This window comes from Chryseobacterium oncorhynchi, from assembly GCF_002899895.1.
GTDB classification, from domain to species: domain Bacteria; phylum Bacteroidota; class Bacteroidia; order Flavobacteriales; family Weeksellaceae; genus Chryseobacterium; species Chryseobacterium oncorhynchi.
Genome location: NZ_PPEI02000011.1, coordinates 1 through 40929 on the forward strand (window position 1 = coordinate 1; position 40929 = coordinate 40929).

The 40929-nt window shown below is 29.8% G+C and carries 35 protein-coding genes; 15 read left to right on the forward strand and 20 right to left on the reverse strand.

The annotated features are described in order from the left end of the window. Positions 1–946: 946 nt before the first annotated feature. The 3 genes from C1638_RS21330 to C1638_RS21340 are packed head-to-tail and all read right to left on the reverse strand — an operon-like array spanning position 947 to position 4759. On the reverse strand, positions 947–2497 hold the full coding sequence (locus C1638_RS21330) for a PcfJ domain-containing protein (protein ID WP_109623956.1): 1551 nt from the start codon (positions 2495–2497) through the stop codon (positions 947–949). A gap of 32 nt (positions 2498–2529) precedes the next feature. Then, on the reverse strand, positions 2530–3822 hold the full coding sequence (locus C1638_RS21335) for a hypothetical protein (RefSeq protein WP_109623957.1): 1293 nt from the start codon (positions 3820–3822) through the stop codon (positions 2530–2532). A gap of 1 nt (position 3823) precedes the next feature. Continuing rightward, a complete protein-coding gene (locus C1638_RS21340; protein ID WP_228428251.1) occupies positions 3824–4759 on the reverse strand; it encodes a lytic transglycosylase domain-containing protein in 936 nt (311 codons plus the stop codon). A gap of 19 nt (positions 4760–4778) precedes the next feature. On the opposite strand from C1638_RS21340, the gene C1638_RS21345 reads away from it, so the two are divergent. Continuing rightward, positions 4779–5174 carry a hypothetical protein gene (locus C1638_RS21345; RefSeq protein ID WP_109623959.1) on the forward strand — a complete coding sequence of 132 codons (396 nt, stop codon included), beginning with the start codon at positions 4779–4781 and terminating at the stop codon, positions 5172–5174. On the opposite strand, the gene C1638_RS21350 is transcribed toward C1638_RS21345, so the two are convergent. The 6 genes from C1638_RS21350 to C1638_RS21375 all read right to left on the reverse strand — a co-directional run bounded on the left by C1638_RS21350 (position 5161) and on the right by C1638_RS21375 (position 8556). Beyond that, positions 5161–5535: a hypothetical protein gene (locus C1638_RS21350; protein WP_109623960.1), complete on the reverse strand. Its 375-nt coding sequence runs from the start codon at positions 5533–5535 to the stop codon at positions 5161–5163. The two genes, C1638_RS21345 and C1638_RS21350, sit on opposite strands and share 14 nt — an antisense overlap. Next, a complete protein-coding gene (locus tag C1638_RS21355; RefSeq protein ID WP_109623961.1) occupies positions 5525–5818 on the reverse strand; it encodes a hypothetical protein in 294 nt (97 codons plus the stop codon). Before C1638_RS21355 ends, C1638_RS21350 begins: the two co-directional genes overlap by 11 nt. A 3-nt stretch (positions 5819–5821) precedes the next feature. Then, positions 5822–6289, reverse strand: a complete 468-nt coding sequence (locus C1638_RS21360) for a hypothetical protein (RefSeq protein WP_109623962.1) — start codon at positions 6287–6289, stop codon at positions 5822–5824. Then, complete coding sequence (locus tag C1638_RS21365) at positions 6289–6753, reverse strand: hypothetical protein (RefSeq protein ID WP_109623963.1); 465 nt, start codon at positions 6751–6753, stop codon at positions 6289–6291. Before C1638_RS21365 ends, C1638_RS21360 begins: the two co-directional genes overlap by 1 nt. Before the next feature lie 91 nt (positions 6754–6844). Beyond that, positions 6845–8083 (reverse strand): Y-family DNA polymerase, encoded by a 1239-nt coding sequence (locus tag C1638_RS21370; protein ID WP_109623964.1) that lies wholly within the window; start codon positions 8081–8083, stop codon positions 6845–6847. Continuing rightward, complete coding sequence (locus C1638_RS21375) at positions 8083–8556, reverse strand: LexA family protein (protein WP_109623965.1); 474 nt, start codon at positions 8554–8556, stop codon at positions 8083–8085. The genes C1638_RS21370 and C1638_RS21375 overlap by 1 nt, the downstream gene beginning before the upstream one ends. A gap of 532 nt (positions 8557–9088) precedes the next feature. Between C1638_RS21375 and C1638_RS21385 the strand changes: the two genes are divergently transcribed. After that, a complete protein-coding gene (locus C1638_RS21385) occupies positions 9089–9661 on the forward strand; it encodes a hypothetical protein (protein ID WP_109623967.1) in 573 nt (190 codons plus the stop codon). Between the two features lie 223 nt (positions 9662–9884). On the opposite strand, the gene C1638_RS21390 is transcribed toward C1638_RS21385, so the two are convergent. The 11 genes from C1638_RS21390 to mobC all read right to left on the reverse strand — a co-directional run bounded on the left by C1638_RS21390 (position 9885) and on the right by mobC (position 28175). After that, positions 9885–15455, reverse strand: coding sequence for a helicase-like domain-containing protein (locus C1638_RS21390; protein ID WP_109623968.1), 5571 nt, complete (start codon positions 15453–15455; stop codon positions 9885–9887). 28 nt (positions 15456–15483) lie between these two features. Then, on the reverse strand, positions 15484–15834 hold the full coding sequence (locus C1638_RS21395) for a hypothetical protein (protein WP_109623969.1): 351 nt from the start codon (positions 15832–15834) through the stop codon (positions 15484–15486). Between the two features lie 4 nt (positions 15835–15838). Then, positions 15839–17236 (reverse strand): toprim domain-containing protein, encoded by a 1398-nt coding sequence (locus tag C1638_RS21400; RefSeq protein WP_109623970.1) that lies wholly within the window; start codon positions 17234–17236, stop codon positions 15839–15841. 18 nt (positions 17237–17254) lie between these two features. Then, the gene (locus tag C1638_RS21405) at positions 17255–19234 is read right to left on the reverse strand and encodes a TraM recognition domain-containing protein (protein WP_109623971.1); all 1980 of its coding nucleotides are present in this window, start codon (positions 19232–19234) and stop codon (positions 17255–17257) included. Between the two features lie 7 nt (positions 19235–19241). Further along, entirely contained in the window at positions 19242–19607 is a 366-nt protein-coding gene (locus C1638_RS21410; RefSeq protein WP_109623972.1) for a hypothetical protein, read from the reverse strand. After that, positions 19579–21699: a DNA topoisomerase gene (locus tag C1638_RS21415; RefSeq protein WP_109623973.1), complete on the reverse strand. Its 2121-nt coding sequence runs from the start codon at positions 21697–21699 to the stop codon at positions 19579–19581. Before C1638_RS21415 ends, C1638_RS21410 begins: the two co-directional genes overlap by 29 nt. 88 nt (positions 21700–21787) lie before the next feature. Further along, complete coding sequence (locus C1638_RS21420; protein WP_109623974.1) at positions 21788–22189, reverse strand: single-stranded DNA-binding protein; 402 nt, start codon at positions 22187–22189, stop codon at positions 21788–21790. A 28-nt stretch (positions 22190–22217) separates the two neighbouring features. Then, entirely contained in the window at positions 22218–24296 is a 2079-nt protein-coding gene (locus C1638_RS21425) for a hypothetical protein (protein WP_109623975.1), read from the reverse strand. Positions 24297–24365: 69 nt separating this feature from the next. Continuing rightward, positions 24366–26222 carry a hypothetical protein gene (locus tag C1638_RS21430; RefSeq protein WP_109623976.1) on the reverse strand — a complete coding sequence of 619 codons (1857 nt, stop codon included), beginning with the start codon at positions 26220–26222 and terminating at the stop codon, positions 24366–24368. 73 nt (positions 26223–26295) lie between these two features. Beyond that, entirely contained in the window at positions 26296–27804 is a 1509-nt protein-coding gene (locus C1638_RS21435) for a relaxase/mobilization nuclease domain-containing protein (protein WP_165826573.1), read from the reverse strand. Positions 27805–27809: 5 nt separating this feature from the next. After that, the gene (gene mobC / locus C1638_RS21440; protein WP_165826574.1) at positions 27810–28175 is read right to left on the reverse strand and encodes a plasmid mobilization relaxosome protein MobC; all 366 of its coding nucleotides are present in this window, start codon (positions 28173–28175) and stop codon (positions 27810–27812) included. 648 nt (positions 28176–28823) lie between these two features. Here mobC and C1638_RS21445 point away from each other — a divergent pair. From C1638_RS21445 to C1638_RS21505, 13 genes are all read left to right on the forward strand, one after another. Further along, positions 28824–29612, forward strand: coding sequence for a ParA family protein (locus C1638_RS21445; RefSeq protein ID WP_109623979.1), 789 nt, complete (start codon positions 28824–28826; stop codon positions 29610–29612). A 14-nt stretch (positions 29613–29626) separates the two neighbouring features. Next, on the forward strand, positions 29627–30139 hold the full coding sequence (locus tag C1638_RS21450) for a hypothetical protein (protein WP_109623980.1): 513 nt from the start codon (positions 29627–29629) through the stop codon (positions 30137–30139). 3 nt (positions 30140–30142) lie between these two features. After that, positions 30143–30964 carry a hypothetical protein gene (locus C1638_RS21455; RefSeq protein ID WP_109623981.1) on the forward strand — a complete coding sequence of 274 codons (822 nt, stop codon included), beginning with the start codon at positions 30143–30145 and terminating at the stop codon, positions 30962–30964. Positions 30965–30984: 20 nt separating this feature from the next. After that, a complete protein-coding gene (locus tag C1638_RS21460; protein ID WP_109623982.1) occupies positions 30985–31290 on the forward strand; it encodes a DUF4134 family protein in 306 nt (101 codons plus the stop codon). Continuing rightward, entirely contained in the window at positions 31290–31583 is a 294-nt protein-coding gene (locus tag C1638_RS21465) for a hypothetical protein (RefSeq protein ID WP_109623983.1), read from the forward strand. Before C1638_RS21460 ends, C1638_RS21465 begins: the two co-directional genes overlap by 1 nt. A 133-nt stretch (positions 31584–31716) precedes the next feature. Continuing rightward, positions 31717–34260, forward strand: coding sequence for a TraG family conjugative transposon ATPase (locus C1638_RS21470; RefSeq protein ID WP_109623984.1), 2544 nt, complete (start codon positions 31717–31719; stop codon positions 34258–34260). Between the two features lie 55 nt (positions 34261–34315). Then, positions 34316–34900 carry a hypothetical protein gene (locus tag C1638_RS21475; RefSeq protein WP_109623985.1) on the forward strand — a complete coding sequence of 195 codons (585 nt, stop codon included), beginning with the start codon at positions 34316–34318 and terminating at the stop codon, positions 34898–34900. 6 nt (positions 34901–34906) lie between these two features. Further along, positions 34907–36007 (forward strand): TraJ family protein, encoded by a 1101-nt coding sequence (locus C1638_RS21480; protein ID WP_109623986.1) that lies wholly within the window; start codon positions 34907–34909, stop codon positions 36005–36007. A gap of 8 nt (positions 36008–36015) precedes the next feature. Next, on the forward strand, positions 36016–36705 hold the full coding sequence (locus C1638_RS21485; protein WP_109623987.1) for a hypothetical protein: 690 nt from the start codon (positions 36016–36018) through the stop codon (positions 36703–36705). Continuing rightward, a complete protein-coding gene (gene traM, locus C1638_RS21490) occupies positions 36695–37783 on the forward strand; it encodes a conjugative transposon protein TraM (protein ID WP_109623988.1) in 1089 nt (362 codons plus the stop codon). The genes C1638_RS21485 and traM overlap by 11 nt, the downstream gene beginning before the upstream one ends. 16 nt (positions 37784–37799) lie before the next feature. Then, positions 37800–38480 carry a DUF4138 domain-containing protein gene (locus tag C1638_RS21495; protein WP_109623989.1) on the forward strand — a complete coding sequence of 227 codons (681 nt, stop codon included), beginning with the start codon at positions 37800–37802 and terminating at the stop codon, positions 38478–38480. A 5-nt stretch (positions 38481–38485) separates the two neighbouring features. Next, a complete protein-coding gene (locus C1638_RS21500; RefSeq protein ID WP_165826575.1) occupies positions 38486–39061 on the forward strand; it encodes a conjugal transfer protein TraO in 576 nt (191 codons plus the stop codon). A gap of 19 nt (positions 39062–39080) precedes the next feature. Then, positions 39081–40553 (forward strand): TraQ conjugal transfer family protein, encoded by a 1473-nt coding sequence (locus tag C1638_RS21505; RefSeq protein WP_109623991.1) that lies wholly within the window; start codon positions 39081–39083, stop codon positions 40551–40553. The last annotated feature ends 376 nt before the right edge of the window (positions 40554–40929 follow it).

Sequence of the window (40929 nt, forward strand, 5' to 3'; positions counted from 1 at the left end):
GCATGGAGAATACGATTTTATAATTAACCTAGACAAACCATCTTTTAATATGGTTAAAATTAACTCATTTAAAATCAATTAATTATAATCTGAAACAAACATTTTGTCCCATTTTTGGTTTGAAGCCAGAGTAGAATTACGGAATCCGGCAGCTGATATCCTGGCTAAAATTTCCCCTGCAGATCTTCCAGTGTTCTTGTTGTTCCGGAAGCGCTCCGGTGGTTCCAAAATGGGTGAGCTGGCCATCCTCCGGAAAGAGATTCCCCCGGTACTGTTCCTGGTTAAAAAAGGAGAGTAGAATTACGGAATCCGGCAGCTGATATCCTGGCTAAAATTTCCCCTGCAGATCTTCCAGTGTTCTTGTTGTTCCGGAAGCGCTCCGGTGGTTCCAAAATGGGTGAGCTGGCCATCCTCCGGAAAGAGATTCCCCCGGTACTGTTCCTGGTTAAAAAAGGAGAGTAGAATTACGGAATCCGGCAGCTGATATCCTGGCTAAAATTTCCCCTGCAGATCTTCCAGTGTTCTTGTTGTTCCGGAAGCGCTCCGGTGGTTCCAAAATGGGTGAGCTGGCCATCCTCCGGAAAGAGATTCCCCCGGTACTGTTCCTGGTTAAAAAAGGAGAGTAGAATTACGGAATCCGGCAGCTGATATCCTGGCTAAAATTTCCCCTGCAGATCTTCCAGTGTTCTTGTTGTTCCGGAAGCGCTCCGGTGGTTCCAAAATGGGTGAGCTGGCCATCCTCCGGAAAGAGATTCCCCCGGTGCTGTTCCTGGTTAAAAAATGGGAGTGGATTTACGGAACCCGGCAGCTGATATCCTGGTTAAAATTTCTCCTGCAGATCTTCCGGTGTTGTTGTAGATCCGGAAGCGCTCCGGTGGTTCTAAAATGGGTGAGCTGGCCATCCTCCGGAAAGATTGATATCCTGACTAAAAGATACTTTTAAGAATTATGCAATTCGAAATCCAGATTGAGGAATGGAATTCAAATTCAGATTTTTTTTAACTTTATCTATCTTATGTTCAGATACATTCTTATCAGCAATTTCTTTATTAACTAGCTTTAATTTATCTCTTAGCATTTTTAAATATTCTACGGGAGGTTCTGAATTGAAAACACCCTTACACTGGTTTAAAATATATACTTGTTTTGTTGAACTATAAGAAATTTCTATGGTATACCTTTTACTTGAATAAAGATCAGTATAAATAGCACAAAAACCATTCTCTATACTTTGTAAGTAAGAAGCTACACAATGATGTTGTCTTTTAGATTCAAGTACTAGATCTTCGGTTGTTTTAATTAAGGATATAAAATCAAGTTTTTTATATTCCTCCTTTATTCTAATATCCCTTTTCTCTATATCTCTTTCGATAAGTTCTAACGCTAATCTATCATGTTCCTGTTTCAACTTTTTAAATGATGTCATACGTAGATTAACATTTATAGATAACAATTTACATAAGTTTAAATAATCTTTTATAAGAATATTTTCATTCTTAGAATTTGCTTTTAAATAGCTTTCATTGTTTTGAATGAAAGTATAATGATAGTATTGTTTCAAAAGCTCAAAATCATATTCAAGTTTTAAACTAGAATGTTCACTCTCATATATATAAAGTTCTTTTTTACTTTCTAGGCTGTTATAGAAACTTATCAGTTTCGGCCAATCATTAATATCTGACAATTTTAGATTCTTATAAAAAAAATAAATTTCACAAATATCAAATTTTAAGAATTGTTTTGGTAAAGATTCTACATTAAATATTCTTTTTAATAAACTTTTTTTATTAGAAATAGTCCTGAACTCTTTCAGTGAAATTTTAGGTAAGTAAATTCCTTTATCTATAATATCAAAATTAAATTCTTTGGTAAAGTATTCATTGTTATTATTCATTTTAAAGAATTTTAGCAAAAATTCTTTTGAAAGAGTATGACTTAAATTACCAACCTTTTCATTTTGTAGGAAACTAAAGAAAGTGTTCATAGTTAAGGAAGTCCAACTATTATAACGGTTCATTTTTATTGAATTTTCATCCTTTATTGAAAAAGTAAAATTTGTTTTACCCTCTGCAATTAAAAAGCTATAAAGATTCAGATACAAACCACCAAATGTAATGACTACTTTATTGGATTCTTTATAATAATATATAGTTAAATAGCTTCCAATATCATGAGCTTTCCCACCTACATTAGAAATTTGTAATCCTAAATCTTTAAACCCTTGCTTCAGTGTATTAATTAAGGTTTTTGTTTTTGCTATGCTATCTTTCAAAAAATAAAATTTTAAGAAAATATCTTTACTATTAGCATAATGGTTACTAAAGATCGTTTTATCCGATTTGTGGTTGGAATAACGATAATATATAGAGTGCTCAGATAACTTATCCATTAATTCTGTTATAAAATTACTAGATAGTATATCCAGGAACAAGGCATTATCTACATTTTGAAATTTAATAGGAGCTGCGTTCTTATAATATTTTGATATTGGTTTCATAAACTATTAATTTAGGGAGTGAAAATGAGAAATTAAATTCTTGGAGCACCATTTGGAAATTTTTTATAACGTTCATCACTTTTATATTCTTCATGGATGAAAGTATTCCACTTATTTATAAAATCATCTCCCTGATATGAAAGTATTGATTTTTTAATCTCTTTAGATCTACAAAATTTTTTAAACTTTGTATATCCCTCCTTAAGTAATTTCTTATCTGATACAGAAGTTTTTATAATATCTAATATACTTTGTCTCTTTTCATCACTCAACCCATGTCTTCTACCAATATAATTGGCAAAGTGATTATTCTCTAACTTTTCTAGTGTTTCACTCTTTAATTTAACATTATTATTATTGACAATTGTTTTCATCTCGTATGCCATTACCGAAATAATATCACCATTTACCATATACTGAAAACTTTTCAATGAATTCTTATCAAGTTTTGACCGAACCTCTCTCATAAATCCTTTTGCCAAATCATTAGCATTTTTATAATTTAAGTCAAATAGCTCATTTATATTTTTATAATTCCAAGGGATCCATTCATTACAGTCAAATCTCTCCAAATAAAGAGAGAAAAGAACATGACGAGGATTTCCTAATAATTTTGGTAATTGAAGAAGAACCGAGTTATAAACATTTAGGTTTACAAGTTTTTCATACCAAAAAGGATTCATTTCAAAGTATAGTTTTTTACGATCAAAAGATGGAGACTCGATATAGGATAGTTTAGTTTCTTTCGTTTTTCCCTCTGCATTTTTCCCTACAACCCATACATTAAGATTATTATATAAAAAATCAACAGCTTCTCTAACTTTATTACTTCTACCTTTTATTTTCCCATCCGCTGTTGTTTGTGAAGAAATGTCTTTAATGTCAATTGCAATCGATATTCTCACATTTTCTTTCTTTTTGAATTCTTCCTCAAAAAGTTCCAACTGCTGAGGACGTTTTTTAGAATTAAATTGACTACTCTTTACTAAGGCAATGGACTTAAATAATATATTAATGGCAGCAATTGGCATATCGGTTAGACTAACTTTAGAAGATCTTTTTCTTTCTGTCTTTCCTATAATAAGATCAACCAATTCATTTGTTACATTAATTTCATCAATGCTGGTAATATCTCTATTGAAATTTTTTGCTATAGAAAAGCTTTTTTGATCATCAATTAAATATATCTCCCCCTCTTCAGTAGATATAATATTCTCATATTTCTCATTTTCACTCCCTACATTTGAGATAATATCTATTGTTTTTTGCTCTTTATTTTCTGTTCCTAATAAGCGGATCTTATTAATATAATCTTTGTCTTTCATTCTATTTTGTGTATATAATTGATTTACTTGGTATATAATCTGTTATGAACTGCGGATTTGCAAATCTGAGGAATGCTGTATCTGAATTAAGCCCTTTAAAACTTGTAGGGTTATTATTTGAAATCATTTTAATATCATAAAAATTATATTTAAAATACATTGGCTTAATATTATGCTGTCTATAAAAATTGAAAATATAGTTTACAGCGATAAAGCTTGGAACATAGGCTCTTGTCTCTGCAGGAAGAAAGGGGCGTACTTTCCAATAGCTTTTAGATCCTGCACTTCGAATAGCTTTTCTAACATTGCCAGAACCACAATTGTATGCTGAGATAGCAAGGTTCCAGTCCTTAAACTCATTATAAAGATCTCGTAAATATCGAGCTGCTGCATCAGTATTTTTTACAGGATCATAAAACCCACTATAATATTTGTTATCATATAATCCATATTGTCGCCCAGTAGCAGGCATAAACTGCCATAATCCTTTTGCGCCTGCCCAAGAACCGGCACGAGGATTTAATGCACTTTCAACAACTGCTAAATATTTAATTTCTTTTGGAAGTCCATATTTTTCTAAACCTGCTTCAAACAATGGAAAATAATATGTAGATAATCCAATGATTCTATGATACCACTTGTATGAGAGATATTTTTTTACATAGGAATATGTAATGTCATTATAATCAATATTTAAATTGGTATTTACATCTAGCAATGAAAATCGTCCCCTATAAGTATCTAGGGAAAGATTTCTATCCTCCAAGTCTTCTACTTTTCCATTATCATATTGCTCAAGAGACTTTATCCATTTCTCATCTACTTTTAAATACACTTCCTTGTCTTCCTCATATACTTTAGAATTTTCTTGCGAGGATAAGAATAAAGGAGAAAAAGTAAATAAAATTAGCACTGCATTAACAAGCTTTTTCTTCATAATTTCATATTTTTGTTTCATGAGTGATTTATTAAATAATATTGTATTCAAAAGGTTAATATCGTTAAGAAAAGAATTAGGTCTAACGCAACAAGAGTTTGTGGACAACTTCAATGATTTTATTGCGGTTAATAAAATTCATTTAATAAATAAAAGCAATAATCCATTAAAAACAGATAACTATAGCAATATTGAGAGACGTCTTTCTTCTCAAACAGAAACTTTTATTCATATTGTAAAATATTATCAAGTTGTTCATGATATTAATCCTGCTTGGCTTTTTGTGGAAGATAATCTTTTAGTTTCAAAATACATTTCTAAAGATCTGGAAATAGAAAGGTATAATCTTCTTGAACAAAAACATCTCTTAATTAAGGAAAAGATTAAAGAATTACAAAATCTTATGAAAGATTAATTTCTCTTTCCGTGATTGAATAATTACCTTGTTTTACCAGAGTTTTTGTTCCATCAGCATGGAAAATTATTAAATGATCTTTTTTCTTTAAATACTTATACTTTACATTTTCATAAGTTGTTATCTGGCCATTGTTATTAAGATGAATATCATAATATTTTAAGTTTCCTCTAATCATAGAAAGGAAAAAAATAACTACTAAAGTAGCTAACAAAATATATACAGATAGATTTAAATTAACAATAATGTAATTGGTGATTAAAATAAGTGACAATGATACAAGTAAATGGTTAGATACTGATATTGTACTATATTTAACTGCATACTTCTTTATTGTATTAAAAATTGAACTATTTTTCATCATTAGATTCTTTTGAATTAAAAATTTGTAATTTTTCTGCTTTTTTTATTAATCCAGGGGAAGCATTTTGTAGAAAATCTGTTTCCCTCTTTTGAATAAAGTCTGTTAATGCTTCATCCATAATATCAGTTCTTGTATATGCTAATTTGTGATATCCCTGTTCTCTTTTATAATCAATATAGATCGTCATAAAATCTATTTGCTTTGAGAAAAGTTTAAATAGGATATTCTTTTTTTCATTAGATTTTTTTGATCCTCTAATGTATTCTTTTGAATCACTCATAATTTAAATTGTAAATTTATTTCGTAGTCTATTTGCTAATGCAGCTGTTCTATTTTCTTTTGTTAATATATAGAATTCATTTACCTTGAAAATGTTTTTGATAAAAGCGATTACTTCAGGTATATCAACTGTCTTAAAAATTAATTCCCTGGAATCGTTAATATATAACATTGAAATATCTATCAGTTTTCCAAATTCCTTTTTAGTAAAAATTGAGATTTTATTTCTTGCAATAAGTTCATTACTAATAAAATAATAATGATTACATAAATTTAGATTGCTCTTTACTAAACTATCAATAAAAGCATCATTAATATTAGATAAATAGCAGTCTATTTGGTCTCGAATCAGCTCTATGTCATTAGACCTATTTTCCTGAAAATAAACAATGCGATCCATACTATCTGTTTCTTTGAAATAACTCTGACCATTAAAAGAGCATTTCTTTAAATTTGAAATTATTTTTTCCATCACAATTGGTTATTATTAAGTAAAAATTGTGCTAAGATTTTATCTTCTCTTGAATAGATTGACCCCTCTATAATCTCATGAAGTAATACATTTCGTTCTTTTATTGATAAAGAAGAAAGATTATACTTTTTTTCAAAATCTCCGATTATTTGATAATTATTTCCAGTTCCGGCTTTACCCAGGATAAACATTCTATTTGAAGAAAACATATCCTTAATAATTAAACCAAGTGAAAGCAACCACATTAGAATAAGTCCTAGTAGGATAAAAATGCTATCCTTATCATTAAAAATGTTGGAGAACCTTACATTATATTTTATAAATCCAGATAAAATATATCCTGTCGCTAGCAATGTGAAAATGCAAATTGTAATTGTGGAGAATCTAAACTTCTTTGAATTAATAGCATAGAAAGCAAGAGTACCACTAATAGCACATGCAATGTAAATTGGTAGATGTATCATATTTAGTAATTTAGTTTTACAAATATATACAAAAATTAGATATATATATATACCTAATGAAAAATAAAATGATATCTTAATTTCTGATCAATTATGCTTTTAAAATTAGGTAATCATTTGTAGTAAGATACTCCTGCTTCATGATCCAAGTTTTTTCGAGATTCATTCCTGCAAGTTTCACTTTTGGAACACCGAACTTATTATTAATACTATCCACAGCATCCATTACAAGTTTATGTTTTGGGAATAGATCCGTATCATAAAGACTAATTATTCGTTCACTTTCAGGTACAAAAGTGTTTAAGATTACACCTGCCTTTTTATATTCGAATCCTTTTATATAAATTTTATTTAGAGCAATTTTAGCGTACTTACTGATCTCAATTGAGGAATTGTATGGATTGGGGAGAGTTATAGTAAATGAGCTACTTCTTTGTGGTAGATCTGGTCTGAAAAAATTAGTTGCTAAATAAACGGTTACATGACGGCAGCAACTATTTTGACGTCTCAACTTTTTAGAACATTCGGAAGAAAATGTTACTATTCTTTCTTCAATAAATTGATAATCATCCGTAGCAATATCAAAAGTCCTGGTTGTAGCAATCTGTTTGTTTGGTTCTTTAAAGGATATATCGTATTGCTTATTTCCAAGTAATTCATTCTTCATACGAATTCCAAAAATTCCCATTTCTTTTTTTAAAAATTGATCCGGAAGATGTACAAAATCTATAGCTTTCTTAATTCCATGATTAAGAAACCTTTGCTCATATTTTCTACCTATTCCCCAAACATCTCCGATTGGTAACCATTTAAGAGCTTTTTCTATTTTATCTTGTGAATCTATGGTATATACATGGCCAAGATCCTCTGAATATTTTTTAACAATTTTATTGGCTACTTTAGCCAATGTTTTTGTAGGAGCAATTCCAATAGAAGTAGGCAAATCTAACCCTCTAAAGATCTTATCTCTCATTTCCAACATTTTGTTTTCAATGTCAGAATATCCATCAAGAAATAAAAAATTTTCATCCACGGAATAATTTTCAGTCTGATCACAATATCTATTTATGATAGACTTCATTCTATTACTCAATTCGCCATAAAGTTGAAAATTGCCGGAACAAATTATTAAACCATGAGATTTTACAAAATGTATAATTTTGAACTTTGGTTCACTCATCTGAATACCAAGTTTTTTTGCTTCCTGGCTTCTTGCTACAACACAACCATCATTATTTGACAATACAACCAATGGCTTTCCCCTGTATTTTACATTGTAAAACCCCTCGCAACTTGCATAAAAATTATTTGCATCAACTAAGGCTATCATTATCTATATTTTCTAACTATTCCTATAATTACACCCCATAATACGAATTCAGTATCTTCATTAATATCAAAATCCGGATAATCTTTATTAGCTGTTTGGAACTTTAAAGATTCAAGACGGTTATTATCTCCATATTTTGGTTTAAATCTCTTTATGTAATGTTCACCATCAATATATACAGCAACTAAATCTAAAGGGTTAGGTTCAATTCCTTTTTCAATAATCGCCCAATCTTTATCGTACACTCCAATATCTGATAAGCAATCCCCCTGAATCCTTGCAGGAACAGTAACATCAATATCTCTAATCAGAAATTGAAAAAGATCCATGTCTGGAAAATCTTCTGCAGGACTAGAAAAACTTTGATAACCTCCTGCTTTTAATGGTTCATTAAAGGGCAGAAGAATAATAGGTTGAGTATTGGAGAATTTGAAAATTTCTAATTTTCCATTTTCTGTTGCTTTTAAATTCATTATACAAAATTAATGAGATTTTATATAAAAAGGCTGTTTTGTATAGCTCAGGAAAAGATATTGCACCGGTGGTTCCAAAATGAGTGAGCTGGCCATCTTCCGGAAAAGGATTCCCCCGGTGCTGTTCCTGGTTAAATAGGCGAGTGGAATTACGGAATCCGGCAGCTGATATCCTGGCTAAAATTTCCCTGCAGCTCTTCCGGTATTCGTGTAGATCCGGAAGCGCTCCGGTGGTTCTAAAATGGGTGAGCTGGCCATCTTCCGGAAAAGGATTCCCCCGGTGCTGTTCCTGGTTAAAAAAAGCGAGTAGAATTCCGGAATCCGGCAGCTGATATCCTGGCTAAAAATTTCCCTGCAGCTCTTCCTGTCTTGTTGTGGATCCGGAAGCGCTCCGGTGGTTTCAAAATGGGTGAGCTGGCCATCTTCCGGAAAAGGATTCCCCTTAGTGCTGTTCGATGGATTATATCTTAGTATAAACCCCATGAGACATAGAATCAAATAATTTCACTAAAATTGCAGATTATTAAAAACAATGACAAAAAGAAAACACATAGATACAAAATCAAAAAAAACAGAACCTGAATCATCTGCTAATGGTCAAAAGTTGGAAGAATTTAAGCCCAATACCGCTTCTAAAAATGCAAAACTTATACATAAATTTAATGATTTTGAGTTCGAAATTTGGATAGATAAACATTATGAAGATCGCTTAAATTATGGTGATGAATCTGGAATTAGAGAGGGTATTGAACAAGAAAAGATTCAGGCTTTAATAATAGAAAGTATAAAGTATATATTTCATTTCTACTTGTCAAATAGAATTTCAAATTTTATCAATTTCCCAAATAAAGTAAATCCTAGATCAAAAACAAACCATAGAATTGTAATTAAGGATTATAGAAATTCGGAAGTTCCTTTAAATTTTGTAATTGAAATTCATTTTTTAGAATATGGGAAATATGAAATTACTACAATTACTGCAATGAAAACTACAGATTTTTTTCTAACAGATGGACAGTATTGTATTTCTTTTACTAATACTAGTATAAATTTAAATAGACTGGTTGTAAAACAGTTAAGTACAATAGATAAATTAACATATTAAATTTGTGTATTAAAATTTTAATACATAAATTTGCTTCAGAAAAGACAGGATAAATAAAATCTGAACAGCCTAATGGCAGGATTTCTACAATCTGAACAGATCTTTTCGAAAAATTTTTAAATAAATTTTTTTAATATAAGACCCTACCATTGGTAGGGTTTTTTATTGTATTTAATTTTTAAAATATAAAAAAAGATCTACAATATGTAGATCTTAAACAAATTTAAATTTTGGGTCTATTCCTTATTTTTTTACTCTGTCTTTCATTCTCAATTTCTTGCTTGAGTTCAATAATTTTTTTAGTAACTAGCTCAATCTCCTCATTACCATCAAATTTTTGATATTCATTTTTAAGATTACTATAATATTGAAATTTCTCATTTGAATGTTTGATATCATCTTCACAATTATCAATTAGTCGAGGAATTCTCTTTGAGATTTCATTATAAATAATTGTGCTTGCTTCCAAAGGATCTTTAGGTATAACATCCATTCTTTTCTGCATCTTTAAAGAATTAAAATCATTTTCAATTATGATTTTTGATTGAGCCTTTCCTAAATCATAGCTAATTTTTGTAAAAATAAGATTAAGATTAAACTGATCTATTTTACATAATGGAATCTGATATGCAATTTCTCCGGATAAAACTGTTTTATAGGGTTCTAATTCTCTAAAAAAATTTCCTTTGGTTGCTGTTAAAAATTTTTCATATTTCTCTCTAAGCTCTTTTCCAATAATTTTAAAGTCTTGAACTCCACTGATAAGTTCTTTTTTATCAAATAAGAATATTTCGGGATGATTCTTAAACGTTTCAGGATCTGTTTCTGCAAATACGGTAGTAAACTTATCCATTACATCTTTATAAATTATTAATTGAGCTGATTCTTTTTCAATTGTTTCTTTATAAAAATTGTAATTACGATTTAATTTGATTCCCTCGTTCTCTATGGCTTCTTTGTTGTTATAAAGGTTTTCTAACTTCTGCTCTAATTTGGCAATTTCCAACATCTGGGGATTATCCAGTATGTATGCTTTCATTAATGAAAAATTAGTTCCATTTCCATCCCCATCAATCTCACCCTCATCCAGGATTCTAGGAGTATTTGCACCAATCTTTTTAAAAACACTTAAAAATCTGTCTTTAGTTTCATTAGCCTGAGATCTAAAGGCGTCTAGTGACTTTTTTGCAAGATATTTATAATTAAAAACTGTATTATCAAATTCTTTAGCAATTTTATTCCCTTGTCTTTTCATTCTGCCTAGTCTTTGAGCTGATTTACTAGGTGTCCACGGAATGTCAAGATCATGTTCTGCAATACATTTTTCCTGAACATTACAACCTGTTCCAAGTGTATCGGTAGATCCTATTGCAATTCTAAATTCCCCACTGTTCACTTTATCCTGGAACTCTCTTCTTAATGCCTTGTCTCTCTTTGTGCCGGATGCAGCTCTCCAGTCATGGGCAAATTGAATTTCATGTTTAGGGATATTATATTTCTCCACTAAAATATCCCTCAATCCATCATACACATTGAATTGATCTTTATTTTTAGAATTGGGAATCCCCAGATCACAAAAAACCAATTGAACTCCCTTTAAATCATCAGTTTTTTTATACATCTCATTTATGTTCTCAGCACATAATTGAAGTTTTCCAGCTGCAGGCTCAATAAAATACTCTGCATTAACTAACCTGGGATCGATACCATTTTTCTGGGAGAGATTTGAAACAATTAAGGAACTTGCCTGCTTTTGTTTATCATCAAATGATTTTTGAATTATACTTTCAAACTCATCTGCAGTCTCAATATTTCCATCAATAAAATCAACCAGAAGATCATTAAATTTCTCTTGCTGAATGTTTGCTTCAGCAATTACCATTTCAGTTTTTACATTTGGTGTTTCTACGGTAAAGTTACTTTCATTAACTACATGGGCCATTTCTAAATATAATGACTTTAGCTCCGGAACATTTACAATATATCTGAATCTTTCCTTTTCTTTAATTGCATTTCCGACAGATAGTTCCTGTTGTACTTCTTTTACAAAGAAGTTCTTTGCAAATCTGTCAAATGTGTTAATATTGAGTTCTTTTAATCTTGCAGGCTTAATCCAGTTCATCAGATTATAGATCTCTGCCATAGAGTTAGAAATAAATGTTCCGGATAGAACAGTGATTCCTTTATCAACAAGATCATACTTTTTTCTTAAAGATCTTGTCAACATAGCATAATGTTTAGCTCTCTCTGAAGCCTGTGTACTTAATCCAGCAATACCGCTATGAATTGTTGTAAACGGCATATTCTTAAATTTGTGAGCTTCATCAATTAAAATATGATCAACCCCCAAAGAATTAAAATCATAAATAGTGTTGTCTTTATTGCCATTAAGAACATCAAACATTCTTTCTAATTTAGCTTCTTCATTTTCTAGTTGCTTTTCTAACCTTTTAAGATCACCAACATTAACCCCCTCTTCCTTTAATGACTTTTTATAATAAATATTATCTCTTAAATCCTCTAAATATTCTTCAATGTATTCAATTTGAATATCTAAAGGTATTGGTATTTTAGCAATTTCTTCATGAGTCATAATTACACAATCCCAATCATTATTTGCTATCATGGCATATTTCTGCTTTCTTTTTTCTTCAGATGAAAGTTTAGTATTTTCATCAAGCTCGGAAGTATCAAAGAATATTTTAGAATCCGGATAATGAAATTTAAACTCTTTATAGATCTGTTCTGCAGTAGCTCTTGTCACTGCTAACATAGGTTTCTGTTTTAATCCGGAATCTTTCATCTTCATCGTAGCACTAAACATGACAAGCGATTTTCCTGCTCCTACAATATGATCTACAACCCCTCCATCATTCTGCAAAATCATTGAAACAGCATCTTTCTGATGTTGATGGGCATCATCAATTCCATTCACATCTGTAAAATCAAGATAAGATCCATTAAATACTTTAGGAACATTTGTACAGAAAGTATCATTATAAGTATTTAAAATTTCTTGATGTTGTTCCGGAGATAAAGTATTGATAAATGTTTTCCATTCTTTTTTTAGAAGCTTTGATTTCATCTCAGCTTCTTTATTTGCTTTGATATCCTTTACATAATATTCTTTATCTCCTGACTTTACTTTAGTCGTAAAATTGAAAGATTTATCATTAATGATATCCTTTAAAATTTCACCTCCTGAAATAGTCTTATTAACTCCTTGTACAGATAAAGAATTTAGACCATAACACTCTTTGAAAGACTTTTTGGAAATTAAAAATCCATTGAGCTTAGTAAACTCAAAAAAATCTTCATTATGATATTCAAATTTATTCTGAAGAAAAGTTTCTAAGTATTTTTTTGGTAACCATTCAGCATTAATATTAATCGTAAGATCATCAAAATTTGTTATACTTATATCATGCTGCTTTAATAATGCAAGATCTTGTCGAAGCCTTGTATCTGAAACATAATCAAAACTTTTTTCGTTCAGTAATACATGCTCTAGTATCTGTATTTTTAATGGAATATTACCTGACAAAAACTCTTCCTTGGTTGAAAATTTATATTTAACAGCATCATCTTTAATCGAATAGTCATTATAAATTTTACCAGAATCTACCAATTTTCTGGCTATTTCTACTTTTTTGTCTTCGTCTGTCTCATTTAGAAGCTTACAGATATACTGTATCTTTACCTGCCCATTATTTTTTTGAAGAGATTTTATAAGAGCCTGCTCCGGTGTGGTAATTTCTTTTTTATTATCAGTAAAATAATTTTCATTACTGATAAGATCAGAAGCTAAATACTTTCCAAGTTCATTTCTAATTTCCAGACCAGCAAATTCAGATGAATAAATATCGTCTTTGAAAAACAATAATGAATCATTTATTGATCCATACTCCTTTGTATATATTTCATATGCATTTATCAGGTTTTTATGTTTTTCAACAAGGTCTGCTGAATCCTCTTTTAAAGCGTGCTGAAATAGTAGATAATCATTTTTTAAATGTATTAGAGCTTTATCTTTCTCTGCAGCATTGAGTATTGGAATGGCAATGTATGAATCCGCTTCTTTTATATTCAGAATGTACATTTCATTTTCAAGAACAACATAAGCACCAGAATAATGATAAATATTTTGATTCTCTAAATCCTTATTTAATATTTTCTTCTCCTTTATTTCTTCTTCGGCAGGAATTTCTATGATGGTATCAATTGCCTTATTAATGGTCTTTTCATAATGGTTAATTTCATTCTCAAAATCAAATAACGACAGTTGAATTCCTTGAGCAGGATTCTGCTCTTTATATTTAGTTTTTGATACTTTCTTATCTTTAATTTCTTTTGTAATAGTCTCAATCTCATTAACTGTGATTGGTTCCAAAAGAGTGCTATTAGTAAAGGAATATTTCTTTTCTTTTTGAAAATTCTCCTGAAAATTTTTTGTTCTATAAAGGTCATTATTTGAAAAAACAACATTCTTTAATTTTTCATTGTCTGCTAATTTTAGAAGACTTGCACTTTGCTCTATGTGATTATCAATTTCAGAGTTAGAAATTAAATTTCTAAATGCCTCAAACCTTACACTTTCATTTTTCTGACTACTACTTAATGTATATCCATTATGCATGAAATTAGTCTGAAGTTCTCCAATTAATATTTTTTCCTGTCTTTGATAAACAAATGAATTTATATTATAATTTTGCTCTTTATTTTTATTAGGGTTATTCTCTGGAGAAATAAATAGTTCTTCTGCAGACAAAGATATGCTGGAAATTATTTGATTTAACGCATTTACATCAAGCTCAGTTACTAAACTCTTTTTATGAGTATGTAAATAGTCTGTCTGAACTTCAGTGCCTAAAAAGGTCTCTTTTGGAAGTCTAACCAGATTTTTTATTGTATTATTATTTTGAAAAAATAAAGCACGATCTATTTCAGTTCCTGGAGCATCAAGATAATTGCTACTCGTTATAAATCCAATATCTCCATCATTCTTTAAAAGAAGTGATGATTTTAAAAAAAAATAACTATGAATATTCGGAACCTTACCGAGTTCAAAATTCTTTTTAACCAAATCATCATGTATTTTCGTACTACCAAAAGGAATATTACTTGTTATGATATCAAATTTCCGATCAGGAGTTACTTGAAAATTTTCATATTTATTACAATGTGCTGAGAAAGTGATAGAATCGTTTTCATTAATCTCATTTTTTAAACTACTCAGAATACGATAAGAAATATTCTCAGGCTCAATAGCAAAAATTCTAAATGATGCTGTTGAATTTATTATACCTTGATCCTTTAAAGATCGTATATTATCAATAAGACTTTTTACAAAAACCCCTGTCCCGGCACTTGGATCTAATATCATAAAAGGATCCTTTGAGCTGCTATTATTTATTTGGTCAATCTTCTGAAGTAGAAGTTCTTTAGTGATTACATCTACATATCTTTTATCGGTGTAATAGGCGTATAAAGCACTTCTTGCAATTTTTTGAAATACTGATTTTAAATTGTTGTTATTAACCCCTGCATCATTCATTTCTTTTATAAGAATTCTTATCTCATCAAAATACTTTTTTGTGGATTTGCTATCAAATTTTTCAGATAGAATATCTTCAATAGGCATTGTAAAATAAGGGAAATTGCCAAATCCGGTAAACAGATTTGACAATTCAGTATAGTTTAATTCTTTTTCTGGGGAAAGTGCAATTAACTTTAATGCAGCTAAATTATTTCTAAACCTTTGAAAATCTGAAAGGTTTTTAACATTATCATTCATAAATGCATATTAATAAAGAGAGACAAAACTAATTTACAAATTGATCTTTTAAGAATTCAAACCCTTTTTGAAGTTCCAGTTCTGGAAGTTCATGAGTTTTTACATCTGAATTTTGAAGTAAATCTTTACTGTACTCAATGATATAAAGAAAGGCTTCAGTAATTATTTGATCTTCTAATCCAAGGATTTCAATTTTGCGAATGTATTCACTTTCAAGCTCTGGATGTTCTTCTAATAATTCTTCTCTTAGATACCTTTGCAATGCTTTATAATATGGTAATTTTTTCCGGTTGGGAATGATGGTTTCCATTACCGTTGGATTATCTGTGTATTCTTTACTTATAAATACACCATCTACATCAATCATTTCTTGATTCATTATGTTATATTTTTAAACCTTTCTTCTTGGGAAGTTCCTGTTGTAAATCTAAATTTTCTTGTTTTCTTAATTTTAGATCTTCATTCCAATCTTTTGAATTTGATTTATGAATTGTGATTTTTTTGTTTATTCCCGGAAAGATCTGCAGGGACATATTATTGAACGTTTCTAAATACTCTTTAGTATTAGGAACTATGAATTCAATTTCTGACTTTGAATTTTTTTTCAAGTAAGAAATAGCCTTTTCCTGATTAATAATATCCACCGCCATATTCCTTGGTAACACTCCATTTAAAAATTCAAGTGTCTTTTTATCAATCTCTCTAAACTTTGTTGATAGTTTTTCAGCTTTAACAAAATTTTCTTTATCATTAATTGTTAATGAAATAGAGAGAAAATCTTTATCCTTATAGTTAATTTTTATTTCTGGAACCATTTTAGAAATAATAATTGTATCAAAAAAACATCCTCTTATATCATTATCAGTAGATAATGTTATTTTTTCAAAAGCACGCAAATCAAAAAACTGTTTTAATTTAAAAGCTTTGTTCTCTGATAGCTCTCCATTCGTGCTTAAATATTCTGAGTTTTGAGGTTGATTAACTTCGAAATGGCTCATTGCATCCCATAGTGATTCTGTTATTATTAAATTTCTCCCTCCTTGTTTAGAATTTACCTGCAGATCTTTATCTACTTCAATAGGATTAGAAAATACAAATCCTACATCATTCTGACTACCTCTGGCAAATCTTTTACTATTAAAGTTGTCATAAGCAGGATTTGTATTTGTTTTTTGAACCCCAACAACTTTATTATTGATGTCTTTTATTTCATAAGCTATTGTAAAAAAATTTTCTTTTTCATCCTTATAGCTTTTAACTATTCCTTTAAAAAGTGGATGGTCTATAGTTTCATTAGATAACTGACGAAATTCAGTCATGTAATTACGCTGATGAGAATGCAATGGCAGGAACTCTCCTTTTAATAAAAAATCCTCTGTCATTGAATTTGAAAACAATTCTTTTGAAGCATCCCGATTAAAATTTTGAATATTTTCCCTTTCCTTTATTTCCTGTTTGATAATAGCAAGATTGCTATTATAGTTTACAAGTTCTTTGTTTACTGCTTTCCACACATTAGGTTCATTCTGAACTACATGATTCTTAATAAAATGTATAAGATTCCCGGCATTCCCTGTTGCCCTGGAAATGTAATTTTGGTTTCCGTCTTTTCCTTTAAAAAATTCAAACTTATCTGATCTTAAAGTAGAATCACTATTGTCTACAAATGCTTTTCTTTTATTATCATAGAAAAAGTTAGGCATACGATATCTAAAAAAATCTACTAAATCAATTTCTTGAATTGCTTTATACCAATCGACCATTGGTTGCTTTTCTTCCATAAGTAAGTAATTTTAAATTTACAATGTTACTAAAGTTCTCTCTAATAAACCATCAATGTCCATTTTAATTTGATTAAAGTTATCCATTAAAACTTGATTAACATCTTTATCAGATAATGGTTCATTCTTAGCATCTAAAAAAAGAGTTAAATCGGGTAGTTTCCCACTTTCTAATTTTTTTGTTTTTGCCAGATCTACATGAATTGTAGAGTAAAAGAATTTCTGATCAATTTTTTCATCAAAATTATCTGCAATTTTCCCACAGAATACTCCTTGAGATAAAGTACTAATTTCTGATTCAGGTATTAGTTCCTCCATTTGTTCTGAATAAGAAATGGATGTTCCACTATCAGATATTGAATGCGATTCTTTTTGTACCTTGATTTTACCAAACATTCTTGCAAGTCTTTGAGCTGTATCTCCTGAAACCTGCCCAGCAAAAATATTACCCATTGTATTAACAATGGATTCTGCATTTTCTTTGGAAAAGTCTCTTACAGCCTGTGTTATATCCTGGAAGCCTAGCCAAGTCGCAATCTCATTACTTCTCCCTGTGGCTATTATATTATCGAGTGTTCCTTTCGGAAATGACATAGTTGTAAGCTCATCTAATACTAATGCAGATTTATTCTGATGTTTAATATTTATTACTTTCATAATCTTTGTTGTAAACAAAGAAATGCATACACTATATATTTTTTCTCTTTTCGGATTATTACCAATACATAGAATTTTAGGTCTTTGCGGATCGTTAATTTGTAGATTGATTCCATCAATCTCATTACCATTTTCATCTTTATCTGTAGTCATCACCCAATATACAACAGGAGAGGTCATACGTGACAATCCTAAACGAGCAGAAGCGATCTGCCCCTCCAACTGATCAGTAGCCTGGTTTTCGTAAGCTGAGATAAAAGGTGCAGCCATATTTGATATGGTTCCATCCTCAATAGATGCCAAGAATTGAAATTGTTTTTCGTAGGATTTTGATAACAACTCAATTAAATGAGGTAATGAACAATATTTTCCTCCCTCTGCACATCTTAACGCCCAAATTAAACATGCAACATAGTTAATTGGTGATTCGACGAAGAAATCCCCTTGCTTAGAATTCCAGGACCTGTTAAGTGCAATCATTAGAACCTGAGCAGCTTCTACAGCATCAACAGAATCTATTAATAACTCCGGTTGTAAAGGATTGCAACGATGAGACTTTTTCGGATCATCGAAGTTAATAACACAAAACTCAGGTTCAACCTTATAGTTCTCTTTATACATCTCCAAACAATTATAAGTAAACACTGATAAAGTCGGAAATTTATAATCATATACAAGCATTGCAAATCCTTTTGATATATGTTGCTCAATAGCTGGTTGTAAAATGGCAAATGATTTTCCGGATCCTGGTGTTCCAATTACTAATGATGCCCTATATGGATTGACAACATTAATATAACCATCATCTGTCTTCAAATTAACAGAAGCATCATTCTCCATTAGTTCCTGTGTTTGCAAAAATTTTCTTCCATCTTTTCCAAACCTATCTTTTCCAAATGAGGAGTTAATAGTAGTCATTATTTCAGCAAAATAATGAATAATCATAAAATATGATACAAAGCTTATAATTGTATAAAATGAAAAAATTCCTACATTCATTCCAATATAGTAAAAAAAGTAAGAAAATATAAATAGAAGACTACAGCCCAGAGCTTTTAATATAGTTGAAGTAGTATTAACATTTTTTTTCAATATTTTCTTCGGTTTTCCTCCGAAAACAGATATACCAACTAAAACTACTATGAAGACCCTTACTAAATAATATTTCCCCTCTCTATAAAATCCAAAACTTAGTACCTTATTTGCAAAGGGTGTAAAAAAATCAAAACCAAGTTTGCTTAAAGAAACATTTCCTAATGTAACTACATCAATTCCTAATAATATAAGGGATAATAAGAAAAATAATCCCGTATAAATTTCCAAATTTTTATCCTGCGCCATAATTATATTAATTTTCTTTTGGATTACTAAGCTGAAAGTCCGCTGTTCTATTAGAAAGTCTCATATTAAATTCAAAAATATATGCATTGAGTTCGATTAGATTTCTTTTTGACTTGTCATGAATTGTCATTGTAGAAAAAGATTGTCTTTTTTCTGGATTTCCATCAGGAAACATTAAATATTTAAGTTCTTCCCCGGATATACTTAATAGGTATTTATTATATTCTATCAGTTGCAAAATATCAGCAATTGATAAGCTGCAGATATCATTACAAAATTTTCCAGATTCTTGCATATCTTGTCTTATAAGTTTATGATTATGTCTCTGTCTCATTTTCACCTCTTTATTTTTTATTAAATTTTTTCTTCCCAAATCCCGAATTTGATTTTGATTGCTGGGTCTCAATTTGAAATGTTTCCTTATTGAAAATAAGATCTATAGTATAAGTCTTTTTCTCTTGTGTTTTACATTTCGCATTTGGAGAAATTCCTTTTGTTAAGAGTTCTGTTAATCGCTTTTCAGTGATCTGTTGTCCTCTAAAATTCTTGTACAATTTATACTGGCAACTATTTTCATCAACACAATAATAAAAGAACTTATTTTGGTATAATTTATTAGATTTACATTTCGGGCAATTTTGTGAAGTCTCATTAGGATTAAACCCCAATTTTGGACTCCCCTTTATCTGCTCAGTGATCTCATAAGCAAACTTCTTAATGCTTTGTTCAAACTCATCTACATTTCCTTTTCCCATCTCAATATTTGATATTGCATTTTCCCACTCGCCTGTTAATTCAGCTGACAAAATTTTTTGTCCATTTAAAGCCTTAACAATTTCAAAACCTAATTTTGTAGGAAGTAGAATTTTGCCTTTACGTTCAATGTATTCACCATCTACCAATTCCTTAATAATTCCCCCTCTCGTTGCTGATGTTCCAATTCCTTTTCCTTTTAAGGCATCTTTAAGATCTTCATTCTCTATATCTTTCCCGCAAGTTTCCATCAATGTTATTAATGAAGCATCATTTAATAAAGGCGGTGGTGTAGTTTGTGACTCTACTATAAAAGCTTCTTTGATTTCGTAATTTCCGACTTCCAAAGCTGGCAGCTGCTTATCTTCTTCTTCATTTTCATCTTCCTCTATTTTCAGTATTTTATCTGACAAAAAGTCTTTGAATATAGTAAACCCTCTATTAACAACAACTGCTCCCCTGGCTTGAAAAGGATCTTGAATTCCATCTATAAAAAAAGTATATACAGTAACATTTTTCAATTCTTTTGATGAGAAAGCCTGTAGGAATGAAGATAGAATAGTTAGGTAAACATTTTTTTTCTTTTCATCTAGGTGAGTTAATATGGGAATTTTTGAAGTAGGAATGATCGCATGATGATCTGTCACTTTCTCGTTATTGAAAGGCTTCATATTTTTATCCAATAATAAGGGGACTGTAAAATCTTGACAGTTAAACACACCACCTATTTGTTCAATTAATTCAAAAACCTCAGTTTTCATTTCTTCATTTAAGAATCTACTATCTGTTCTGGGATAAGTAACATGGCCAGCTTCATATAATACTTGTAAAGTACTCAAAGTTTCATCTGCAGTATATCCATAAGATTTATTACATTTTTTTTGTAATTCGGCTAGATTAAATAATGCTGGAGGAGCTGTAGACTTTTCCTTTTTATCAATCGATTCTAAACGAATAGTTTTTTGGTTCAATGCGCTTTTGATAATTTCTTCCGCTTTATTTTTATCAATTACCCTTTCCTGATATATAGCAATAACATCACCTTTTTGAGTTGATACAGTTACTTTAGGAACAAAATATGGCTGTGGCCTAAACCCTTTGTTTTCAAGAAATCTCTTTACAACCAGGAATAATGTTGGTGTTTTAACTCTTCCTATTCTTAGCAGAAAGCCATTGTTTTTAGTCATGGCTATAGAAGAATTAAATCCTAAATACCAATCAGCAATTTGTCTTAACTTCCCTCCAATATATAGTCCGTCTTTATCTCTTCCATCAATTAGATTGTTAAATCCATTTTTAATTACATCCGTATTTACAGATGAAATCCAAAGTCTTTTAAATGGCTTCTTACATTTAGAATGTTCATATATCAATCTAAAAATAAGCTCCCCCTCTCTTCCTGCATCGGTTGCACAAATAATCTCTGAACTTTCATTAAAAAGTTTCTTTATAATTTGATACTGTTTTTTAGCAGTACCCTCTTTATCTTCTTTAACCTTTAATGGGATTTCAGTTGGTAAGAATGGTAAATCATCATTTTCAATTTTTCTTCCTAAAACTTCCTCCGGAGAAGAGAGCATAACAAGATGGCCAAACGCCCAGGTTACTTGATAACCATTTCCCTCAAAATATCCATTTTTCCTTTCATTTGCTCCAATGGTTTCTGCTATAGATTTAGCAACACTGGGCTTTTCTGCAAGAACTACTTTCATATATTTTTTTTTTCATTTTTTGTTTAGAAAAATGATAATAAAGCTTATAAGCTTTATTATCATTTTAAAGTTCATAAGTTTTAAAGATTTAATCTTCTTTAATTTCCTCTGTACTCTGATCTACCTTATCTGAGGTATTTGTAGATTCACTTGAAAAAGACTCTGTTGCTGTTGCAGGATCTTTGGTTTTATGTAGCACTAATTTATCTACATATTCCAGTGTTGTGAATTGTGTCCCATTTTCGTTTTCATATGAACTTGTATCACAATAATTACAAAATACAGTAACCCCCTCCCCTTTTTTCAATCGATTTAAAATTTCCGGATTTTCTTTGCTTTGAATCCAATAAACACATTTTTTGTACTCTGGATTTTTTTTGTTGGGGAAATTAATCGCCACAGTAAAATTAATTGGTGATCTTTCGCCATTTAATTGCTTGTAAGTTGCATCTGCAACTAAATGTCCTGTTAATGTTAATGAATAAGCCATAATATTTTGTTTTATCGGTTAGTAATTATTAAATTTTTGGTCCTTTATATTTTTGTTTTATTTCTTCTTCTACCTTTGTAGTTTCAGTCTTTTTGATAAACTTATCAGCTATAAATGAATTTAATTCTTGATCGTAGTGAACTTTTACACTAAATGGTTTTTCATCTTTACTAATACCATCTATAATTAGGGACTTCCCTTGTGTGGCTATCATTTTTTGTTCTTCATTTAATTCTACTCCGAAGACTTTAGTAGGTATTTCAGATTGATTGTTCTTAAAATGAGGCTTTAAGGTTAGTTTTTTTTCCGCTTTTGAATACTCCGGTCTCATTTTAAATGAATACTCTACTTTCTTTCCATCTTTATCACTAATACCCTTAAAAAGAGAATTAGTAAGCTCCCCTCTCATTAACCTGGTAATATCACTTTTATCCAAATCTGAAAAATTTATACCTGCTGGTTTAATTTTAAATAAAGCTTCAATTTCAGACCTATCATATTTTTGTCCAGGAAAGAATTGATAAATCTCATCTTTATGAAAATTTTTCTCTAATCCCTCCAGGCTTTTAAGCACAACTCTATCATCATTTATATTAACAATCTGTCCTTTAAAATAATCAGCTTCATGATTAACAATTGCTAATTTCCCAATTTCTAATACTACAGACTTATTTTTATTTTCAAAAATATCATTATAAACTGCAGGAACTAGGTGAACAAATTGTGTGTCTAAATCTTTTTTAAGAGTACGTATAGCTTCTATTTCCCTATCTCCATCAATTGGTAGATCTATTTCTGAAATACCTAATCTATTAAGCTCGTTTATAGCGTTATTATATGCTATTTCAAACTCTGCACTTTTTATATTATATGATGCAACATGTTTATTATATAATTCTTCATCACCTAGGACTTCTAAATCATAATCCCTTACATCTGGTTCTACAATAGGGTCACCTATTACTGTATAAAAATTTAAAACCGCTTCAAAAACTTCTTCTTTATTCTGAGTTTCTATGCAGAAATCAAGTATTTTTTGTCCAGCTGAATGATTGAAATCCCACATTGGCTCTGGATTTTCTTCATTTTGATAATAAGCATTAAGTACTTGAATTAATTGTTCTTTTCCTTTCGGATTTTCTGTATTTTCCATATTTTGAGATTTGTAATTAGTATTAATTGATTGCTCTAAAATTAGCTGCTCTTGAATATTAATAGGTCTTAAAAAGAATGGTTCTGCAGTAAGATCATATTCAAAAGTATATCCATGAGCTTGACACTCTTTCTGAAATTTATCGCAATAAGAATATCCGTTATCTTCTCCTGATTCTATTTTTTCTGACCAATAATCAACTATTGGTTTAAGATCCTCCGGAATAAATTCATAATTATTAAAGAGATCGATCTCTAAAAAAAAATCTTCTTTTTCTTCTAACTCAATTAGATTTGCTTCATTATATATTCTAAAAAAGTGAGCGTGTTTTTCATCAATTCCAGTATTTGTTAGACCATCACTCAATTCTGTTCTTGTTGATAGTTCTCTTTCCCATTTTTTTTGTTCTTCCCAAAGTTCATCTGTCCCAATTGGAACTTTATAAAACCTTTTAAGATCAATTAGATTCCCTGATAATTCAATAGGGTAAATATTAGCCAGAAGTCTTTTCCCGTTCTCATTGGTTATAGTAAAATGCAATTTTTTTTTATCTTTTTTTTCTTTTGCAGTTTCTTTCTGCACTTTCTCTACATATGAAGTAAGTGAATTTGGGTTATCTACTCCATGAGAGCCATAAACCAGATCATCTACTTTTTTTAAGAGCTCCGGATTGTTCATTAAGGTTTGATATTTAAATCCTCCAATATTAGAATCTAGTTCATTTCTCAAGGCATTTAGATAACTTTCACTAGAAGTATATTCCATCACTTCACCAATTTTCCCATCTTCTGCATAAAATGAAATAATTCCTACGATTCCGTTCTCTGAATTAGCTAAAGCAGCAAGTCCCTTTAATTGTTGCTCAATGTTCTCAAATGTTCCATCTACATGTAAGTGATTTGTTTGATTACTATTCGAATCTGCAACATGTGCGATTAAACTAAAATTTTCCATGTTAAAATTATTTATGATTTTGATTTGTGTATATATTAAGATATAAATAAATTAATATTTTTATATCTTTTACATTTTAATTCCTCCTGAACCTTTGTCTATAATAGTGGTTGTAGCAGTAAATTGTTTTGTATATCCCTCTTTCAAACTCTTTGCATAATTCTCTCCTTTATTAGAATTGTATAAAATATCATTTAATTGAGGATCATATTTCATATCTGTTTTAAATTGTAAATTGCCATCTTTATCAACAACTTCAAATAAGATTACTTTTTGGTCAAGCAGATCTTTCTTTTGATCTTCGTTTAGTTTTTGATTTTTATATGTAAATTCATCTAAGTTAAAATCTTGATTTTTATACACTGGTTTTAAAACAGCCCTTTTATTTTCATCATATTTAATACAAAGTTTAAAGTCATATTGTTCTGACTTTTTAAAACCATTGTTATCATCTTTAATAACTGTTGATGTAATTAGTTGGGAGAAATCCCCTTTAAGTAGATTTAACTTACTATCATTAGAAAGTTCCTCGTATTTCAACTGAATGTTACTCTTTTCAAATGCAGCAATAATTTCAGTATGTGTAAACTTCTGGCCTTTAAATAATTTAACACTTTTATCTTCAGTAGTGATTTTTTCTTTTTCACCTACTTGAATCTTTAAAATACCGTCATTGTTTTCTAATACTCTTCCTTTGTAAAAACGTCCATTATCTTCAAAAGAAATAATATCTTTTACATTAATTTTTTCCAGATGAAAATTTAATTGGTTTTCAACATCAGTTGTACCTGTTCCGTTAAGCTTAATTTCCTGTTTTTTTGTTTCTACAAACTCTGATACAATATTTGATACACTTATATCTTTATTATCTTCATACTTTTTAATAAGCCCAATTATATCTTCATCAGTTAATTCTCCATGCTTAAATTTGTGGGAAAAATCATCAATGAACTTCAAATCTTCAATTTTCTTCTCATCATTAATAACATTAATCATTGCGTTCATTCTTTGTTGTAATGATTTGCTTTCATCCTCCAATATAGGCTGAAACATCTTGTATACTGCGGATGAAATTTTTTTCATTTTAAAGCTCTCTGACTTTTTAATACAAACAAAAATTTCGTTAAAGCAATCTTCAAAAGTTGCATTTCTTCCAGCTCCTTTTAGAATACTTTGGGTTTCCCGTAAAGAGTCATCAAATAGTTTTTTTAATGAAAAATTATTTTTTGTTAATGCTTTTTCAACTTTAGGAGAAATGATGTCTTTTATTTTTGAGCCAATTTCAAGTTCTGGATTAACCTCTTCTTTCTTTATTAAGTCTTTCCAAACTTTCATTCCCTCGTCCTGGGGTAATGAGTTTATTATTTTTTCTGTTGGAATTAAAATTGATTCTTGGTTTCTAAGCAATTTCAACAAGTCTGCATTTTCAGTATCAGTTTTAAAAAAAGGAATAATACTAGAGAAGTTTTTCCCAGAATAATCAATTTGCTCTCTTACAATTCCAAAAACTTCACTCCCCTCCTGCATAAAAGTTATAAAATCATATCTTTCTTTCTGATCTGGATCCTTTAGCAACAGTTCAATTTGAGATCTTAATATCAATGCTTTATCAGAGTTAATTTTTTGTGACTTTTTATCGTCTATTAATCTTCTATTTAGATCTATAACTTTTTCTATCAATGCCAGTCTTTCACCAGGTGACTTTGCAATTTCAGTAAAATTAATTTCTCCACCCTCTTCATCCGAATATCCATTAAAGGCATTATCTTCAATAAAATATTCTTGAATTACACTCATAAAAGGTGAATAATTTTCTTCAATATCCTCTATTGATAATTCATTAGACGAAAAAATTTCTAACCATTCTTTTAGACTTAATAAATTTAAATCTTCAATTTCTTTTAGTTTTTCTTTTAAGTTACTCATAATAAATTTTTTACAATATCAAATATATGAAATAATTATGCATTGATTATATTTATCCGTCATTATTTCATATTTATATTTTGTTTTTTGGTCCTTTTACAGCGGTTTTTACTTCTTGATTTTTTTCAAACAATGTCAATAATTGATCTACAGCTTTATTCAACTTTTCAGTCAATGATTCAGTTTTACTATCTTCCTTATTTATAGTAGATTTTGCATCATTTCTAAGGTATTGCTGAAACTTCCAAACTTTACTTTTATAATCCTTAGCATGCACTAAATTTGATACTTCTGAAAAATCTATTTTGTTCAACTGAATTTTAACCGGTTCCGAGTACTCAATATCTTTTGGATTTTTATTTAAATAATGGTTAAATCGTAATTTTCCTCCTTTAACATCTGGAATCATTCCATTCAGTGCCATAAACATTATATAATGTTGTGGATTGTTTTCTTTAGTTTTCTCTGGATACAATTCTTTATATTTTTTCTCTAAAACAAAAACTAATGTAGCATTATGATACTTATAATCCCTCACCGTTTTCTCAGAGAACTTATCTTTAACATTTCCGTAACTCAACGATCTTGCTATATCAGATGGTTTAATAAACAATCCCTCTCTTTTATCATAAAATCTATATGCTGCAGGGATTCCATTCTTTAAAGTAAAAGAAACCTCAATATCTATCTTATTCATTTCTTCAATAAAAATATCATGAGTTAATGTGTTGTATTTAGAAAAAATACGATTCTCAATATAATCTTTTATCTCCCCCTCTCTTTTTTTCCTGAACTTTAAATTTCTTAAAAAAACTTTATCGAGTTTTTTTTGTCCTGGATTAGAATAAAGTGCAGAACTATTTAAAGGGAGGTCTGAAATTCCTTTAGTTTTATATTTAAGGCCAATTTTAATTTCATTATTTTTATCTACATAATTATTAGAAATTACTTCTAGCCCTACTTTATTTAACTGTACATTATACTCATCCATTGTCGTTGGATGGAAATGCTTCAATATATAATCAACCGCATACGAATATCTTTTCCTTTTATCTAAAGTATCTTCGATAACACCATCAACAAAGATATTATCTGGTACTGAAACAATCTTATTTTTTAAACTACTCACCTCTTTTAATTCATATTTTTGTTCCAATTCTCTAGTTATTTTTTGAGATCTTAAGAACAAATTAGAATCATTGATAATAGTTTTTTTGGAAATAATTTTAGGAGTTACAATATGAATGTGTGGTTGAAAAGAATCAAAATGTCTATATATAATTAGAGGGTGCCCCTCAGGAAACCCAAGTTCTTTAAGATAATCTTTAGATATTTTAGTCAACAAATCATTGTCTATTTTCTTTAAATCATCTACAGGAAAATTTAATGAAATATGCATATTTTTATCCTTTCTTTTACTCTCACGAGTATGAACTACAAAATGTGAAATCACACTTTCTTTTGATGCTTCTGAATCAAAACCATTATAAAAAATTCTTTCAGCTTCACCCTTTTTAACCTTTTTTTCATTGTATTCGATCAATGGTTTCACAGTTTCGGTATGAGAAATATTTGCAATCAAAACATTTATAATTTATTATTAATTGAAGAAATTATTAGTTCAAAATGAGTGTTTATTGCTTTAATTTGATTTTTCAAATTATAAATTCCTGCTTCATCAATTGAACCATAAGTATTAATATTCTTTGAAATTTGATTAATATTCGTACCTATTTTATTAACTTCAAAAAGATATTTATTAAAATCGATTGCATGAAATGTATTACTTTTATTAGATAAAAGTAACGTTCTTACTCCATCAGAAATAGTTACTCCAATAGGTATTTTTTTAAGTAGTTGATTGTATTCTTCTTCAGTTAATCTACAATCAATCCTCTTATTTCTAAGTAACTTTTCTTCTATAATTTTAGGTCTACCTCCTTTATTTTTCATAAAATGTTTAAATATTAATAATACAAAATATGCGACTGGAACGAGCATATTATTCATTTTGACTCGGAGAGCAAGGAAGTTTTTGTCCGACAAAAACACACCTTGCTATGTTTAAACACAAAAGTACTAAAAAAATATATAAATATCTTTAGATATTATTTTGTTTTTAGCTAAAATTTAATCAAGAATATATTTAGATATTAAGAAATAAATATCTTATAAATAACAAAGAACTAAATAGACGAATATTAATATATAAAGATATTAATATATGTAAATTCAGCATAACAAATAACAAAACAGATATAAATAAATAAAGATATATATATTTATATATCTATTGAATTATAATTTTAAAATATCTATATATCTATATATCTAAATAAATAAAGATATTAATTTATTAAATTATTTATTTATTTAGATATTAATGTTTGTATGTCTAAATATTTTTATATATTTGTATATGAAATCACTTATATATTAATATATAAGTAGCTTTATATCTTAACACCAAAAATGCAAATATTATGGATCGAGCTATTTTTTTAATGTTCCATCTCACAGTTAAAATTATCTTTAACTGTATCGCAATTTTTATAAATCTCTGCATTGCAATTTTTAAAGTAATTTTTAAACATAAATAAAATGAATAAACTAGGCAAAATTGTTGCGTTTAGCTCACAAAAAGGTGGTTCTGGCAAAACTACATCAACAACATTCGCTGCTACATACATAAATTATTATTACGATAAAAAAGTATGTGCTGTAGATCTTGATATTCAAAAATCACTATCTAATAAAAGGAGAGATGAAATTAAGCACATCCAGAGCCTTGCTGAACTAGATGGAGAAATGTTACTTCCACAAAGAAAAGAGGCAAAAGTTTTAAAAAAACTAGATGAAGAGGGAAAAGAACTTTATCCAATATATACATATTCATTCAAAGATGATAATGTGATTGAAAAAATTTTAGATCTCCAAACTAAGTATGATATCATATTCATAGATTTTCCTGGAACGCTTGATTTTAAAGAAATTTCATTTATTCTCCTTATTTTAGATTACATCTTCATTCCATTTTATGCTGAAGAAAAAAATTTTAAAAGTGGTTTTGATTTTGAAAAAGTTCTGAGAGGAATTAAAAATCATCAAAAGGAAAATCCTAACTCTTCCAGATTAAAAGATTACTATGCATATTTTTTTATGTACAGTGAAACAACATCTAAAGTAGTTTGGGACTTTATTCAAAAAGTCTTAGATAGTAGAGGGGTAAAAAAATTAGATAATCATATTTATGAAAATAAAAAACTGGAAATGGATGTTTCTACAATAAAATTAGTGACTGGTGTACCAAGAGCCAAAAGTCCAATACCTTTTGTTGAAGAGATAATGTCAATATTATTTCCAGAAGAATATTCAAATAATAACAATTAATACAAACTATATTTATGTCAAACGGAAAACCTAAAGGCAAAGGAAACAGTTATTTAAACAGCCTTTCTTCATCACTCGTAGATGAGACTGAAAATATAATTGATAAGAAATCTTCGGAAATAGAAGATATTATAAATGTGCCTACAGCAGACAATGATAATGTTGAAAGTTCTGTTGAGTCAAAAAACCCCGCAACAGAAAATAATTCTGAGAAAACTGAAGATGCTAAGGTAAATTCAAATATATCCAATAAGTATAAATCTAGAAATAAATCTGCAGACCCGTCACCTAAAAAAGAGATCAAGGTTAAGCCGGATCCTTTGATAAAATTTACTGCTCCTGTAAAAAAGGTACTTCAGAAAAACGGGGATCTTGAATATGGAGATACAACGAATACCAAAGTCTCTAATGAGGCCAATCGCTATCTTAAAATTATGTCCTTGGCTTCAGATGTTGCTGGATATAAAATCGCAAGTTCTCTAATTGTTGATTTTTATAATAAGCATAAAGACGAATTTAATATATAAAATATGTTGGCCATCATATTATTCATAATAGGGTTGACGCTGATAGGAACTTTTTTCTTTATAAAAAGACAATTAAATAAAGGAGAAAAAAAACAAGAGGTCCCAAATTTGCAGAGAGAAAAAAAAGAAGAAAAACCCATAGTAAAAATTGAAAATAATAATCAAATCTTTGATATTAGAAATAATCAAAGTATTGAGATAGATAGTTCATCAACAGCGATGAAAAAAATTATCCGGAAATATAAAAATATCAATCCATTACAAGTAGTAGAAGAAGCTTCTACGGAACAGGATGAAAAAAAATCTAATGAATTTGATAAAATAAATATTACCGGATCCGCTATCGAAGATGATGAAGAATCAATAGATTTTGAAAGTATTTCCGGAGATCAGGCTATGTTTCCTGATTTACAGGAACTATCTTTTGTAAAAGAAGTAGAAGAAACTCCTGGTCATGAATTGTTTAAGATAATAGATACTAGTTTACATGAACAAGTAACAAATCAATTAGAGCGATTGGTATCAGGTGATGAAGATGATGACCTTTTAGATGAATTTAACAAATTCAAAACTGCTAATTCTTATGCAGAGAATACTAGTAGTTTATTTGATGAAATGGATGTTGAAGAAACCAATATAGCTGAGCTTAATGAGGTTACTTCAATAACAAAAGAAATAAATACGTTTCAAAAAGATGAAATAATTACGGATGAAAGAGAAAAAACTAGTATTTTTACCGAAGAAATAATTTCACCCAAAGAAATAGAAGATAATCATTTAGATTTCAATATGGAATTTGATGAACTTGTTGAAAATGAAGACTAAAATTTTAAATTAAATATAACATGAAAAAAAATCTTAAGTACCAAAAAACATTAAGAATAGCAAAAGGTGTTTTTATTGTAGCATTATTATTGGCTCCTGGGCTACTTTTTGCAGACGTAAATGGAGAAATTTCAAAGTGGACCCAAAATGCTCGAAGAATTGCAAAATCAATTATTGGTCTAGCAGCAATTGGAGGAGGAGTAATAGTATATCAAAAAATGCAGGCAGATGATGGCTCGTCAGGAAAAAAAGCTTTAATGAGTTATATTGGAGCCCTAGTCTTTGCGGCACTATTATTTGTATTGATCGATGAGATTATTAAATAATGAAAAATTTTCCAGTTTTAAAAAATATAGGGAAAGAGCCAAATTATTTTGGCTTAAGTCTTAAGTCTTTTATGCTGCTTATTATTGAAATCATCATTACAATAATATTTACTAGGGGATTTATAACTCTGTTAATATTTCTCCCTATAATCTTGGTTACATATTTTGGACTCAGTGCAATGGAAAAAAAACATGGAAATGATTTTTTATCTAAATTTTTGAAGAAATATTTTGAAAACTTCAATGGGACAAAAATTAGTATTACTGAGATAAAGGAAGCACTTAAAAAATAAAAAAACACAAAATTCTTTAAAACAACTTTCCAAAGAAAAATATAGAGTTTTTGAAATTTGATATTTTTTTGAGACAACTAACATTTCACATATTGGTGAATTAAATATTTAATTTAATTTTAAAAATGAAGCCGTGAGTAAAAATCCAAAAAATAATGATCATTTCCCGCAGTTTAACAAAACTGCGGCAATTGATGGAAATGTAGTTAAAAATAGGTCAAAGGATATAGCAGTCTGTTATAGAATTCATTTACCTGAAATTTTCACAATGGGTGAACCTGAATTTGACCTTATCCATAGCGATTTTCTAAAAGCGTTAATGGTTTTACCTGAGGGAACTATTATACACAAGAAAGATATCTTTAAGCAAAAAATATACAATTCAGAAAATCTTGCTAAAGAAACTTATCTTCAAAAAAGTACTGCAGAGCATTTTAAAGGTCGTATATATATGAATCACGACTGTATTATTTCCTTTATTAAACCGGAACTTACTACATTAAGAAAAAATTATGACAGGCTAAGTATTCTATCCAAAAGAAATACAGTTGCTAGTCTAGAAGAAATAGAAGCATTTATGAATCATGTAGAGCATGCGGTTAGTGTTATCAATGCTTCTACTATCCTAAAGTGTGAAGCTTTAACATCAGAGGAGATTTATGAAATAATTGTAGATGAATATACATTATTCAAGGATGAGATAGGAGATTATGTTTCCTCTGATGAAGATTTAAGAATAGGGGATAGCTATGTAAAAATATTTTCTTTAAGAGAAGATGGCCAACAACCGGATGGAACTCTCAACAACTGCGTTCTTGATAGAGATAGATCAGTTGACCAATCTCAATTTTTCCGTTCCTACTGTTATCCTTTAGCTTTAGACTTCAAACAGGATCATGTATATAATCAATTTATTTTTATTGAAGATCAGGCTAAAGTCAAAAAAGATTTAGAACTTAATAATAAAAGACTTAGTAGCACAAGACTATTAAGTAGAAAAAATAAGACACTAGCTGATCAAAATAATTTTTTCCTGGATAGGGTCGAGCAAGATAATGTAAAAATTGTCAGAATGCATACTAATGTAGTGTTTTGGGCTGATTCTAAAGATGATTTGAAGAAAATAACAAATAAAGTTACAGGGTACTACTCTAAAATGGGTATAAGACCTTATAATAATTCTTATTTTGATAGAGATTATATATATCTGGCAAATCATTTAGGAAATGGTGGATTGCTCCCAGTGGAAGAAACTTTTTTAAGCTATTTAGATATTTCTCTTTGTTATTTGACAACTGAAACTAATTACAAGTCTGATGTTTCAGGTACTCTATACAACGACAGATTATCAAATATTCCGCTATATGTAGATACTTTTCATAAGCCTTATGAAACAAAGGAAATTTTGAATAGAAATTATATTATTGTAGCTCCATCCGGAGGTGGTAAGTCTTTTCTTTCAAAAAGTAGATTAAGGCAAAATATAGAAAATCCCAAAAATCAGACGGTAGTTCTCAATGTAGGAGGAGATGATAAATTATGTAGAATGTATCCAGATGATACTCTATATTTTGAATATAAAAAGGGAAGACCACTTGATTTAAATCCTTTCTGGGTATTTGATAATAAAATTGATACAGGAAAAGTAGAATTTTTAATAGATTTCATAGGTCTTATATGGCTAACTGATAAAGATCTTTCAAATGACCAAAGATCTTCATTAGAAAAAATCATTATGAAATTTTATGATGCCAAAGAACTTTCTCCAACAGAAGAATTACATCATGAAAAATCGAAGATAGAAGAAGACGAAGACAAAATCTATTCGGTTAGAAATTCTGATAACAATTCTTTACCTCGATTTTATGAGTATATAAAAGAAAATGCTGAGACAATCAAGTTAGAAACATTTAATCTTTTTGAAATTGATTCTTTAGTGTTAAACTTAGAAAAATATGCGGATGGCTTATATTCAAATCTTTTTACAAATGGAGAACCAAAAGTTTTTGAGAATAAGAAGTATGTAGAATTTGAATTAGATAATATTAAGGATCACCCAATTTTGTTTCCGATTTTTGGAATGATTATTTCGGATCTAATTTTTAACACAATGTGGAAAAAAGATGATTCGGAAAAGGAATTCTTTGTAGATGAAGCTTGGAAAGTATTAGAAAAGAAAGGGATGGTTTCTCTTCTAAAATATCTCTATAAAACAATTAGAAAGTTTGACGGATCTGTTGGAATAGCTATACAGCAAATTACTGACTTATTTGCATTAGGTGTAACAAATGAAAAAGCGATTCTCGGTAATACTGCGATAAAATACATACTAGATCACAGAGAAGTTTTGGGAGATGTTCCAATTTTAAAAGAGAAGCTTTCCTTGTCAACTGCTGATGTAAGTCAATTATTATCAATAAAAAATAATACAAAACCGACTCCATCCGACCCTTTGGCATATACAGAGCTGTTGTTGGCTAAAGGCAGTCGAAATGCGAAGGTTATGAGGTTAGAAGTATCTAAACCTTGCTTAGCAATATATGAAAGTGATAAAAATAAATTGAAAACTTTTAATACGCTTTATGAACATCATAGAAAAGAAATGATACCTACTATTGAAAGTTATATTGATGTAGAAATTAACAAAACTAAATTAATTACAGATTTTACAATTTAACCGTATTTATTTCATATAAATTAATTATATTTGTTTAACAATAAATCCTCACAAAATGAAAAAACTATTTCTAATAATATTTACGACCATTTGTAGCTCAGTATACTCACAATGGGTTGTTGAAGATCCAGGAGTTGCAGGTTTACTTACTGTCCTGAACCAGGAACAGGCCATATCAAATTCAAAGACAATAGCACAAGCAGCAAGTACTGTAAAACAATTACAAAGCCAGGGGAAATGGATAAAAGAGACAGTAGAAAAAGTAGATAATGCTCTAAAAACATTGAATGTAGTTACAGATATTCAGAAAAATGCTGTAGGTGTAGTTTCAGATTACCGAAATACGTCTAATGCCTTACAGTCTTATAAACAGCTCAATCCTGCGTATGTGCAAAATGCTCTAAACAGATTAGCGAATATCGTAAGTAATAATCAAAAGACAGTTAACTTTTTTTCTAGTGTAATGAAGTCTGATTTTTTAAAGCTTTCCTCATATGAAAGAATAAAACTATTAAACGAAATAAATGCGAAATTAACTAGTCTTAGAGGGGGAATATACAGTATTGGTGCTGAAGCTTATGATAAGAATGCAACAATGGTTGTTAAAAAGTCAATATATGGAACACCAATTCTTAAATAACTTAATATGTTAACTCTACTTACATCTTATGGAATTGAAAACATTGAAGTTTCAACCATAGTAAACAAAGTATTTCAATCTGGGGGATTAAACAAAATAATGTGGGGAATGAAAGCTTTGGGAACTTTAGCTCTTCTTTTCTATTTTGTTCCAAAAATTGGAAAGATTTTTTCTGGCAAAGAACAAATCACACCAGATCTTCTTGGGCCACCATTAATATATGCAGCACTATTATTAAGCTGGACAGATCTTAATAGTCAATTAGATAGTGGTTTACTAGCTATACAAAAAGAATTTCAGGCAGCTACCCCCAAAGATAGTCGAAGTACAGAAGCATATCGAGATATTATAGCAAAATGGTCTCTCATTCCCTCCAGTGGAGTTGAAGAACCTATTGCACCAGCAAATGCTGATCAGGAATCCTCATTTTTTGATTTTTCAAAAATAAAAGAGAAGGTATCAACTATTGTTAATATAATGAACAATCCTGAAATATTGATATTGAAAATAACAATGTTTTGCACACACGTATTTAATACGGTAATAATAATGTTATTTAACGCATTCTCTTATATCTGGCTTAACCTATTAAGGATTGGAGGGATATTAGCACTTGCACTATATTTCTTTCCAACATTTAAAGGAACCTTTACTAACTGGCTAAGAACATATATTTCTGTTTATTTATGGATACCAATTGGTTCTATTATGATATATGTCTCTGATCAATTATTTCTGGAAATAGCAAATAAAGTTGGAGATGTTCAGATGCCAAATGTTCAAATAATGATGGCCCCAGATCCAGACACAATAATGAAAATGACATTTCTTGTTATATCAGCATTAGCAACTACAATATTGAAATTAGTTCTTCTATCTAAAGTACCATCAGTTATAGGATATTGGCTAGGAGGAGGCAATACAGGTGACATGTTTTCTTCAGCACCTACAATGGTTATGATGACTACAAGTGCTGTAGGTTCTGCAGCAAGTTCAGCTGGGCAAGTTGCAACAGGTGCATTAACTGGAGGAGCAGGTGCAGCTGCAGGAGGAGCATCCGGTGCGGGAGGAATAGCAAGTAAAGCAGGAGAATCATTAAAAGGATAAACTAAAAAATGGAAAAAACTAAATTAGAAAGTATAAAAGCATATTTTCAGCAAGCAGATGAATCTTCAAATAAGCTAAGAAAAATAATGTTATTTGTGATTGTCTTCTCTTTATTAACAGTTCTATTAAGTGTAGGATGCTTATTTTACTTCTACTCTCTCGCAACCTCAAATATTTATGTTATGGATAAAGGAGGTAGTATAGCTACCGCATTTAAACAAGATATAGAAGGTCAAAAAGAGGTTGAAATTGACAATAATATTAGAATTGTCTATAACACATTCTTCACTTATAACTCTACAAATTACAGAAGCCAGGTGAACAAAGGATTAAATGTTATGGGAGAAAAAGGAAGACTTTTATTCCAAACCTATAAAGAAGCTCAGTGGTATAATAATGTAGTTCAAAATAATCTTGATATTTCTTCTGTAGTAGATTCAGTTAAAATCAACTCTCATGAGATTCCTTATCAGTTTAAAGCATATGGACGTCAATTTATCAGAAGATTTAATATAGTTGAAGTTAGAAGATTATGGACTCAAGGTGAAATGTATGATGTTCCCAGGGTAATGCAAACTAACCCACATGGGTTAGAAGTAAATCTGACAATTACAGATAATAGAACTATTAAATCAGATTCTATTATTAATAGACAGAATAATTTACAAAACCAAAATACTCAACAAAATGGCAATTAACTTTCAAGAATTAATAAAGGACAAAAAAGTAAAAAGTGCTTTGGTGATTTGTATTGCAATTATTGCTTCATCAATTTTATTGTATATCATGTTTGCTCCTGAAAGTGAAAGTGATGCTAGAAATGATAAAGAAGTAATGGTAGGTGATGATGCATCTAGGTTAAACTTTGAAGTTCCAACTACAAAGGATAGTACATTAGAAAACGGAACCAAGATTGATGCCTTTGAAAAAAAGTTTTCTGATTCAGTTACATATGCTCGTAAAACAGAAGATGCTTTAAACTTTAATACAAGTTCTAATACAACATCAAATTCAAATAATACAGATACAGGATTTAGTGATGCTGATTTTGAGAAAATGAGAAAAAGTTCATTATCAAATTCAAGTATAGCTCCAAGTAAGCCAAGTAATTCACATAGCACTTATGGAAATTCTTCAATGTGGGGGGATGATATACCAAGTGGATCTAATGTAGGCTATAGCGATTTAGGTAATGTAATTACTAAACCACAGGGGACAAAGAGAAAACCTGTTTCCCAGCCTACTTATAAAAATACTGAAGTAGCTGATGATATTAATTTTGAAACACAATTTAATACCCCATCGTATACAAATACTGCTAAACCTGAAATAACTGCTAAAACTGCAAAACCTATAAGAGCTAAGCTTATTTCATCAGGATATGCAACAACAGGAAGAAGCTTGTCATTTGTTCTCCTCGATCCAATAACAATCAATGGAGAACAGACTAAAAGAGGGCAGGTTATAACCGGGAGTACTATTGTAGATGATAATCGAGTGATTGTAAGATTTGTTTCATTAAAAGTTAATAATAAAAATCTGCCAATTACTGCAAAATTAGTAGGCTATGACGGAGGTGAGGGGTTACCAGTAAGAGGAAACAATAATGGAAATGGAGCTGGAGATGTAATAAGAGATGAAGCACAGAGTCAAGTCTCTAGAATTCCAGTAGTAGGAGGGTTGATTGGAAGAGCAACTAGCTCTGGCAATAGAAAAAATGATGATAAAATCCAACTATCGAGTAATATAGAATGTACAATAATGTTTTATCAATAATTTAAAATAATATAATATGAAAAAGAATTTAGTTTTCGCTTTTCTTCTTATTAGTTTTCTAGGCTTTTCACAAACAAAGAAGAAAATTCACAGAAAAAAACCAGTTAAAAAAAGCTATGTAAAAAAGCCAATAGCTAAAGAATCAGGTATTGTACCAGATGCAGGGAAAGAGGAAGTAGCTCCTGAAACTGTAGTAACAGTAGAACCAACTAAAGAAGTAGTTCCAACTATTGAAGAAACTATAGTTAAAGAAGAAAAACCAAAGTATGAAATAACCGCAGAAAAGTTACTTGGCACTAAAGGATGGATAAATAACCGTAACTCAGCACTTATTAATGGTATAGAGGGCTTTGTAAAAGGCGTTTATTCTGGTACAGGTAAGATATATGTTCTATTGGAAATTGATAATCGATCAAATATCAATTATGATGTTGAAAGCGCAATTTTTATCACTGCTCCTGTCGAAAGAAATGGAAAATTGATTGATACTGAAGAAAAAACGTTCTCTCCAATCTATTCTAATCAACCTGAATCGATCAGCAAAAAAACAAAAAAGAAATTAGTTTATGTTTTCGATAAGTTTACTATTTCCGGTAATAAAACATTGCATTTTGTTTTGAATGAAATAGATGGAGAACGTTCTCTAACATTAGAAATAAAACCTAAATGGATATTACAATCAGAAAGTACAAAATAAAATATATGATGAACATTAAATTTTTAGTAGGATGCATGCTATTATTCAGCATTGTTCTACAAGCTCAAGGAAGAAGAAAAAATCAAAGTGCAATTCATGCTGAGTATGGTTACATGCTCAATTCCGATTCTTTAAAAAAAGGAGGATATACAGCTAAGATAGGATACATGAAAGTATTAGGAGACAAGGGCTTTATTGGAAAGGCTGAAGCTTTTTATTCAGACTATAAAATAAATTATATAGATGGCCAAGTACTGCCCTATCAAAAGTATGGTTTAAATATTAATGCTGGATATTCTTATGAGGGTCTTTATCCTGTAATGTTGAATGCATTTTTTGGAGTTTATGGAGCGTATGAAAACGTTAATAAAGGAAACCAAAAAGATCCTTTATATAATGCAGAAATACCTTACAAAGTTAAAGGATTTGTATACGGATTATCAGGTTCAGCAGAAGCTGAAATTTATCTGATCCGTAGAATGTCATTACTTTTAAATTATTCACAATTTTATGACCTTAAAAGTAAATTTTCTAAGTCAAATTATGCTCTATTCGGCGGTTTACGTTTCTATATTAATTAACACTATTAAAAATTACAAAATGAACAAAATTTTTAAACTATTCGCATTATTTTTTGCAATAACATTAACTGTATTTTCAATTCAATCCTGTTCAGAAGATGGGGATTGGGAAAATACTAACGGAGGTCAGTTCGGGTTCTCAATTGTCAGAGATACTGACTTTATTGAAAAAGCTGTTGGAGAAACAAACCAATTTAAATTTAACCTGGTTACAAATTATAATTTTAGCTCATTAGATACAAAATTTAAATTTACAACTAATCTTAGTGGAGTTTTAAAACTCAATGGTGTGGTTTTAGTTCCTAATAAAGAGTACACTTTTACAAATAAAGACAATGTATTTGAATACACAGGTAATGCAGCAGGTTCACATACTGTTAATATTACTGTATCCAATAGTAAAGGAGCGAGTAAAGAGGAAAAAATGGAATTTAAATATGAAATATCTGACTTTGCTCTTACTTTTGTAGGTGGAACTGCTGATATTTACCAGGGAGACGAAACAACTTATATTCATAAAATAACACCATCCAATCCCCAAAATGCTAGTGGTTATGAAGTAAGATTTGATACATACAATGGAGATATTAAATTTAATGGTGTTCCGGCTCAACTAGGACAATTTTATCCAATTAGTAATATTACTAACTTTTCAATTTCTTTGAAAACCAACCAGGTTGGTCAGAATGATTTTACATACACAGTAAAAAATTCTAATAGTTCTAAACCATATACTATTACACAGACTATTAAACCACGTCAAATTGTAATAGAAAGTGCTAATCCTAGTTCATTAAATGTAGTACCTAACACACCAATGACAATGACAGGAATTATCACAAAATCCCCATCTACTTCCAATAACAATATTAAGTATAAGACTTGGATTTCATCTGCTACCAATAATCAGATGAATGGAATTGAAAGTACAAACAATGTATATACTCCTTATGCTTTAAATGGAAATGGTGCATTTACCATCCCTTTCAAAGCGCTTCAAACAGGAACATATACATACAATATACAGGCTCAGGACGAATTTGGAAATGAGAGTAATATTAAAAGTTCTACTATTGTAGTTGGTTTCCCGTTGGCATTTGTAGGTAATGTATCTGCAACAGTACATGTTACTAGAATTAATCCTACAGGAAATTATAATTATAATATTACAGGATTTTCAAGAAGTTTCGAGGTTCAAGCAGACCCTGCTAAAATATCTAGTATTGAATATAAGTTATCTTGTTACTTTGATGGTGTTGGCACTGTAAATGGTCAGCCTGCTGCAGGACAGAAAGAATTTACCTACTCAGATATTATTAATTTACAGAACAATGTTACCTATAGTAATGATATGTATTCAATGAGCAATGGAGCTTTAGGATTTGCAACTCATGCAGGTGCTATTTCTAATTTAAAATTAAAAATAAAAGTTACTGCTAATGATGGAACTACAGCAGAAAAAGAAATTGTACCTACAATAATTTACAATTAAGTAAGTAGTGTTAGTGTTTTTAAGGGTTGGTTTTCCAACCCTTTTTTTTTTATAATTGGCTTCAAACCAAAAATGGGGCAAAATGTCCATTAGAGAGAGTGATATGACAAAATTCTTCTGCAGCTCTTCCGGTGTTGTTGTGGATCCGGAAGCGCTCCGGTGATTCTAAAATGGGTGAGCTGGCCATCCTCCGGAAAGATATTCCCCCGGTGCTGTTCCTGGTTAAATAGGCGAGTGGAATTCCGGAACCCGGCAGCTGATATCCTGGCTAAAATTTCCCCTGCAGATCTTCCAGTGTTCTTGTTGTTCCGGAAGCGCTCCGGTGGTTCCAAAATGGGTGAGCTGGCCATCCTCCGGAAAGAGATTCCCCCGGTGC

What these genes read in the sequence shown, in the direction of transcription:
- C1638_RS21330 (WP_109623956.1), bottom strand. Translation starts at nt 2,497, where the DNA reads ATGAAACCAATATCAAAATATTATAAGAACGCAGCTCCTATTAAATTT.
- C1638_RS21335 (WP_109623957.1), bottom strand. Translation starts at nt 3,822, where the DNA reads ATGAAAGACAAAGATTATATTAATAAGATCCGCTTATTAGGAACAGAA.
- C1638_RS21340 (WP_228428251.1), bottom strand. Translation starts at nt 4,759, where the DNA reads ATGAAGAAAAAGCTTGTTAATGCAGTGCTAATTTTATTTACTTTTTCT.
- C1638_RS21345 (WP_109623959.1), top strand. Translation starts at nt 4,779, where the DNA reads ATGAGTGATTTATTAAATAATATTGTATTCAAAAGGTTAATATCGTTA.
- C1638_RS21350 (WP_109623960.1), bottom strand. Translation starts at nt 5,535, where the DNA reads ATGAAAAATAGTTCAATTTTTAATACAATAAAGAAGTATGCAGTTAAA.
- C1638_RS21355 (WP_109623961.1), bottom strand. Translation starts at nt 5,818, where the DNA reads ATGAGTGATTCAAAAGAATACATTAGAGGATCAAAAAAATCTAATGAA.
- C1638_RS21360 (WP_109623962.1), bottom strand. Translation starts at nt 6,289, where the DNA reads ATGGAAAAAATAATTTCAAATTTAAAGAAATGCTCTTTTAATGGTCAG.
- C1638_RS21365 (WP_109623963.1), bottom strand. Translation starts at nt 6,753, where the DNA reads ATGATACATCTACCAATTTACATTGCATGTGCTATTAGTGGTACTCTT.
- C1638_RS21370 (WP_109623964.1), bottom strand. Translation starts at nt 8,083, where the DNA reads ATGATAGCCTTAGTTGATGCAAATAATTTTTATGCAAGTTGCGAGGGG.
- C1638_RS21375 (WP_109623965.1), bottom strand. Translation starts at nt 8,556, where the DNA reads ATGAATTTAAAAGCAACAGAAAATGGAAAATTAGAAATTTTCAAATTC.
- C1638_RS21385 (WP_109623967.1), top strand. Translation starts at nt 9,089, where the DNA reads ATGACAAAAAGAAAACACATAGATACAAAATCAAAAAAAACAGAACCT.
- C1638_RS21390 (WP_109623968.1), bottom strand. Translation starts at nt 15,455, where the DNA reads ATGAATGATAATGTTAAAAACCTTTCAGATTTTCAAAGGTTTAGAAAT.
- C1638_RS21395 (WP_109623969.1), bottom strand. Translation starts at nt 15,834, where the DNA reads ATGAATCAAGAAATGATTGATGTAGATGGTGTATTTATAAGTAAAGAA.
- C1638_RS21400 (WP_109623970.1), bottom strand. Translation starts at nt 17,236, where the DNA reads ATGGAAGAAAAGCAACCAATGGTCGATTGGTATAAAGCAATTCAAGAA.
- C1638_RS21405 (WP_109623971.1), bottom strand. Translation starts at nt 19,234, where the DNA reads ATGGCGCAGGATAAAAATTTGGAAATTTATACGGGATTATTTTTCTTA.
- C1638_RS21415 (WP_109623973.1), bottom strand. Translation starts at nt 21,699, where the DNA reads ATGAAAGTAGTTCTTGCAGAAAAGCCCAGTGTTGCTAAATCTATAGCA.
- C1638_RS21420 (WP_109623974.1), bottom strand. Translation starts at nt 22,189, where the DNA reads ATGGCTTATTCATTAACATTAACAGGACATTTAGTTGCAGATGCAACT.
- C1638_RS21425 (WP_109623975.1), bottom strand. Translation starts at nt 24,296, where the DNA reads ATGGAAAATTTTAGTTTAATCGCACATGTTGCAGATTCGAATAGTAAT.
- C1638_RS21430 (WP_109623976.1), bottom strand. Translation starts at nt 26,222, where the DNA reads ATGAGTAACTTAAAAGAAAAACTAAAAGAAATTGAAGATTTAAATTTA.
- mobC (WP_165826574.1), bottom strand. Translation starts at nt 28,175, where the DNA reads ATGAAAAATAAAGGAGGTAGACCTAAAATTATAGAAGAAAAGTTACTT.
- C1638_RS21445 (WP_109623979.1), top strand. Translation starts at nt 28,824, where the DNA reads ATGAATAAACTAGGCAAAATTGTTGCGTTTAGCTCACAAAAAGGTGGT.
- C1638_RS21450 (WP_109623980.1), top strand. Translation starts at nt 29,627, where the DNA reads ATGTCAAACGGAAAACCTAAAGGCAAAGGAAACAGTTATTTAAACAGC.
- C1638_RS21455 (WP_109623981.1), top strand. Translation starts at nt 30,143, where the DNA reads ATGTTGGCCATCATATTATTCATAATAGGGTTGACGCTGATAGGAACT.
- C1638_RS21460 (WP_109623982.1), top strand. Translation starts at nt 30,985, where the DNA reads ATGAAAAAAAATCTTAAGTACCAAAAAACATTAAGAATAGCAAAAGGT.
- C1638_RS21465 (WP_109623983.1), top strand. Translation starts at nt 31,290, where the DNA reads ATGAAAAATTTTCCAGTTTTAAAAAATATAGGGAAAGAGCCAAATTAT.
- C1638_RS21475 (WP_109623985.1), top strand. Translation starts at nt 34,316, where the DNA reads ATGAAAAAACTATTTCTAATAATATTTACGACCATTTGTAGCTCAGTA.
- C1638_RS21480 (WP_109623986.1), top strand. Translation starts at nt 34,907, where the DNA reads ATGTTAACTCTACTTACATCTTATGGAATTGAAAACATTGAAGTTTCA.
- C1638_RS21485 (WP_109623987.1), top strand. Translation starts at nt 36,016, where the DNA reads ATGGAAAAAACTAAATTAGAAAGTATAAAAGCATATTTTCAGCAAGCA.
- traM (WP_109623988.1), top strand. Translation starts at nt 36,695, where the DNA reads ATGGCAATTAACTTTCAAGAATTAATAAAGGACAAAAAAGTAAAAAGT.
- C1638_RS21495 (WP_109623989.1), top strand. Translation starts at nt 37,800, where the DNA reads ATGAAAAAGAATTTAGTTTTCGCTTTTCTTCTTATTAGTTTTCTAGGC.
- C1638_RS21500 (WP_165826575.1), top strand. Translation starts at nt 38,486, where the DNA reads ATGATGAACATTAAATTTTTAGTAGGATGCATGCTATTATTCAGCATT.
- C1638_RS21505 (WP_109623991.1), top strand. Translation starts at nt 39,081, where the DNA reads ATGAACAAAATTTTTAAACTATTCGCATTATTTTTTGCAATAACATTA.